This window comes from Synergistaceae bacterium (assembly GCA_017450125.1).
Classification (GTDB): Bacteria; Synergistota; Synergistia; order Synergistales; family Aminobacteriaceae; genus JAFUXM01.
Genome location: JAFSWZ010000029.1, coordinates 1 through 57,671, shown reverse-complemented (window position 1 = coordinate 57,671; position 57,671 = coordinate 1). Strand labels below are relative to the sequence as shown.

Below are 57,671 nucleotides of genomic sequence, written 5' to 3'. Positions count from 1 at the left end.
GAACGGTGAAGGAGCTTCCGGCGGCGGCGGAGGCGGCGGGTGCAACGCAGGCTTCTGCGTTCTTCTGCTCGCAGCTCTTGCAGTCCTCAAGCGTTCACAGTAACCGCGCAGACAATAATCCCCCCGCTCATCAAGGGCAGGGGGATTTCTTCTCTCTTCACTCTTTACGCACAGCACTTCTTGATGACTTCCGCCGCTCTCTTCAACAGCTCATCAGGAATGTTCAGCGCAGGAAGCAGCCTCACCCTGTCCTTCGCAGTCAGGCACAACACACCCTCAGCGATACACGCATTCACGACATCCTTCGCGGGCTTCGTGGTCTTCAGCCCCATCATCAGCCCCATTCCCGTAACAGCCTCAATGCCCGGTGCTCCAGTGAACGTGCTGAACAGGTACGCGCTCTTCTCCCGCACTCCCGCAAGCAGTGCGTCATCAATACGCCCGAGAATGCTCACTCCTCCGGCACACGCAACAGGATTCCCGCCGAACGTCGAGCCGTGATCTCCGGGCTTCAGCGTGTCCTTGACCTTCTCGCTCAAGAGTGTAGCTCCCAGAGGAAGGCCGCCCGCGAGTCCTTTCGCCGTCGAGACTATGTCGGGAGTTATCCCGTAGTTCATGTAGCTGTATAGCTGTCCGCTTCTGCCGTTGCCCGTCTGAACTTCGTCGACGATTAACACGATGTCGTTCTCGCGCGCGAACTCCGCAACCTTCTTCACGTAGTCTTGGCTCAGCGCGACGACTCCGCCTTCCCCCTGAACGCACTCGATCATTATCGCCGCAGTCTTGTGCGCATCAGCAAGAACCCTCAAGTACTCGAAGTTGTCAGCCTCTGCGTGAACGAAGCCCGGCGTGAGCGGCCGGAACAGTTCATGATAATGGTCTTGGCCGGTCGCTGAAAGCATCGTGATTGTGCGTCCGTGAAAACTGTTCTTCAGGGTTATCACGGTGTAGTAGTCTGCACCCTTAGTGTCGGCGGCATACTTCCTCGCAACCTTGACCGCGCATTCATTGGCCTCTGCCCCGCTGTTCGAGAAAAAGACTTTCTTCATGCCCGTACGTTCGCAGAGCATGTGTGCCAGTTTCGCGCAGGGTTCTGTGTAGAACAGGTTGGACATGTGCTGAATCTTGGCCGCCTGTTCACAGATTGCCTTGTACCAGACATCATCACATGCACCAAAGGAATTTACCGCTATTCCCGATGTCATGTCTATGTAGTCTTTCCCGTCAATGTCCGTAACTACTGAGCCTTTGCCCCCTACAATCGTTACAGGGAAACGCGCGTACGTTCCTGCTACGTATTCTCTGTCAAGCTCCTGAATGTTCATGCTAACTCTCTCTCCTTTACGCAAGAAACATCGTGCCAGCTCCCTCGTCCGTCAGCAACTCTATCAGGATCGAGTGAGGAACTCTGCCGTCCATAATTATAACTTTGTTCACGCCCTCAGTGATTGCCTTGATGCAGCATTCGGCCTTAGGAATCATTCCGCCGGAGATTACGCCGTCTTCACGGAGCTTCTTTGCCTCTGCGACCGTGATTTCAGGGATGAGTGTCGCGAGGTCGCTAGGGTCTCTGAGAATCCCTGCAATGTCGGTCATCATTATCAGGCGTTCGGCTCTGAGTGCTCCCGCAATGTACGCCGCTGCAGTGTCGCCGTTGATGTTGAAGATTTCGCCGTTCTCCCCGCAGGCTATGGTGGAGATGACAGGAATGTAGTTTTTCGCGAGGAGGTCATAGACGCACTCGGGGTTGACCTTCGTTATCTCGCCAACGAAGCCGAGCCGCGAATCCTTGAACTTTGCCTCAATGAGTTTGTCATCAATTCCCGAGAGGCCGACAGCGCGCCCGCCTTTGGTCTCGAGGAGGCTCACCAGCGATTTGTTGACCTTCCCCGCTAGAACCATCTGCACGATGTCTACGGTTTCTTTGTCCGTAACTCTGAGGCCGTCGACGAACTCAGGGACTTTCCCGAGCCTCTTCATGAGGTCGTTGATTTCCGGGCCGCCGCCGTGAACGAGGACGACATTAACACCTACCAGCCTTAACAGCACGATGTCTTCCATGACCTGCTGCTTGAGGGTTTCTGAGGTCATAGCGTTTCCGCCGTACTTGATGACTACGATTTTGCCTGTGTACTTCCTGATATATGGCAGTGCCTGTACAAGAATCTCCGCTCTCTCTGTTGCCTTCATAAACTTTCCTCCTTACACGTTCAGCCCGGCCGTCTCGTCAATGCCGAGCAGAATGTTCATGTTCTGTATCGCCGCTCCTGATGCTCCTTTGCCGAGATTGTCGAAACGCGAAACCAGAAGCGCGCGCTCGTCGTTGCCCTGCACCGTAATCTCGAGATCATCGCGCCCGGCAAAAGCCCCCGCCGACATGAACCCTCCTTCGCTGAACGCATCCTCTTCCGTGAAACGCACAACCCCTGCGCCGTAATATTCCCTGTAGCAGTCCTTAAGGCTCTTGAGGCTCACATTGTGCAGAGGCACGGTAACTTCCATTCCCGCAAAGTAATCCGCAACTATCGGGCAGAACACCGGCGCGTTCTTCAGTCCGCAGACTCCCGCCATCTCGGGAAGGTGCTTGTGCTTCTGCGTAATGCCGTACTGTCTCGGCGCGTCAAGCAGCGCGTCTCTGCCTTCGCCCTCGTACTGCGCAATCATCTTCTTGCCGCCGCCGCTGTAACCCGTCAATGAGAAGCACGACAGCAGAGCATCTTCACCGATTATCCCCGCCTGAACCAGAGGAGCGACGAGCACGATGAACCCCGTAGCATGACAGCCCGGATTCGCGATTCTCTTCGAGGCCGCAATCTTCTCACGCTGTCCCTTGAGCTCAGGGAGGCCGTACACCCACGAAGGATTCACCCTGTGAGCCGTCGATGTGTCGATGATGGCAGTGCTGGGGTTCTCGACGAGGGACACCGACTCTTTCGCGGCATCGTCCGGCAGGCACAAGAACGCTATGTCCGCAGTGTTCAGTGCATCGCGGCGCGCGCTGATGTCCTTGCGCGTCTCCTCAGTGAGCGTGAGAAGCTGGATGTCCCTGCGAGAAGATAACCTCTCATAGATCTTGAGGCCTGTAGTTCCCGCGTAACCGTCAATAAATACTTTCTTCATGATTAGCTTTCTCCGTAAATTGTTGAAATGTTGCGTATTATACAACAGCAAAAAAATTCCCCCTCACCCAAAGGCAAGGGGGCTCGTAAAGTTCTACTTTATTACCGTCATTCTGCCCTGTCCCTCAGCATATCTCTCCGGGATTCTCTCGAAGCTCTTGATGTACCGCGCGAAGACATCGCTGGCTGTTGCGTAGTCCGGCTCAACCAGACGCGCTCCCTTGAAGACGTGCCCGTCTCCCAAAGCCGTAAGCACGTAGCTTATCGATACAACCTTATACAGCTTCTCCGGGTCAACAGGTTCGCCGTTAATCTTCGCGTCCTTCACCCTGCGTTCTCCCTCAATGCCGATGAGTATATTTCTGTCGTCAACCTTCACGGGAGACGGAATGCTCGTGTCAACCTTGTAGGTCATTCCCGCAACGTGAAGGAATCCGCCGTTCCTGTTGGGCATGAGGCGCACGCCGTGTTCAAGCTCGTCAAGAAGGGTCTGTCCGCTGACCTCGACGATGCACACCGTGTTGTTGAAGGGCATTACCGACAGAGCGTCGCTGAAGGTGATTTCTCCGGCCTTGATGTTTGCACGGAGGCCGCCGCCGTTGAAGAGTGCTACATCAGCGCGTCCTGTCTCTGTTTCGCGGGCAGAATACAGCATCGCATCAGTCGCGAGGTCGCACAGTCCGTTCTCCGCGTTCCTGATTACCCATTCTCCCGCGTCGTCCATTGCGCGGAGGTCAAAGCTCGTGAAGCTCAGGTGCTGGCGCAGCGTGTCCTCAAAACGTGCCTTGATGTCCGCGATTAACGCCGTAATCTTCTCGTCCCTGCCTTCGACTTCAGAGACAAGCTCGGTCTTCACAGCTCCGTCCGTCGTGATGGTTACCTTGCCGATGTTGTGGAGCTTCGTGCCCGTCTGCGTAACTACAACATCTTTGCCGTCAGCGTTCTTGAAGACCAGCGCGGGCGTAACTTCGTGCGAATGTCCGTCGATGAACACATCAATTCCGCGCGTTCTGGGAGCAATATAGGGAACTGCCCAGACTTCCGTAACGTCCTCGTACTCTCCGAGATGACCGACAACGATAACGTAATCCGCGCCATCAGCCCTTGCGTCGTCAACTGCCTTCTGAATCGAGGCAATGAGCTTCTCGCCGGTAGCTTCGCCGTCAAAGTCGTAGATGTATTTCCCTGAATCATCCATAAAGTATGACGGTGTTGATTTCGTGATGCTCTCGGGTGTGCTCGCTCCGACAAACGCAACCTTCACATCTCCGTACGTGAACATCTTGTAGGGCTTGAAGACGAGCTCGCCGGTGCGGAGGTCTCTGAGGTTCGCTGAGATGAAGCCGCACTTCAGGTTCTTGGCGAAATTCTCGAACTGGCTCCAGCCGTAATCGAACTCGTGATTTCCGGGAACAGCAACTTCATAGTTCATCGCGTTCATTATCTCGAAGATGTACCTTCCCTGCGAAATCATGCCCATTGTCGCGCCCTGCGCCCAGTCTCCAGCATCTACAAGCGTAACGTACGGAGTGAGCTTCTCCATCTCGTGCTTGTAGTACTCGAGCCCAGCATAGCCGATCGCGTCATCAACCCCGCAATGTACATCGTTGGTGTAGAGAATAACGATGTTCTTGTCCGGGACTGCTCCGAACGCCGGAGCACACACAGCTGCCAGAAGCAGCACTAACGCTAAAAGTTTCTTCATGACAATTCCTCCTTGTCTATCTTATGCCTGTACTGCCAAAGCCGCCAGTTCCCCTCTTCGAAGGGCTGAGTTCCTTGACCGGCTCGAACTTCGCGCGAGCCACAGGCACAAACACTAACTGCGCGATCCTGTCTCCGAACGACAAGCTGAAGGGTTCTGTGCCCATGTTCAGGAGCATGATCATGATTTCGCCCCGATAGTCCGAGTCAATCGTGCCCGGAGCGTTTGGGATGATGATTCTGCTGTTGAGGGCAAGTCCGCTTCTCGGCCGAATCTGCCCCTCGTAGCCTTCGGGAATCTCGAGGCGTATTCCCGTCGGAATCATCGCGAGTTCGCCGGGCTTGATTATGCAGTACTTCATTGAGCACAGGTCTACCCCTGCGCTTCCCGGCGTTGCGTACTTGGGAATCTCTATCGTGTTCGCCTCACGCTGAATCTTTACGGTGATTTCTTCCTGAGGCATCGTTAATAGTCCCTCCTGCGGTCATTGCGCCGTCCGCTCCTGTCGTAGGTTTCGCGCCCAAAGCCGAAGTCGCTTCCTCTTCCGCCGCGTCCTGAGGAGTAGCCGCCCCTTCCGCTGAAGCTGTCTACCCTGTCGCGCATCGAGAAGGTGCCGTAGCCGCGTTCACGTGAAGCCAGCGTCGCAATGAGGTTGTCGCGTTCGCGTTCGTCAGGAAGAGCGTAGGCCAAGCCAGCCGCGCGGACTTTCTCCTCGTTGGCGAGAACTCTTCTGCGCGTGAGGTTTACACGTCCCTGATCGTCAATCTCCTTCACCATCACTAACACTTTGTCGCCGGGCTTGAAGGCATCCTCAATGTGCGGCAGCCTGTGCGTCGAAACTTCGCTGATGTGCAACAGGCCTTCCTTGCCGGGCAGACACTCAACGAACGCGCCGAAGTTAATCATCCGCGTTACTGTCCCTAAGTACACTTCACCCGCCGCAAGCTCGTGCGTCAAGGACATTACGATTGCGCGAGCGTCCTCAACCTGAGCCATCGTAGGCCCGGAGATCGAGATCAGGCCGTTGTCCTCAATGTTCATCTTCACGCCGGTGCGCTGGGTTATGCTGCGGACAACCTTTCCGCCGCTCCCTATGACTTCGCGTATCTTGTCGGGGTCAATCTCGAACGAGATTATTCGCGGTGCGTTCGGCGAGACGGGGTTAGGTACTGGGATTGCGGCCTCCATCTTCTCCAGAATCTGGAAGCGCGCCTTCTTGGCCTGAGCCAGTGCCTGTTCCAGAATTTCGCGCGTGATTCCTCCGGCCTTGTTGTCCATCTGCAGTGCCGTAACTCCCGCACGCGTCCCTGCTACCTTGAAGTCCATATCGCCATAATGGTCTTCGAGCCCCTGAATGTCCGTCAGAATCTGTACCTTGTCGCCTTCCTTAATGAGACCCATCGCTATTCCCGCAACGTGGCATCTTATGGGCACGCCGGCATTCATCATCGAGAGCGAACCTCCGCAGATTGAGGCCTGAGAGCTTGAGCCGTTCGACTCCAGAATGTCAGACACAACCCTTATCACGTATGGGAACTCCTCTTCACTGGGAATGACCGGCAATAATGCTCTCTCTGCTAATGCTCCGTGCCCGATTTCGCGCCTTCCTGGTCCGCGCATAGGCCTGACTTCACCGACTGAGTAAGGGGGAAAATTGTAGTGCAGGAGGAAACGTTTTGCGGGTTCGTTGAGCTTTATGCCGTCAAGTATCTGATCGTCCTCGCCTATCATTCCGAGCGTCGTAACCGCTAATGACTGAGTCTCGCCCCTCGTGAACAGTGCTGACCCGTGAACTCTCGGGAGTATGTCTGTCTCGCAACTTATCGGGCGTATCTGATCCATCTTGCGGCCGTCAACGCGTATGTGTTCGTTGATGATTATTCCGCGCATTATGTCTTTCACACGGCTGTCTATGTAGGCGTTGATGTACTCTGCCTTTTCCGGCTCGTCCCTAAGAAGCTCCGCGAAATGTTCCGCCGCATCTGCCTTGACCTCGTTAATCTTCTTCTCGCGCGGCTTCTTCTCGTGAATGCGTACTGCCTCGTCTACTTTGCCGTCAAGGTTTCCGCGTATCCAGTCCTCAATCTCAGGGATTCTCTCCGGCATAGGGACAGCTATCTCCGGCTTGCCGACTTCCTCCTTCATCCTCTTCAGGACAGCGATAATCTTCCGTATCTCCGAGTGCGCAAGTTCGAGAGCGTCAACGAGCAGTTCTTCAGAGACTTCGTACGAGCCGGACTCTACCATCGTTATGCCGTCCTCATGACCAGCAACAACAAGATTAAGCATTGAGCTGAGTATCTGCTTCTCTGTGGGGTTGACGACAAGGTTGCCGCCGATGAGCCCTATCCTCACTGCACCGACCGGCCCGCCCCAAGGGATGCCGGAGATTGCGAGTGCGGCACTTGCTCCGTTGATGCCGAGAATGTTGGGCGGGTATATCTGGTCTACCGCAAGAACTGTGTTGACGACGTGGACATCATTGCGCATGTCGTCAGCAAACAGCGAACGTATTGCCCTGTCCGTAACGCGCGAGCCTAAGATTGCTGATTCTGCGGGCTTGCCTTCCCTCTTGATGAACCCTCCCGGAATTTTCCCTGCCGAATAATATTTCTCCTCATAATCCACAACCAGCGGAAAGAAATCTATTCCCGTCCTGACCTCATCCGTCATACACGCCGTACTTAACATCACTGTAGAGCCGTGCGATGCAAGAACTGCACCGTTTGCCTGCTTGGCGAGCTTCCCTGTCCTGAAGACGAGCTGTGAGTCGCCCACGTCGACAGAGTAAATCTTCTCTTGTTCCAAAATCTGATTATCCTCCTCAATTATGAATGTGGTATATTTTACACTCTCAGAGACTAAGTAAGTATCTCTTGACCTCATTTTTGGGCACGCCTGCAAGCGCAGTAACTATATCCTTCACGCTCATTCCCTCACGGGACATTCTCTCTGCCTCCGCCTTCCACGCGTCGCCGTCCTCCTCCGTCATTCCCTTAACCACAAGCACAAGCTCGCCCTTCACGCCATTCATGACCTTTTCCATCAACCCAGCTAAATCCGAACGTATGACCTCCTGAAACACTTTGCTGACCTCGCGGACAAGTGCTGCCTTCCTGTTCCCGAAAACCTCAAGCATCGAGGAGATGTGCCTCTCTGCCTTGTGCGGCGAAAGGTAGAAACACAGCGTGCACTTTGCCTCTCTGATGCCGGAGAAGAACCTCTCGCGTTCTCCCTGTTTCTCGGGCGGGAAGCCGACGAACATGAACGGCTGAGGGCTGAGCCCCGACATTATTACTGCTGGGACAAGTGCGGTCGGGCCGGGCAGAACGTCAACATCAAGTCCCTCGTCCTGAGCAAGTTTCAGGAGTATCCAGCCCGGGTCAGAGATGCCCGGTGTTCCTGCGTCGGAGATTACCGCGATGTTCTCGCCCGCTCGCAAGCGTTCTAGGAGCTGGGGGGCTTTGTCGTTCTCGTTGTGTAGGTGGAAGGAGGTCAGGGGCTTGCTGATGCCGTAATGTTTCAGGAGTACGCTTGAAGTCCGTGTGTCCTCGCAGGCAATGATGTCGGCCTCGCGAAGAACTCTCAATGCACGAATCGTAATGTCCTCGAGGTTGCCGATGGGTGTTGGTACGAGGGTGAGCATTATTCCTTCACGAGGTCTATCACTGTGATTTCGGGGGGAGTGAACAGCCTCATCATCGCGCCGTTGAAGCCCGCTCCGTTGCTGACGTAGACATAACCTCCGGCCTTCTGCGAGAGACCTTGCGTGCTGTCCTGTGCCATGCTCTTGAAGTACCCCAGAGGCCAGAACTGCCCGCCGTGAGTGTGCCCGGAAATCTGCAGGTCAAACCTTCCTTCTGCGTCGAACGGCAAGCCAGGCCTGTGCTTCATGACCAGCACGAAACGTTCACTGTCTTCCGGCAAGAGGTAGGGCTTCAGCCAGCCGTTTTTGTCGTCGTCGAGGCTTATGATTGTGATGCCCTGACACTCTGCGCGTTCGTTGATGAGGAGAGTATATCCGCAGTCTCTGATTATCTGCTCGCAGTCCTCGTCTAACAGCCAGTAGTATTCGTGGTTACCGTTGACCGCAAAAGCTCCGTAACGTGCAGTCTTGGCCGCGTGTGAGAGCATCTCCAGCTCGCGCTCTCGGTACGTCATAACTCCGTCGATGATGTCGCCGGTCAGTGCAAGGATGTCAGGCTTGGCCTCCTCGACGAGACGCATTACCCGCGCAAAGTGCCAGTGTGTGGACAAGCCGCCTATGTGAGCATCAGACACGTACACCAGACGCAGACGCTCAACCGGGAGCTTCGGCGAGCGTACCTCGACATATCGCGGGGTAACGTAATACGCCTCGAACATGCAGTACAGCGTCAGCAACACAGACAGCACAGACGCGACGAGCACCTTCCTGCGCGTGAAGGGCTTGAAGCGCGATAGCACGTACACCAGCATGAACGAACCGAACGCAAGCACGGTTATGATTGTCCACGTGAGGGACAGTGCACGGAGAATCTCGGTGAGCCTTCCGGGCAGAATGTCATACTCCGCATAACCGTAATCAAAGCCCGCGACGATTCCGGCCAAGATCCAGAACGTCCCCCACGCAACGAAGAGCCGTTTTGCGGTTTTGCTGATGCCTGCTTCAGTGAGTTTCTTCCAGATGAAGTATTGTGTTCCGAACGCTAAAATCTCGTACATTGTTCCTCCTTAATCGTACGCCCTGAGAACTTCCGGCGTGTATTCTCCGTCAATGCCCCTGACGTACAGCGGAGGCAGAACGGACAGCCCCTCTCCTCCGTCCTTCACGCTCTCGAGCAGAAAAACTCCCGCGTCGCTTCCGGCCTTAGGGTGAACGAACCGTATCCGCTTGGGAGTAATTCTGCGCGCAGTCAGGGCATTAACGAACACAGCCAGCCGTGCGCACGTGAAAATGCTGAATACTCTTCCCCTGCTCCTGAGAAGACGCGAAGCCGCCTCCGAAACATCCTCAGGCGTGCAGGTCAGCTCATGACGCGCCGCTGAACGTGAAGGCTCAGGGCTCGTTCGTCCTCTGCTCTGCGATTCGTAGGGGGGATTGATGACCATAACGTCAAAGTGTTCGCGCGGCAACAGCTCTTTGTCCCGAATGTCTCCGGCAATGAAGTTCACCCTGTCGGCGAGGCCGTTATTCTCCGCGTTGGTCTTGGCCAGCTCCGCAAGCTCTCCCTGAATCTCCACGCCTACAACGCTGATGTTCCGAAACTTTTCCGCGAGAAGAAGCGAGATTGCTCCCGTCGCACATCCCGCCTCGAGATAACGGAAGCGTCCTGACCTGAATTTTACCCACGAATACAGCAGAATAGTGTCTAGGCTGACTCTCGGCCCGGCCTGCGGCTGAAGAATCCTGAGCCTGCCGAAGAGGACATCATCACATGAAGTGAGCATATATCTTCCTGAAAGCGTTTGTGCGGTGAGAGATTGTGTTCTTTGTGCGTGCATCGAGCTCCGCAAAGGTGAGAGCGTAACCGTCAGGGACAAACACAGGGTCATACCCGAAACCGTTAGAGCCGCGCGGAAAGTCTGCTATTGTCCCGTAACAGTATCCCTCTGTGATCAGCGTGTACTTGTTCGGAACGCAGAGCGCGAGGGAAGCCGCGAACCTTGCCCGCCGGTTGTCTTTGTCCGCGAGCTGTGAGAGAAGCCACGAGACTTTGTCGGTGTCAGAGCCGTGAATTATCCGCGCAGAGAACAGCCCGGGTGCACCGTCGAGAGCTTCAACCTCGAGCCCGCTGTCGTCCGCAAGGCACGCTACCCCTGATTTCTCCGCCCAAGCACAGGCCTTCAGCATCGCGTTTTCCCTGTAGGTCTTGCCGGTCTCCTCAACAACCAGCTTCCCGACTTCCGGCGCAAACACAACCTCGCGCGCGAAATCCCCCACGATTTCCCGGAACTCCCTGAATTTCCCCTCGTTGCTTGTGGCTATGATTAACTTGTCCAGCGTCATGACTTCTTCGGCATCTTCCACGGGGCGGCCAAGTTGACTTCTCCGCCGGACTTCGGAGCTTTGGAGTCTATCAGGAAACGTATCTGCGAAAGGGGCGAGAAGTTCTCCTGCAGCGTCCTAACAAGGCCGGTGAGCAGAAGAAGGCTCTTGCGCTTGCCCATTTTGTCGATAGCTGAGGCAAACTGCCCCGGCATGTCCAGAAATGCGGTCTCTCCGTTCCTGAACACGTGGAGCAGCTTGATTTTTCCCGGAACTTCGCTGAGAGACAGAATCTCCTCGACTGCATCGCGGATGTTGTCCTCTCTTGTGCGCGAAACGAAATTCCTGCGTGTCTCGGCTATCGTGTCGTTGCGGACGTGGTAGAGGTTCAGGGAAATCTGCTGTACATTCCCGGAATCTTTCGCACGCTCGGCTTCTTGTCGGCTCTCGGACTCCTGAAACTCCGTCAGATCCTCCTGCGTCTCGATTCTGTTCTCTGGCTTCAGGAGAAGTTTCCGGCTCATGAAGTCCATGAACCACGACGTACCCAGATACCCTATCACGAAGCACAGCAGGATTATTCCCAGCCACGACAACAGCTTCAGTAAGAGCGGCGCGGACTCCCTCTCCTGCGGAACTTCACGCGTCCTTGCTCTCGGTGCTGGTCTCTTGGCCTGCCTGGCCTGTGCTGCCTGCTGAGCCTGCGCGGCCTGCCTGCGTCTCGGTGCGGGCGGACGAACCGGCTCTTTGTCCTCTGATGATGTTGTTGTTGTGCTGCGAACTCTGCGAACTGGCGGCAATTCTCTTCTTCCTCCTCACTTCAGGTAGTTCACTATTCCTGCGGCCATAGCTTCGGCTATCTTCTGCTGGTATGCAGGTGTCGTCAGAAGCTGGGACTCCGTCTGGTTGGTAACAAACCCTATCTCCAGCAGAACGGCCGGCATCCCCGCTCCCCTCAGCACGAAGAACGGTGCCTGCGCTATCCTCCGCATCGGAAGTCCGCCGAGTACCCCCGCGTTGTAGAGTGCGGCGGCAAAGTCCGTGCTCTCGCTTATCTTGTTGTTCTGCTGCATGTCCCCGAGAATCTTCAGGAGCATTTCCGTCCGGCGGTCAACGTTTGCTGTGTCCATGCCCTTGCCCTCGATGTATTCTCTGTTCTCGATCTTGGCCAAGTTCATAGCGTCCTTGTCCGTCGGAAGTGCCATGATGTATATCTCGAAGCCGGTCATTGACTTCTTGTTGGGCAGTGCGTTGACGTGAACGCTCACGAACAGGTCTGCATTCACGCGGTTGGCTATGTCGGTGCGTTCCTGAAGCGTCAGGTATACGTCGGTGTTGCGCGTCATCACAACGTTATAGCCTCTCGCACCGAGCACCCTGTTTAACTCAAGGCCGACAGCAAGATTTACGTTCTTCTCCATAACGCCGTTAGCTGAAGCTCCCGGGTCTTTTCCGCCGTGTCCCGGATCGATAACTACGGTTTTACGTCCTGCACGGAGTCTCGCGGCACCTGCAGCACTCGTCGGGATAGTGATTGTGCTTGGCGGCGTAGTTACTGCAGGAGAACGCGGCGTTGTCGGCAGAGGCTGGGGGACTATTTCTGGAATCTGCACTCTGGTTTGTGTCGGCGTACGGACGGCGGGAGTCTGCTGTGCTGAGGCCGGAGATACTATCACGCTCTCCGGGTAGAAGAAGTCGAACGCTATGCGTCTGGGGTTGCTGAGCACTAACTTTTCCGCCTTAGTGATTCCCGTCGGAGAGAAGATGAGCTCCACTCCGCTGTCATTGCGGTTGAGGGTTACGGTCATGTTCGTGTAGGGAGACGTTAGGCCTTCCACGCTGTCAGCCGCTCCCTCGAAGAGTGCGTGAACGTTCCCGCCGACCATGAAGACCTGAGGGTCTGCCCCCTCGTTCGCCTCGATGACGGCTTTAACCTTCTTGGTGCTGTTGCCTTCCGAGTACGTCCAGCGTATGCGCTGAATCGTTCCGCTGTAAGTCTCGCGCTTCTCTGCCTTAGCGTCGCCGGGCTTGAAGGTCTCGAGCTTCGGCTGTGCTTTGCCCGAAGGCTTGCTGGCTGTCGCTGAAGGCTTGGTTGTCTGCGGTTGTGCGGGGGCTTTCGGCCGTACGTCGATAACCGGCGCGTCGTTCTTTGGCGCGTTGTCCAGACGTAATGCTTCGTCGAGCTCCTTGAGCCTGAGGTCAATGTCCTCCATCGTCGCCGTCTCTGCAGGTTTAGCCGGAGCTTGCGATGCCGCCACTGTCTGTGCTGGTTTTGCGGTAGTCTGCGCGACTGTCGCTGTTTTCGCTGGTTTTGCGGGAGCTTGAGCGACTGTTGCTGTTGCCGCTGGCTTTGGAGGTTCAGGAGCTTCTGCCGCCACAATTGCGGGTGCGGGCTGTGCTGCTCCCTTCACGAAACGAAGCCTGCTGTTCTGTCCTCTGCCAGCGAAAGCCTGAAAGAGTGAGACGGCGCTCTGCGAGTCCAGCCACACTTTCCCGCCCTGCTCAAAGGGAGCGGAGTACAGCGGGACAATCGCCAATCCGCGCCAGGCAGCAGCAGACTTCAGTATCAGCTTCAGCTGTGATGAACCTCTCAGCATGAACACTTCCTCACCCGACCGCCGGACCGAGAAACCCATAATGCGCGCAACATCCTCAACCGGCACGCACAGCCCCGAAGCGTTCTCGAGCGACGGCACAGAGCCTATGCTCCCTGCTCCCCTGTAGACCTGAACATCTGCACACGCAGAAAAGGCACATGCCAAGACTGCCAGCAGTGCCAGAAAAATTATCCTGCGCATAAACTTATTCGTTGTCTTCCTGCAGTATCTGGTCGAGCTCGAAGAGTCTGGGAATGTCCAGAAGCAGTATCAGCCTCTCGTCCGCAGGTTTCGCCACCCACAGAACATATCTCCTGTCCACAGCAGAAGACAGCTTCGTCGCGGGCTCAAGCTGCGTGTCATAGATTGTCTTGACCTCGCGCACAGAGTTCACAATCATTCCGAAGATTACGTCGCTGATTGTGATTACGACTATGCGGGCTTCGTCGGTTAGAGGAGTTGCAGGCATCCCGGTTTTCATGTGCATGTCGAACACAGGCACGATTGTTCCCCTGAGGTTAATCACTCCACGAATGTACATCGGAGCGTTCGGGACACGCGTGATGAATGACGGAACACGTACGATTTCGTTCACTATATTCACGTCAACGCCGAAGTTCTCACGGCCGAGCGTGAAGACAAGGTTGATGTGTTCCTCGCCCAATGACTCAACGTCGATGTCCTTGAAGTCGTTGTTCGGCACGGGCTTGGAAGGGTCTAATTTCTGTACTTCAGCCAAAATGTTCTACCTCGTTTGTCATGGAATTATGAGTAAATAATATCCCCCCTGCTGAAAAAATCAACAGGGAGGCATGAAAACTTGCTGTACAGTCTTACTCTTCCTCTGCAGCCATTTCGGCAAGTTTCAGAGCACCCATGATGCCCTGATTCCCGTTCAGTGCTGCCGGAGTGATGTAAGCGTTGATGTTGCGGAGTTCCTTCGTGTCGATGTAGCCGTTGACGTTCTCGAGCACGTACTTGCGGATGAGCGGGAAAAGCTGAGACTGTCCCATAACTCCGCCGCCGAGAATTATCTTCTGCGGGCTCAGCGTGAAAATGACGGACGTTAAGGCCTGAGCGATGTACTTTGCCTCGAGATCCCACACGTCGGGGTTCTCGCGCAGTTCTTTGCCGGGCTTGCCCCACCTGTCCTCGATTGCCGGACCGCAGGCCATTCCCTCAAAGCAAGTGCCGTGATTCGGGCAGTGTCCCTTGTACTCGTCGCCGGGTACAGGTGCCATCATGATGTGTCCTGCTTCGGGGTGAAGCATTCCGTGAATGAGGTTTCCGCCTGCCATTGCGCCCATGCCGATGCCCGTGCCGATGGTGAAATACACTGCATCAGTGAGCCCCTTCGCAGTTCCCCACGTGGCTTCTCCGAGAAGAGAACCGTTCACGTCGGTGTCGAAACCTACGGGAATGTTGTCGAGTGCTTCGCGCAGAGTCTTGACCATCGGGAAATTGCGCCAAGGGATTTTGGGCGTGTAGAGGATGTTCCCGTAAGTCTTGGAGTTCGGGCGGACATCTACAGGGCCGAAACACGCAACGCCGATAGCCTTGAGTTTGTCGTCGGGGTTCTCAGCGTCGAGCTTTGCCCTGAAGTACTCGATAATCTTCGGCATGGTCTCATCAGGGGTAGTTGTGGGGATGGAGACCTGATCGAGTATCTGGCCTTCTTCGTTGCCGGTTGCGCAGATCATCTTTGTGCCGCCGGCTTCTAATGCTCCGTATATCATGTTATCCGAATAACCTCCCAAAAAATCCCTTCGGCTTCGGTGCTTCTGCCTTAGCTTCCGGCTTTGGTGCTGCCGGTTCAGGCTTGGCTTCCGATGCGGGGGATTCAGTCTTGAATTGCGACAGATCCATGTTCCTGACTCTTTCGCGCAGAGGAAGAATGCTCTTCGGGTTCACGGAGAGTTCATCGACTCCCCACTTCAGGAACTCTTCCGAGAGTTCGGGGTCAGCTCCGAGTTCGCCGCAGATTCCTACCCATGTTCCGTGCCTGTGCCCGGCCTCGATGGTCTCGCGAATGAGCCTCAGCAGTGCGGGGTGATGGGTGTTGGCGAAACGTTCGAGGTTCGCGCTCTGGCGGTCGATTGCGCAGGTGTACTGGGTGAGGTCGTTTGTGCCCAGCGAGAAGAAGTCTACCTCTTCGGCGAGCTCGTCAGCGCACAGTGCGGCGGCGGGTGTCTCAATCATGATGCCGATCTCGTACTTGCCGACTTTCTGTCCCTCTGCTTCGAGCTCCTTCCTGCACTCTTCAAGAATCTTCTTGCACTCTACGACTTCCCACTTGCTGATAATCATCGGGAACATGATTCCGAGATTGCCGAAAGCTGAAGCCCTGAGCAGTGCCCTGAGCTGCCTCTTGAAGAAGTCGGGGCGCGACAAGCAGATACGTACTGCCCTGAAGCCTAACGCGGGGTTGTCTTCCTTGTCGAGGTGCATATAGTCGATGGTCTTGTCTGCACCGATGTCGCAGGTCCTGATGATTACGAGGCGCGGAGAAAGTCCCTCGAGCACCTGCTTGTACGCGGCGAACTGTGCATCCTCGCTGGGGTCTTCCTTGCTGTTGAGGTACACGAACTCTGACCTGAACAGTCCGACACCCTCAGCGTCGTTCTCGAGGACTGCCTTAATGTCTTTCGGGCCTCCGATGTTCGCATAAAGCCTGACTTTGCGGCCGTCCTTCGTCTGGCTGGGCTTGCCCTTGAGCTCCTGAAGGCGGGCTTCCTTCTCGCGGTCTTCCTTCTGCTTTGCGCTGAGCCTGTCGATTGTCTCCTGGTCGGGCTCAATGTAGATGCAGGAGTTGTAGCCGTCGAGAATGGCGAACTTCCCGTCCCAGTCGTCGGCGATGTCGTGGCACTGGATGAGCGTCGGCCAGTTCATGGAGCGGGCGAGAATTGCGGTGTGGCTGTTGGAGCTTCCCAGACGGGTAACGAGGCCGAGCAGAAGGGATTTGTCGAGCTTGACGGTCTCTGAGGGTGCGAGGTCTTCTGCGACGAGGATTGCGGGTTCAGTGCCCTGAAGGCTGGAGGTGTCTGCCCCGAAGAGGACATCAAGCATCGAGCTCTTGAGGTCAATAACGTCCGCGCTTCTTGCCCTGAAGTACTCGTCCTCCATCTCGCTGAAGGCCTTTGCTACTTCATCGAACACCTGACGCACAGCAAATTCTGCCGTGTGGCCTTCCGCCATGACTTCCTTGCAGGGCTCAATGATAGTGTCCTCGTCGTCGAGCATCAGCGCGTGCGCCTCAAAGATTCCGGCGGTCTCCTTGTGCCCTTCCTTCATCTCTTTCTCGCAGAGGGCGTTCTGGTCTTCCTGAACCTTCAGGCGTGCGGCCTCGAATCGTTCAAGCTCAGCAGCGATGTCGCTCACAAGGTCTTCGCTGATCTCGTAGACGGCGGGCTTGTAGAGCTTTATCTTCCCTATCGCGATGCCGTTTACGATCTTGATACCCTTGAAGGTCTGCATACTAGAATTTCTCCTTGAAGAACTTCTCCATTGCGGCGGCGCAGGCTTCCTCGTCCTCTCCCTCAACGCGGATCGTTACTTCATCGCCCTGCTTGATGCCCATTCCCATCAGCTTCATGAGGGCGGTCGCTTTGGATTCCTTGTCGCCCTTGACGACAAAAACGGTGCTCTTGAACGTCTTGGCTTCCTTTGCGAGTTCTCCTGCGGGACGTGCGTGGATGCCTACGGGGTCGGTGATGACATACTTGAATTCCTTCATAGTGCCAGCTTCCTTTCGTGAAGATAGAGTGTGTGTAAATATAGCTTGGAGTTACTCAGATTATAATACATAATTACGATTCGCGGGGGGCAAAAAATTTTCGGCTTGACGCAAAATCAGCAGTCGTGTAAAATTCTTCAAGTTTTCAGCCGGGCCCATAGCTCAAGTGGTCAGAGCCACCGGCTCATAACCGGAAGGTTCCTGGTTCGAGTCCAGGTGGGCCCACCAAAGAATGACTAACGAAATTATGAGGTCTCCCAATGATGAAGCGGGAGGCCTTTTAGTTTCTACGTTTCGTTGAGGAAGCCGACTGCAAGAGATGACGCTACCTTGAAGACGTTTTCCCTTATGCTTGGATTCAGTGGTGAGGAGAAGAGGGAGACTACTTCTTTGGGGGCAAGAACTTCGAGCCGTGAGAGTAACTCTGTCTCGTGAGCGTTGAAGCCTCTCGACGCGTAAAACTCCGTGAGTTCCGGCGCAATCCCCCACTCCCTCAGCCACAGCCACACGAACCGCCAGTCCGCCGCTTCCTCAGGAACAGCACTCACCGTCAGCAGCTTCATGCTCCAATAGAGGTTGTTCAGGAGCTCGTCGTCAGGCTGTCCGTGAGGGAGATACCTCAGCAGGTACTTCACCCACCCGAACACCGCAGAGAGTGCCGCCCTGCTCCGCCGGAGGTGAAGCATGTCGTCGCGTATGTCCGCCTCAAAGACGTGGTAGCTCGCGCTTTTCTGTTTCTTCTTCAGCTCGAAGTAACCCCACACGAACGGTTCTGAGTCTCCCATCATGTTCTTTGACGACAAGCTCACGATCCCTTCGCCCTCGAGAAAAAACGTAACCCAAAGATTAGTCTCGCCCGTAGGCGCGCGGTTGAGGATAACGCCTTTTGCGGTCGCGAAAGGTTCGTCGTTGAACATTGTGTTTTACCTTGAGCCGATATGTTTCCTGAAGAACTCCTCTAGCGTTCGGTAGAAGTCAAACCTGTTCTCCTCGTTGTGGAAGCCGTGCCCCTCGTTGTCCTTCACCATGTAGACGACATCCTTGCCGGTCTTGCGCACTGCCTCGACTATCTGGTCGGACTCTGCTTTGTTCACGCGCGGGTCATTTGCTCCCTGCGCAACAAACAGCGGAATACGTATCTTGTCCGCGTGGAACACCGGCGACACTGCCTCTAACAGCTCCTTATCCTTCGACGGGTCTCCTATCTCTTCGTACTCCATGTCGCGGAAAGGCTCCCAGTACGGCGGAATACTCTCGAGCAACGTAAACAGATTCGACGGCCCTACGTAGCTCACTGCGCAGGCGTACAGGTCAGGCGTGAAGGTTGCTCCGGCAAGCGCGGCATATCCCCCGTAGCTCCCGCCGTAGATCGCCAGCCTCGACTTGTCCGCAATTCCCTGCTCAACTGCCCAGAGCACTCCGTCAGTTACGTCGTCCTGCATCTTCCTGCCCCACTGCTTGAAGCCGGCCTGCCAGAAAGTTTTTCCGTAGCCGGTCGAACCGCGATAGTTTACCTGCAAGACAGCAATCCCTCTGTTCGCGAGGAACTGCGCTTCAGAGTCGAAGCCCCACGTGTCGCGTGCACTTGGCCCGCCGTGAGGGATAACCACTAACGGAAGGTTCTCCTGATTCACTCCGACAGGAAGGGTAAGGTAGCCGTGAATCGTCAGTCCGTCGCGTGCCGTGTAGGTTACGGGCTTCATGGATGCCATCTGGTCTTCCTTGAGCCACGAGGACAGCTCCGCCAGCTTCGACATCGAGTTGTCCTTACGGTCGTAGAGGTAGTATGTCCCGCGCGTCCTGTCGCTGTATGTGCGCACGATAACCCTGCGTTCGTCGTCGTCCATGTCCGCGACACTGACTTCGTAGTTCGGGAAGAATGCCTCGAGTGATGACTGGAGCTCCTCGCGGTCTGCGTCGAAGAACTTGTAGTGCCGTTTGTCCGTCAGGTACACAACGCCGGTGATGACCTTTCTCTTCTTTGAATGCAGTAACCCTCCAACGTCAACTTCATCGTGTTCGAACACAAGGTCAAGCGTCTCGTTCTTCTCGGGGTCGAATGTATAGATGGCTGTTTTGTCGCGGCTGAGGTTGCTCTCAACGTACATTAATTTATTGTCGTAAGCGAACATCACAGGCACGAATGTATCACGGAAATCTGTAGTGATTAGTGTCCTGAACTCGTCGGCCTCAGTCGTGCGGTAAAGAAGGCTGGAGTTCACGCCGTCAGTTGCGTACGCGGCGCGGAGCTTGCCGTCATGGTCAGTCATCCAGCCCGTAATGTTGCCGGGGTTCTCGGCCAAGAGCTCGAGCTCTCCCGTGTTGATGTCGCACCTGTACACGTCGAACACTTCGGGATTCCTCTGGTTCATGTCTATAAGCATGTGAACAGGATCATCTTCAAGGTCATCGAGTATCCCTGCCTTCACCTTCTCGAAAGGGGTCAAGTCTCTGGCTTCTCCTCCCTTGATGTCAGTGATGTATACGTGAAAGTTCTCGTCTCCGCCGGAGTCCTGAACGTAAACTATTCTGTCGTTGCCCTTCCAGAAGAAGCCGGCTATGTCGCGTTCGGTTGCTGAGGTTATGCGCTTCTCGATGCCGGTAGCTATCTCGCGTACGTAGACGTTCATTCTGTGTTCCCAGGGGCGCGCAAAGGCGAGACGCGTGCCGTCAGGAGAGATGGAGAAAGCGGCGGTGTCGGGGTTGCGGAAGAAGTCCTCCATAGGCAAGAGCGGAGGCATAGCAGCAACAGCAGAACCTGCGGGCATGACGAGCAGCAGCACCGTGAAAATGAATAATAGTCTCATTGTGGAAAGTCTCCCCTCTGTGAAAAAATATAAATTGATTTTATCATGCTCTGTACTAAAGGAGGAATTATGAATTTATGAACATTTATCCGCTGAATATTTCATCTCAGAGAGACATGAAGGCCGTTTGCGAACAAATAGGCACAGACCAGAGAGCTTTGGCCTATTTGATGCCGAAATCGCGGATGCTTCACGTTTACGCGGATGATGTAGATTTTCGGGCCGCCGGGTTCATCAAACAGGAGATTCTTGCTCGCGGAGGAGATGCGGCGGTAACGAAGCACGTAATCGACGGCAAGGCAGAACGAAGCGACGTGCTCATCATGGCAACGCCCACACAATTACGGAGCCTGCAGGAGAAGCTGAAGGCTATGGACATCTGGGGGATTAAGGAGTTCCGCGAGAAGCTGGCCGACGCTGTGAAGAACCTAAACGTTCACGAGTGGTCGATGAGTTCACCTGCCGGACACACAATCACCCTGAGTCTTCACACGAAGCTGATGGGCATCCTGAACGTTACGCCGGACTCGTTTTTCCCCGAGAGCAGAGTTGACGAGGCGGGGATACTCACGCGGGCTGAGGCGATGCTGGAGGAGGGAGCGTACATTCTCGATGTCGGGGCGGAGTCCACGAGGCCGGGAGCAGAGCCGGTGAGCGCGGACGAGGAGCTTGGCCGACTGCTTCCAGCTTTGAGGGCACTGCGTAAGAACTTTCCTGACGCAATAATCTCTGTCGACACGTACAAGCCTGAAGTTGCGCGGGCAGCAGTGAGTGAGGGAGCGGACATCATCAACGATGTTATGTTCAGCGCGGAGATGGCGGAGGCTGTGAGTGAAGTGAATGTGCCTTATGTGCTGTCGTACTACGGCCGTGATGACGACATGCCCGGCGGAATGGTCAGAGATTTGGGCGGAAAACTTGCTGTGCTTGAAGGCGCAGGGGTTAAACGCGAACAGGTCATAGTAGATCCGGGCTTGGGTTTCGGGAAGAGTGCTACGGATAATTTTGCGGTCTTGAAGGACATCGAGAGCCTGAGAGTGTGGGGCTGTCCCGTGCTGGTCGGGCATTCGCGCAAGAGGTTCACCGGCACTGAGAGGCTGGCGGGAACTCTGGCAGTGTCGGCGTTGATGGCGGGGAGGGTGAGCCTTCTGCGTGTGCATGACGTGAAGGAGAATGCGGCGGCTCTGAGGATTGCTGAGGGTGTCAGTGGCGCGAGAGAGCGTGCTTGAGGCGGTAGTATATGTCCTTAAGGAGGATACGCACTATGACAGCAGGTGTTGTGTTGAACAGCCTTCTTGCGATGCGTTTTATCAGGCAGGGCTTGGGCTGCGGCTGTTTGATGCGGGACGATATTGCTTCAAGCAGTTCTTCGCAGCTGCTGTTTTCTCCCCATGCGCTTCTCAGGTAGTGATGCCAGTATAGTTTATTAACAGGAAATCCTGACATTTCCCACGTCTTCACACCTCCGGCTGTATGTATTATGCAGTCGTCGACGCTTCTTGATGCAGGAGGATTTCTGAGATTCATTCTTTCATCAAGCATAGTTATTGAGTTGCCGAAGTAGACGTAGATGAAGCTCTGGTCTGCACGAGTTGCAAGGTGATACCTGCGAGAAAACCATTTCATGGCATCACGGAACATATCCCCTTTCTTGCGAATCATGGCGAGATTCATGGGCAGGACTCCTGCATTAATCTCGTTTCTGCTGTCCCCGCCGTTGAGCCATCCTATTACGCGGTCTTGCAGGCGTTCGTATAACAGCTTGTCATGATATCCGGCTATGCAATTCTGGCCGATGTCTACATTCCACAGCTCCCTTATGTCCATGTTCACAACAAGGTCTGTATCCAGGTATATGACTTTGTCGAGTTTTATGGTGTGTGGGATAAGAAGCCTGAACAGAGTACCTACTGTGAATTGTTTTGTTGAGCGTTTCACGTCATCAGAAACCTGCGAGAAGTATTCCGTAACGTCGTGAAACTCTAGCCCCTGCGAGTACTTCTCTGCAGTGCGTATGAACTTCTGCCTGTTTTCTTCCGTGAGTGTGTTATCATGAAGAAGGTGAACTGTAACCTTGCTCTGTGTGTTCTCGAAGATGGAGGTCATTACGACTCCGGCGTGCTGTGAGTAAGTTCCCGACGGGTCATACACCGCTAATACTACGTGAATTACCTCGTCCTGATTTTGGGCAGAATCAGGCGTTGGGCGTTGGGCGTTGGGCGTTGGGCGCATTGTACCCAGATTATCCATCACTGTCAACCTCTCCTTGTCTGTAAGAATGCCCCCATTATAGCACGCTCACACCTCACAGCACGTCAGCGTACTCCTCCCTGCCCTCCATCATCTTCTTCGCGTACGAACAGACAGGCACAACCTTCATCTTCCGGGCTCGGGCCTCCTCAATGACTTTCCCGACAAGCTCCCTCGCTATTCCCCGTCCGCCGTACTCGGGCCGCACGCCTGTGTGCGTAATCACCCACTCACCACCCGACAAGCTGAACTCGCACTCTCCTATCTGCCTGTCTCCGTCATATGCCGCACTCCTGTTTCTCTCTTCCTCAAAGACAATCTGCATTGTACATTCCTCCTTGATTGCACTAGTATACCCCATGAACAGGAGATGATTTCATGAATGAGTTATTCCGCGAGGCAGGAAAAAGAATCCTCCGCACAGTCCTCGACTATCGGGACAGGCGCGAACGTTCACGCCAATACGACGGCATTATCAGCATCGACGACGTAATGAGCGGAGAGGTCATCAAGGTAGACAGAGGACTTTACGACCACTACGGAATCTTTGTGCGTACACTTGGCCGCAACGGACACAGCGAGCTTCACGCGATACAGTACACCGGCCGGAATGGGCACAACGACTTCAACGGCATCGTCAAAGAAACGCCGCTTGATGACTTCCTCGACGGAGCAAGTGAGTTCATGGTGTGCAGGTATTCCGGCAGCACGTGCACCGCAAGACTCCTCGTGCCGAACGTATGCAGTTCACGAGACAGCACATCATCCTGCACGCTCACTGGCTACACCGCAGACCCCGAAGGCAGACGCGCCGTCGAACGTGCACGAAGCCGCATCGGTACGGAGGGCTACAGCCTCCCGGTGAACAACTGCGAGCACTTCGCCGTGTGGTGCAGAACCGGCGTGAGCGATTCATCTCAGGTCAGGGATGTACTTCATGCGGTGATTACGCCGGAATAATCAGGAAACATGCTACAATTACCCCGTCCACATTATAATTCAGAGAGGAGACAGCTTTTCATTTATGCCTGACGAAAATATAACCCAGCCTGACAATGATATATTTCCCGACGAGGCGGGGAAGATCATACCTTTGCCGCTTGTCGGAGAGATCAAGAACAGTTACCTGAACTACGCAATGAGCGTCATCGTCGGAAGGGCACTTCCTGATTCGCGCGACGGCCTCAAACCCGTTCAGCGCAGGGTGCTCTACGCGATGTCCGAGCTCGGCCTTAAGCACAACACAGCCTACAAGAAGTCCGCACGTATCGTCGGTGAAACTATGGGTAAGTACCACCCTCACGGAGACTCCGCAATCTATGACACGATGGTTCGTCTCGCGCAGAACTGGAACTTACGCTATGCACTCGTTGACGGTCAGGGCAACTTCGGCTCAATCGACGGAGACAGCCCCGCCGCAATGCGTTACACGGAAGCACGTTTGAGCTGGCTCGGAGAATTGATGCTCTCGAACCTCGACGAGGACACCGTAGACTGGGGGCAGAACTTCGACGAGTCCCTGAAGGAACCTCTGACTCTTCCGTCAGTCCTGCCGAACCTCATCGTGAACGGCTCTACAGGTATTGCCGTCGGAATGGCTACCAACATGCCGCCCCATAACCTTAACGAGGTTGTTGACGTTCTGTGCTGGCTCATAGACTCCAAGACAGAGCCCGAAGACGCTGACCTGCGCGATATTATGCGTTACCTTCCCGGCCCGGACTTCCCGACAGGAGGAGAGATACTCGGACGGAGCGCGATACTCGAGGCCTACACTACGGGGCGCGGGAAAATCACTGTTCGCGGAAAAATGCACGTCGAGGAGAACAGCAGAGGCCGCACGAGAATCGTAATCACCGAGATACCCTACACCGTCAACAAAACCTTGATGCTCGAGAACATGGTTCAGTCGGTGCAGAACAAGGAGATCGAGGGAGTGTCCGAGATGCGCGACGAGTCAGACCGCGACGGCCTGAGAATCGTCATCGAGTGTTCGCGCGACGCAGACGAAAAGCTCGTGATGAGGCAAATCTACCGCCACACACAGCTTCAGACGACGTTCGGCATCATCAACCTTGCGCTCGTCAACAAGAATCCCGAAATCCTCCCCCTGAAGCGGCTTCTCAGCATTTACCTGAACTACAGGCGCGAGGTCGTGAGGAGAAGGACAGAGCACCGGCTCTCGCAGGCACAGGCCAGAGAACACATCATCGAGGGTCTGAAGAAGGCACTGACGCACATTGAGCAGGTCATCAGGACGATTCGCGCGACAAACAACGCCGCAGAAGCCAAAGCCAACCTTCAGAGCGTGCTTGAGTTTTCGGAGGTTCAGGCACAGGCAATCCTTGATATGAGGCTTCAGAGGCTCACCGGCCTTGAACGCTCTAAGCTCGACGAGGAGCAGGCCAAGATTCTCGCTGACATCTCGACGTATCAGGGCATTCTCGGCGACAAGCACACGCTCGACATGGTTATTCGCGACGAACTCAAGGAGTTAGCCGCACGTTTCGGCGACAAGAGGCGCACTGCAATCGTCGACGAGTACCGCGAAACTACAGTTGAAGACCTTATCCCCGAAGAAGACATCGTGATTACGCTCTCGAAGGACGGGCTGATTAAGCGTCAGCCTGTGGACTTCTACAGGGTACAGGCCAGCGGAGGCAAGGGCAGGAGAGGTGCGAGCATTCAGGAGGACGACAGCATTGCAGACCTGTGCGTAACCAACACACATAGGGATTTGTACTTCTTCACGAACTTCGGCCGGATAATGTCGCTGAAGGGACACGAGATTCCAGAAGCGAAACTGGGGAAGGGCAAGCCTGTATCACGTTACCTGCCTCTGAACACGGAAGACGGCGAACGCATCGTGAACATTGCCGGAGACAGGGCAAACGACTGGAAGTATGCCTTCTTCGTTACGAGAATGGGCATCGCAAAGCGCGTGGCTTTCGAGGATCTCAAGTACACCAACCGCGCAAAGAGAATAATCAGCCTCGACGAAGGCGACGAGATTGCGCAGGTCAGGCTGACACGGGGCAATGATGATCTGATTCTGGTTACGAGGCACGCACAGGCACTCCGCGTCAACGAAAACGAGTTCCGCTCAATGGGACGCGCCGCGAGGGGAGTAATCGCGATTATCCTTAAGGATGACGACAAAGTCCTGAGCTGTGATGTGGTTGACGATACACACAAGATGCTCGTCGTGAGCAAGTTCGGGATAGGCAAGCGCGTGCCGTTCAGCGAGTTCATGCCTCACCACAGGGCTACCGGCGGCATAAGGATAATGGATCTCACCGAGAGGACAGGAAGGCTCTCCGCGTCAATCGCTGTGAGGGATGATGATGAAATTCTCGTGATCTCGTCGAAGGGCAGGATAATACGTATGCCCGTGAGCGACACAGCGGTGATGAAGCGTCATTCTGTCGGGAACATTATCGTACGTCTCGACGAAGGCGACTCTGTGGCGGACTGCAGCCTCAACAGGACAGGAGAAGAAGACAGCAGCGAGTTGTCCTTTGCGTCCGCGCTGGAGGCTGAGCGATGAGGTTCGCCAAAGACGGCCTGCAGACGATAGCCTTTCTGGTCTTGTGCACGCTGGCATTCGCGGTGATTTCGTGGATTCCGGCGGCGGTAATGGGTGCTCTCGCGTGTCTAGTTATCTGGTTCTACCGCGACCCGGAACGTTCAGCACCCTACAGGGACGGAGAGTTCTACTCGCCTGCTGACGGAAAGATAGTAGAGATTGCGGAGGCTAACCATCCGTTCACCGGCCAAGCCCTGAAGGTAGGAATCTTCATGAACGTCTTCAGCGTACACGTGAACAGAGCCCCCTGCACCGGCAAGATTGATTTCATGGAGTACGTTCCGGGCAAGAAGATAGCCGCCTTTGCGCCGAAAGCCAGTGAGATCAACGAGCGCAACTACGTGGGGCTGTCGACGCAGTGGGGACGGGTGATGATGGTGCAGATTGCAGGGCTTCTTGCAAGGCGCATCGTGTGCAGGGTAAATCGCGGCGATGTGCTGGAGGCCGGACAGCGTTACGGAATGATAAAGCTGGGCTCGCGTGTTGACCTTTATCTTCCCAAAGATACAGCAATAAGCGTGAAATTGGGGGATAATGTAAGGGCAGGAGAGTCATTGATAGGAGTGATGAGGGATTGAGGTTCTTTCTCAGGAGAAGAAGAAGTGTCGGCAGGAAGCCGCTAGAGTTCAAGTACATAGCTCCCAACATGGTAACGAGCGGAAACCTTCTGTGCGGAGTGTTCTCGTTAATGATGGTTCTTCACGGAAGGTATGTACCTGCGGCGTGGCTTGTGTTCTTCGCGGTGATCTTCGACGGTTTTGACGGCAAAGTAGCACGTATGCTCGGAGGAGGCTCACAGTTCGGGCTTGAGTTCGACAGCTTGGCGGACTTGGTTAGCTTCGGTGTTGCGCCGTCTATCCTGATGTATCAGGTGAGCGTAAGAGGACTGTATATCTTCGGGGCGGTCGCGGCGTGTTTCTTTGCGCTGTGCGTTGCGCTGAGGCTTGCGCGGTTCAACATCGTGCACGTTCCCGGACCGTTTCAGGGTCTGCCGTGCCCGGCGGGAGGGCTGTTCGTGTCGTCGTTTGTACTTGCTCGGCTGAGGCTGCCTGCGTGGTTCATGGCGGGAGTTCTCGTCGGAGTGGGACTGCTGATGATTTCGAGCATACCTTACGCGAACATGAAGAAGCTCACGAAGAAGACTGCTGACCCCGTAAAGTTTTTTGCGCTGCTGACGATGCTCGTTGTGTCGTTCGTGGTACTCAGGGGGAGTGCTCCGCTGTTCCTGTTTGCGCTGTACATCGTGAGCGGGCTGATACGGTTCGACTGGGGGATGTGGCTTCTGAAGCCCGAAGCCAGAGAAGAACATTGACATAAAGAGAGCCGGGCAGTGTTCACCGGCTCTTTTCTTTTCCGCTAAAGTTTGCGCTTAATCATCAGCAAGAGCAGCAGTCCCGCCGCGCCAAAGCCTGCATCACAGCCGCCGCCTGATGACTGAACGCTTCCCGTACTTTCCTCGTTGCCCGCGCTCGCCGCAACCTCGAACACCAGAACTGCTTCGTCCTCCCAGACCTCGTCAGCGTTGTTCTCGTCGTCAGAGGCGACATCACCGCTTACCACTTTGCCCGCCGATGTCTGGACGTGAAGCTCGTACACGCCCTTCTTCGTAACGTACGGAACTGTTCTCACAGATACGACAACTTCATTATCAGGCATAACTTCCGGCGTGAGCATCAGCAGAATGTCCGCAGAGTTCGCGTTCTCGTCGAAGGATACGTCCATTCCGGCCAAGTCCACCGAACTAGTCCTGAGAATGCTCGTCTCGAGCACAACGTCCGTGCTGTCAGAGCCGCGTAGTTTCACTTCCTTAATCTTCCAGTACACCGCAGAAGATTTCGTGAGCGTGTAGTCCTTGCTCAGCATGACGGTAACCACATCGTCGCTCACAAACGGAGCATCCGCACTGATTTCTGCCGCAACATCCGCAAGGTACGCATACACGTCCTCGACCGAATCATCACCGAGCAGAATATCCACAGCACCTTCACTCGCCCAGTTGAAGTTCACGTCGAAGCCGGGAATGGCTATCTCGAAGTACGTCATCGTGTCGCTTGCGTCGTCGGCGGGATGTTTCATGTCGTCAGCGCAGAGCATCAGCGTGCATCTGCTGGTCTGTCCGGGAACCATCGCGAACGTAGTGTACGCAAACTCCTCCTTCTCGCTCTTCGGGATGTCCTCAAGAGCGTAGGCATACTCCGCCAGCTTCTCGGTCGCGTTGCTGACGTGGTAGCCCGCTATCGACGCGTAAGGTATGACGTATTCTCCGTTGTAGGTTATCTCACACAGCACAGGAACGCGCGCCGAATGATCCTCCTGAGAGTTCAGGAACGTATCAAGGTCAGCCATGTTGTGCATTCCGTTCATCGTGAGGCTCGTGGTGATTGTGGTCTTGTTCCCGCTGACATTACCCTCAGCAGAAGCCCTGAAGCCCGCTGAACTGAAGCTAGCTTTCACGCTGTTGTTTTTCTTCGTCAGGAGATTGCTGCTGTTCATGTTCACGAACACAACCGATGAATACCCCGTGTTGTTCCCGCCGTAATCGCTAACTGTCTTGTTGTCGGAGGCCATGCGTGCCTCGTGAACTTCATCGACCGCGCTCGTCGTGTCAAGCTCAACCCACAGGTAATAATTCCCGCTCGCAATGCTCCGTGTCGCCGAGCCGGGCATGTTGAACACAAGCCAGCCCTTGTTGTCGTTGCGGTCATTGTTCCAGCCGTTGAGGGATATTGTCGTTGTGGCCAGCGCAGTCTTGGCCGAAGCAGGGTCGTTGCCCGTCGAGTAGGACAGACGCGCCGTGAAGTTCCCCGTTGCCTTGAAGCTCGCGTTGTACACAGGAACATGAATCTTGTAGTCCAGCCCGCAAATGAGTCTGTTGTCCGTGAAGCTCAACAGTTCAGGCAGGTAGTACCTCATTCCGCGCAGCTGCATGGCCGCTTTGTTGTCTGTGTTGGCGACAAAATCATTGCCCTGCTCGATGAACTTGAACGGAAGCAATAACGCCGGGTCTGCCTTGCTCGTGTAGAGGCTGTCCCTCCACAGGAAGTTCTGCGGAGCTGTTGCCGCAAGCGTTACCGCCGTAGCAAGGGTCATCGCTCCTTCCTTGCCGGTGTACGCCTGGAACGCTAACTCATTGCCCGCGCCCCTGTTCACGAGGTCGTTCCTGCCCTTGAGCGCAAAGCCTATCTTCTCCTCCTTGCTGTACGACTTCGAGAACTTCTGCGGGTTGTCCGTCTCGGGAGTGTATGCCGCCGCGTTATCTCCAGTCATGAACTTGTTGACACCCTCCACAATCTGGGTAACCGCACTGCGCTCGACCTTCTGGTCAGTCTGGCGTTCGTCCGCTGATACGTCCTTAAATTCCGCTGAACTGGTGAAGGCCGATGTTCCGAATGACCACCTCGTGGGAGTCGTCAGCGTCGCTCCGGCAATATAGCCCTCGTTTGCGGCGAGTGCAGGCGGGTACGAGAACAAGTTACCTTCCTCGTGAATAGGCTGGTATTCCGTGTCAGTCAGCGAGTCCCTCACGTACTTTGTGCCGTCGTCGTACATCGCGAACGTAACGAAATGGTACGGGTTGCCCGTGAAGTCCGTGATGTCGCCGGAAGTCGAGTCGATTCTTTTTCCGCTCACTAACCATTCGGGCACGGGCTCAGTCAGCACAGGGTAACGCCAGATGTGCCGGTCTGCGTTGTAGAAGATTATGCTGTCTCTGGTGCTGGCCTGAAGGTCATCGTTGAGGGTGATGGTCTTCGACGTGGTCTTCACCGTCTCATCGGTGGTGTCTACCTTGTCGGTGATTGCCCCGAGCGCGGCATCAACCCACGTTGTGCCGTCCCATGCATGACGCTCAAAGATGAAGCTCGACACAAAGCTGATGCCCTTCTTGGCCGGGCCGAAGATTGAGCGGGTCGTCTCGCTGTCAACCATGAGAATTGTCTCTACCGAGTTGCTCATGTCGAACGTTACTGCTTTGGTGGTATTGTCAGCAGTAGTGTTGTCGTAGAAGACTCTCATCTGCCCGTCTCCGCCTCCGCTGTAAGTGAAGTTGTGCGGGGCTGTAACGATGGAATTTCCGTCCGCGCTGACCGTGTCCACGTGATAGGGAGGAGCATTCAGGATAGCGATGTAGCTTCTGTCGCCCTCGTCCTTGACGTGAACAGGGGCATCAAGCTCCACGCCCTCGCCCGCGAAGTCCGCCGCTAGCATTCCCGTCCATACCTTGCCGGTTGATGAGGCACTTACTCCCTGAGGAACTGACTGCGGAAGCTCCGCAACTTTCTTGCAGTCCGCAAAGCCGGAGAACGAGCCGCCGCTTACGTTGGTCTTGAAGAGGTAGACATTGGTTGTGCCGTCCTGCTCCCAGCCTTTGTTCCACGCGACGACGACATCATCAACAGTCTTACCTACTCCCAGCGTGCCGGTGAACGGGCCAGCGGACATCGAGAAGTAATTTGCTGTGTAGCCTCCGTACACATAAGGCTCGCTTCTGCCGCTAGAGCTTGAGCCGTTGCCTGAGATAGCATTCTTCATATACTTGTACGTGTAGTACCACAGGGATTCGCCGAACAATTTGCTCTGGTTTCTGCCGTAAATTTCCAGCGGCCCTTCTCCGATGCCATTCCCCTTTACGTGGTTTTCGTCGTGCTGGGGAGTAATCAATCCGCGCGGGCATGACCACACAGCAAGATACGGGTACATCTCAAATTCTTCCCGAGTGCCGGTCCACACTTTCCAGCTCGGATCCCATCCTGACATGCGGTAACTGCCGATAAGCAGAGTAACAATCTCGTCCTTGCCGTCTCCGTCGAGGTCAGCCGCCGCTGCCTTCAGTCCTGCAACGCCGCTCCAGTACTCTTTATGCCAGCTGGTGCTGCCAGTGAGATCGCTGCCGAATCCAATTAGTGCTATTCTGTGGTGGCCGTACGCCTTAGTGCTGCTCTGAGACTCAAACGTTCCCCTGTTGAAGTCCCACTTGAAGACGTGAATGCCTACATCGCCCACAACCCTGCCGCTGGAATTTCGTCCGCTGTCGCTGCTCTTTTCGCGTCTGATCCTCTTGTAGACCGCCGCAACCTCAAATTTCCCGTCTCCGTCAAAGTCCCCCGCCACAACCTGCGATGAAGCTTCGCTCGATGGATTGAACCTGTACGCCTCAGGTGCGGTGTAGAGCTTGTACTCGTTATTGCCGTGCCTCTTGAGGGTGAACTTGCTGCCGTCGTACACGAGCTTGTAGAAGTACAGCCTCACATCTATATCTGTGTTGACCAGCACCGCGAAATCATCAGTGTAGCCGTCGTCGTCAATGTCAACTGCGACCATCGAGACGAGCTGTACGGCATTCGAGGAAAAGTTCATGTCGAGCTTCAGGTCAAGTTTCGAGAATGCAGGGTTGCCGGAGCTGTCAGCATGGACGCTGAAGAAGTTCATCTTTGTTCTGGAACTGAGGCCGTAATAATGATACTCAGGGGGAGTCGAGATGCCTAGTAGAGACGCGCTGTGTCCCCATATCGAGTTTGCATTCGTGTCCTCAACCTTGTATTCTCCTTCGCCGTAGGAGTTGACGAACACTTCGCCGTCATAGCCTTTGACGTTGAGCACTATGCTTCCGTAAGTGCTGACGTAGGGATATTTTCCGTTTGCTGGTGTGATCTTGGTGAACTGGGTCTCGTAGGGATTGCCGATTAGTGATGTGGAGAGTGCATTAGCTAGCTGTGAAGGATTGTCGTAGTTAGTGCCCCCCCCCCCCCCGCTGTTCTGCAGAGACGCGAAGTAGGCCTTGAAGCTGTTCTCGTTGGTGGTGTTCCACATGACAACCTTCTTGCCGTTGTAGATCTTGCGTGAGATGATCGGAGTCAGATTCATTACGGGTACGGTCTGGATGCCGCCCTCGTACTTGGTCTTAGGATGAAGAATACCAAAAGCGTTCTGCTCCATTACTGTAGTCTCCTTCAGCGGGTCAACAATCTTACCCTGACTGCCGAGAACCTGAAGCGTCTTCATGCCGAGAGCGGACTCGTGGTTGAGGGTCATGATGCTGGTCTGAAGGTAGGAGTTGTTCCCGTTGACCTCTCCGGCCTTGAGGAACATGATCGAGTGCTTGGGAATCTCGAGTGAGCCGTGAGTGGCTTCCTTGACGACATCGTCGACATCGCCGAGAGCCTTTCCGCCGATTTGTGCGCCGTGTGCAGGGAGTACTACGATGATTCCCAGACACAGCAGCAAGAGTGATAGTTTCAGCTTGTGCATAGATATTGCCTCCTAGTGGTGCTAGCTGACTGCACCGAGTGAATTTGCGGTGAATTGTAGCACAAATTAGCGGCAAAAAAATATCCCCCTCGCTGATGAAGGGGGAGCAGGAAATCACATCCCGAAGATGTCTGAGTGAGTACCTGTACGGTTCAGAAGAAGTATCAGCTTATCCTTGTACTTCTTGTACACCAGCAGCCAGTCGGGGTCGATATGACATTCACGCATACCTTCCCACTTGCCGTGAAGCTGATGGTCTCTGTGGCGCGGTGCTAACGGAATATCAGCGGCAAGAGTGTTGATTACTTCCTCAATGTCTGCCTCACTTTTGCCCCGTTTGATTGCCTTTCGGAGCTCTTTCCTGTAACGAGGAGCCATCTCGATAGTGTACTTGCGCCTAGTCGTCATCGTCGTCGTCATCGCCAGCCATGACAGCCTGCATCATCTCTTCAGCCGAATAAAACGGGCCGATGAGATTCTCTTCTCTCATGGCTTCCTCGAGTGCCTCTTCCGTCTCCTTGTTGAACTCCAGCATGTCCTCAAGCATGATAAGAGCATCACCGAGCTTGCGTTCTGGTATGTAGTCGACAACTAACTTAATCTCGTTGCGCAATTCTTCGGGTGTTCCAAGTCCGCCTTCTTCATACTCTGCTGCTTCTGCCATAATGATTGCCTCCTCAAAAATTGTTCTTTCCTATGTGTGCCTCACGGCCGGTATATCTGCTTCGAACGGTTCGCCTTCTTCTGTTCCGCCTGCTGCCTGTACGCCCCCTCGAGTGCCTTCACGACATCCTTCCAGCGGAAATTCCACGCATTCTCTGCCTTGCAGGGCTTCCCGTAGTCCGGGCTGTCCACAGAGTCAATGTTCTTCGGCTTCCTGTGAACCGTGAACGTCTCCCCGTCGAACGATATGCTTGACCCGTCATCGAACGGAATATATACCCTCATTGCTTCAGCCTCAGAGGCAGGCGCGCAATCATCACTATTGCGTCCTCACCGTTCGAGTAATACCCCTGCCGGACTCTCTCCTGCATAAACGACATTCCAGAGTACAGCGCGATAGCTCCCGTGTTCGACTTCCTGACACGCAGACGCAGAATCCGAAAGTTCATGTACTGCGCACAGTCGCCCACTGCCAGCAGAAGCTGTGTCCCTATGCCCTGCCTCTGATAATGCGCGTCAACGTACAGCCACATCAGCACTCCGGCTCTCTTCTCGCGGCCAAGTACAGCGTAACCCAGAAGGGGAGCTTCCGCAGTTGTCGCGAAAGCCCCGATGTATGTTGCTTCGTTGCGCGAGTCCTCCCGCAGATCCGAACGTATAACCTCTTCCGGCCATGAGTACGATGCTCCGGCGTTGAGGCGCAGGATTGCGGGCAGGTCGTTATAGTCGAGAAAGTCTATCTCCGGCAGGTACAAGCCGCTACATTCCTCTGTTGATGGTCTGGTTTCTGTCTGCTCCCACGCCGATTAACCCTACAGGCACTCCCAGCGTGTCCTCGATGTATTTCACGTAGGCCTGTGCGTTCGCAGGAAGTTCCTCGAACGTCTTGCAGTGCGTGATGTCATCGTCCCAGCCCGGAAGCGTCTCGTACACCGGCTGAATCTCCGCGAGCGTCCGCGTGTCGTTCGGCCAGGTCGTGATGCGCTGTCCGTTGAGCTCGTAGGCTGTGCAGACCTTTATGCCGCCCATTCCCGTAAGAACATCCAGCTTCGTCAACGCGATGACGTTCGCACCGTTAATCTCCATCGAGTACTTCAGACCCGGAATGTCCAGCCACCCGCAGCGTCTCGGACGGCCTGTCGTTGCGCCGAACTCTCCGCCGTTCGCACGGAGCTTTTCGCCCATCTCCGTAAAATCTTCCGTCGGGAACGGGCCTTCTCCGACTCGCGTCGTGTATGCCTTCACGACAGCAATAACCCTCGTCAGGTCGTTGGGGGCAAGTCCTGTGCCGCTGAATGCTCCTGAAGCTGACGTTGAAGAGCTGGTTACGTAGGGATACGTCCCGTGATCTATGTCGAGCAGTGCCGCCTGTGCTCCCTCGAGCAGAATGTGTCTTCCCTCAACAACTGCCTTGTGAAGCAGCGCGCGCGTGTCGTCAACGTACGGTGCTAATGCTTCCCCCCACTTCCTCGCAGGCTCGTAGACTTCGTCGAACGGAAGAGGCTTCTGACCGTAGAGCTTCGTGAATATCTGGTTCTTCTCCTCGAGAATGTAGGTCAGTCTCTCGCGCAGTACATCGGGATTAATGAGATCCTCGACCCTCAACCCTGAACGTGAATACTTGTCCACGTAGCACGGGCCGATTCCGCGCCCCGTCGTGCCGATTTTGCGCCCCTTTCCGCGCGCTTCTTCCTGAAGTTTGTCCAGCATCCTGTGGTACGGCATAACTACGTGCGCGTGAGGACTCACCGCAAGGCGTGCCCTGTCCTGTCCGTGCTCAAGCAGTCCGTTAATCTCAATGAGGAACTGCTCCGGGTCAATCACAAGCCCGTTTCCGAGAACGCACAGCTTGCCCGTGTAGAGCATTCCTGACGGCAGAAGGTGGAACACTATTTTTTTCCCGTCAACTATTACCGTGTGGCCGGCGTTTGCTCCGCCCTGAAACCTCACAAACACATCGACATCTGCACCGAGCATGTCGACAACTTTGCCCTTGCCCTCGTCGCCCCACTGTGCGCCGACAAGCAGATCAACATTCTTCACTGTCTGCATCTCCTATCTTCTGCCCGCTGATAACCGCATCGATTTCTTGACCTCAGTTATCGCGCGCTGTAACTGCTCATCCTTCGACATATCACGATCCGGCTCGCCCTTTACCTCGATGTCCGGCGAAAGTCCTACGTGGTCTATTACTTTGCCCGAAGGAGTGTAGTATCTTGCTATTGTAACGTATACTCCGCTCCCGTCAGTCAGAGGGAACAAAGTCTGAACGCTTCCTTTGCCGAAACTCTTCTCGCCGATGAGCTTGGCCCGGCCTCTGTCGTTGAGTGCACCCGCAACAATCTCGCTCGCGCTGGCACTTCCGCCGTTGATGAGCACTACCATCGGGGCATTCGTGAGGTACTGGGACTTGTCGACGTTGTACCTCTCGTTTGCGCGCTCAGAACGTCCCTTCGTCTCGACAACCATACCGCTGCGCACGAACATGCTGACGACCTTTACGCTCGCATCAAGCAGCCCGCCTCCGTTGTTGCGCAGGTCAAGGACGAGTGCCTTCATCCCCTGCTTTATCATGTCGCGCAATGCACTTCTGGTCTCTTCGCCGGTCGTGTGCTTGAACTGCGTCAGCTTCAGGTAGCCGATGTCGTCCGAAAGCATCTCGTAGCGTACGCTCTTCAGCTGTATTATCTCGCGCGTGATCTCGAAGCTGAGAAGCTCCTCTTCGCCTTCTCTGCGCACCCACACCGTAACCTTCGTGTTGGGTTCTCCCCTGAGCTTCTGCACGACTCTGTCCGATGTCCACCCGATAACAACTTCATCATCAACCTTGACGATGTGGTCTTTGGGCTTGAGGCCTGCGCGTTCTGCCGGTGAGTCCTCCATCGGGCTTATCACGAGAATCTGTCCGTCCCTGTCGCCTACGTACATTCCGAGCCCGCCGTACTTGCCCTCGAGCTCTATCTCTTCGTCCTTCAGCTGTTTCGGGGCAACAAAACGCGTGTAGGGGTCTTTCCACGCCTCTACCATGCCTTTTGCCGCACCGTGAAGCAGGTCATCTTCAGCGACGGGCTTTGTCTCCGCGTCAACCTGGTAGCTCTCTATGATGTAGCGTATCTGCCTCAGAAGCCACAATGACCGTACGTTGAAGGGAGAAATTCTGTTGATGTCTGATTCAGAAAAGTCTGCCGCCGGAGCACTTATCCCCCGCAAGCCGTAAACGAAGCCCAGCGCAGAAAGTATTATTATTGTGAGAACATAAAGCCTGTTCCTGTTCAATGAGTTATGCACCTGCCTTGTGAGAATAGCGAAAATTATACAGCGTAATCAACGCAAATAGTTCATGGGATTCACCGCCGAGCCGTTCTTCCTGACCTCAAAGTGAAGCCCGTACTCTGAATCCGTCCCCGAGTTGCCGACCCGTCCTATCACCGTTCCTGTCTTGACGCTCGCACCTTCACGGACTGACGCGCCGCTCAAATGTGCGTAGACCGTCGAGATGTTCCCGCCGTGATCTATTATGACAACTTGGCCGAAACCCCGAAGCCATCCCTGATACAGCACTTCGCCGGGCCCTGCCGCCTTGACGGGTGCACCGGAAGGAGCTTTGATGTCTATGCCCGAGTTGAAGATTTTTGTCTTGAACGTCGGGTGAACACGCGAGCCGTACTGCATCACGACCTGACCGCTCACAGGCCACGCGAGGGACTTCACGCCTCCCGCAGGAACTGTCGCAGTCGTCTTGACGGGTACTGTCGCCTTCGTGCCCTGCACTGTCGTAACCTTAGCTGTGGTTGTGCGGGTAACGGTCGTGGTCTTCTTCTGCTTCTGCTTCATCAGAGAATTAATCTTGTTGCCGACCGCACGCTGTGCCGCCTGTAACTCTTTCGCCGCAGCCTCTGCCTTCTTCTGCTCGCTCTGTACGTTCTTCAGGAGCTTGTCCGTGCGCTGTATTGTGCTGTCGAACTCCGCACGCTTCTTCTTGAGCTCGTCGGTCTGCCGGGCTATCTGCGACTTGTCCTTCTCGAGCTGGGCACGTGCCTCGATGAGTTCGTGTTCCTTGCGGTTGAGCTCCTCGAACATCGCCGCGTCCTGACGTGCAAACCTGTGCAGAATGTACGCCGTGTTCACCGCCTCATGAGGACTCTGCTCGCTGAGGATGATGCTCAGGCTGTTTTCGTCGGGCGTGAACTTGTACATGTCGACGAGACGATTCCGCAGGGTGCTGAGGATTATCGACATCGAGGCGTTGACCCTGTCGATGCTTCGGTTGAGTTCGCTTACTGATGTTGCGAGGCGGTTATTCTCCTTCTCGAGGTCAGTGATCTGTGCCTGCGAACTGCTAGCGTTCTGCCTCAATCGCGACAACTGGCTGAGCAAAGTCTTAGACTGCTTGGACTTCTCGCGGGCTATAGCGTTGTACTGCTGAATCTTCTTGCCCATGTCCGCCTGGCTCTTCTTCTGCGTCTGTATCTGCCTGTCTATGTTCGCTCCGAATGCCGCGCCTGCAGTCATAAGCAACAGCACCAGAACTGTTATCCTTCGCATTTATGTTCCTCCTTGCTACTTCTTCAGGTACTTTATCGGGTTGGCGGGAGTCCCGTACACTCTCACCTCGAAATGAAGGTGAGGCCCGGTTACGTTGCCGGTCTTTCCCACTCGGGCTATCACTGCTCCGGCCTTGACTTCCTGCCCTTCCTTCACGAGGCTCGCCGAAAGATGCGCGTATAGCGTCGAGTAACCTCGTCCGTGATCCAGCACAACAACTCTCCCGTAACCGCGAAGCCACCCGTCATAGATTACTTCTCCTCCTGCGGGAGCTTTCACGGGAGTCCCGATTGGTGCGGCAATGTCTATCCCGGCGTGAAGAATCTTCCTCTTGAGAATGGGATGTATTCTGTTGCCGAAGGAGCTCGCCATTGTTCCGCGAACCGGCCAGTCGAACATTGAGCCCTTGCCCGCCGGAAGATAATTCTTGCTGGCTCGTTTCTTCCGCTGAAGCTCAGCTATCATTGCACCGGCTTGCTTCTGTGCTTGTTCTGCCTCGATGGCTGCCTTCTCCGCCAATTCCTTCTGTCTCTGCAGGGACTTGATGAACGAGTTGGTCTCCTTGATGTTGCGGTTGTACTTGTCCCGCTGGTCCTGTACTGCCTGTGTCTTCTCGCGCAGACGCGTCTGCTGGTCGTCCATCGTACGGCGCGACATGTCCAGATTCTGCACGCGTGCCTGAAGCTGTGAGAGTATGTCCTCGTCGCGCTGGTTCACTATCTTCAGGAGGTACGCCGTCTCCACTGCCTCGAACACGCTACGCGACGCAAAAAGCGTCCTCATCTGCCCGGACTGCCCGTACTTGTAGATGTCGAGAAGCCTGTCCTCCATCTGCCGCGAGAGTTCGTCTATCTTCACCTGCTCGTCCTTCATGCTCGCGTCAAGAAGGTCGATGTTCTCCTGAATCTTCTGGTTCTGCAGTTCAAGCACCGTAAGTTCCTGACGCGTGAGGCTCTCGTCCTGCTGGAGGGTGTTGACTCGGGTCAGCAGGCTCTCTACCTTCGCGCCCATCTGCTTGACCTGCTCGCGGTAAGTCTTCGCCTGCTTGGCCAAGTCAGCGCGCTTCTTCTCCTCTGCGGCAATCTGCGCATCAATGCTCGGCTTGGACGCTGACTTCTTCGCGGCGGCACTAACCAGGCCGGGCAGAAGCATTATCACCAGCACTGACAGCGCAAAAATCTTCCTGCTCATTCCGGCCTCGTGATTTCGTTGATGAACCGCGCAACAACAAGGTAACTGCACACCCAGCCCAGCGTCGCACCGAACCCCGCAAGCAGTGCACAGAATCTCCAGATTGTCGGATGGTCGGTAATCAGAATGTTTGTGAGCAGAGGAAGATTCTCGCGGATGAGCTCAATGCCCGGGAAGTACGCGCCGACGATTCCTGCTCCGGCGATTATTGCCCCGAACAGCGCAAGAAGCGTACCCTCGAACACGAACGGTGCCGCAATGTATGCCCGAGTTGCTCCGACGAGGTACATTATGCCGATCTCCTCACGCCGCGAATACAGCGAGATGTGTATAGTGTTGTACACCACGAGAGCGGTGATTACCACTGCAAGCACGAACATTATCAGCGCAACCCTCGAGGAAATTCGCGACAACGCAGAGATCCTCCGCACAACAAGCCCCGCATACACAACATCCTCAACTTCCGGCATGGCCTTCAGCGCACCTACCAGAGGTTCAACGTCTCCGGCACTGTTGACGTGAATCTCGAAGTTCCACGGGATGGGGTTATCGCCGAGCATCTCGAGAGCACGGGACTGCGAACCCATCTTCTCCTGCAGCTTGGCCAGTGAGTCGGACGGGGAATACGCCTTCATCGCCGCAACGTATTCTAGATTCTGAATCCTGTTCGCCACCGCCTCAACGTCCAGCGTGTTGTCCTTCACAAGATATGCCTGAACAACTAATTCGCTCTCGAGGCGTGATAGCAGGTTCTCGAGGTTCAGGGAAAACAGCGTAGTTACTCCGAGAATCCAGAGCATCACTCCTGCAGTTATCAGCGTCAGGAGGCCAAGTACCCAGTGGTGAACTATCAGCCTCCACGTGTCGCGCAAAACGTAACGTAATGTTGTCATTGGGCTGTGTATGTCCCTCCTTTCTCGTCGCGTACAAGCCTGCCGTTCTCGAGCTCTATAACTCTCTGGCGCGATGAGTTCACGATTGCCTGATTGTGCGTCGACATCACGACGGTTACTCCGGCGGCGTTTATCGCAAAAAGTATCTTCATGACCTCAGTAGCTGTGTGGAAGTCGAGGTTTCCCGTAGGTTCGTCGGCAATGAACAGCGACGGTGAATTTGCCAGAGCACGCGCGATCGCAACTCTCTGCTGTTCTCCGCCGGAAAGCTGGGCAGGGCGCATCCCCCTGCGTCTCCACAAGCCTACCTGGTTAATCACGTCCTTCGTTCGTTCGGCAACGATTCTCTTCGGGACGGACATTGCTTCCATCACAAAAGCTATGTTCTCGTAGACCGTCAGCGTCGGAATCAGCCTGAAGTCCTGAGCCACAAGCCCGACATCACGGCGGTAATACGGCACGTCAGCTTTGCGCATTCTGCGGAGGTCGAAATCACCCACCGCAACAGTCCCGCGCGAAGGCAGAAGCTCACGCGTTATCAGACGCAAAAGCGTGGACTTCCCGCTCCCTGTCTGCCCGATGATGTAGACAAACTCACCCTGCTCGATGTTCAGGCTCACGTCCACTAAGGCAGCTATGTCGGGTTCAAATATCTTGCTCACTCCTGAAAATTTTATGTTCATCTGTATTTTGCCCTCTCGTCAAGTGCCTGAATGGTCTCAAGCTCGCCCCACACGGCGTTGATAATATCCTGCACTGTCATTTTCCTGACCTCGCGCATCTCGTGCCATATCTCGTGGTTCGCGTAGATCCAGCAGGAGAACATTATGTCCCGTCCCCTGCCGAAACGTCCCAGCACAAGCCAGCCCGACAACGGATTGTACAGCACCAGCGGCGAAATCATCTGCGCGGACATCCTCTGAAGTTCAGGGACAGCAAACGACAGCTCCTCGAGCTCCTTCACCGCGTCAGGGTCAGGGAGATTCTGTATCGAGAACCACATCTTCACTGTGTGCGAAGGTTGGGCGAAGACATCAGGGCCGACTTTCAGCCACGCCTTGAGCCTCCTGACTGTCTCCATCTCTCCGCGCGCAAGGGCAAACCTCAGCGTCCAGTACGTCCGTCTGAGAACTTCATCTTCCTCCATGTAACCGGCAAAAATCTTCTCGTCCAGAAATTCCGCGCTCGCCATGCTGAAGACGGGATTGTCGCGCATTATAGTCCTCAACATCAGGATTGCGGCGGAATGACGGCCGGGAGGGTCTGTGTTCATGGATAACTTTCTGCGCAAAGCGTTCACTGTTCGCGGAGGAAGAACTGTCGGGCGGTCTCCGTCATTGAGCAGGGAGATGCTTTCGTTGTCGTAGAGGTACACGCTCTGCGGAGCCGTACCGGGCTGGCCGTATAACCAATTATCGCTGCCTGTCCCCAGAAGGTACTTGTTGTGAGGAAGCAGCAGCATCACTGAGGTTTCGTCGGGTAGGGCCGGTAATATGTTGTCGGGGATGCTGCCGGGCGGAAGTTCAGCGAGTGAACCATTAGACATTAACTCAAGCAGCAACTTTTCTCTCACCTCTTTGATTGTATGGGATTCAACTGCACATTATACTATCATGAATTAACAGCCCATGACGCAAACCGTTTATGCTTATCACGCACGAATCTGCCTTGAGAAACCGCAATGCCGTGAGGATTATGCACGCACTACCAAGAATCACATCAGCCCTCGAAGCCGGAAGTCCGATAACGTTTTCGCGTTCGGCAAGCGTGAGCGAGGCATACATCTTTATCTGCCGCACTGCGTCCTTCTGCGTGAGGATGCTTCCGTGAAGCCGCGACGGGTTGAAGCTCTCGCAGGCATTCTTTACGCTAGCCATCGTTACGGCTCCTCCGCCCACACCGATAACTGACGGCGCACAGAACTCCTCGATTCCGTTATCCGCGAACATCTCTCTGACACAGGCTATTGCTTCATCACAGGCTGACTTCTTGATGGGATTTAGCTTGTCCGTGAAGAAACGCTCCGAGAGGTTCACCGCACCTATGGGGACGCTTGCTGCTTTCTTGAGCTCGCTGCCTGAGCCCAGAACGAACTCCGTGCTTCCCCCGCCGGAGTCGAACATCACTGCCTCGCCCTCAACGTTCAGGCCGTCCGCCGCCCCAAGCCAAGAATACCTTGCCTCGTCGAGGCCGGAGAACACGTGAACTTCCTGCCCGGTCTCTTCCCTGACCATGCGCACAAAATCTCCGGCGTTAGCGGCTGTCCTCAGTGCCATAGTTCCGGCGACGAAGATATTTGCTCCCATTGCTGATGCCCTGCGAACCATCCGCGAGACAGCATCGCACGACACCTTCATGTTCTCTGGAGAGAGCAGGCCGGTCGAGGACATGCCGCGCCCGAGCCTGACCACTTCCGTTTCATCGCGGAGCACACGGACAACCCCGCCGTTGACATTGGCAATGCGCATCTTGATGGAGTTGCTGCCGATGTCTATCACTGCCTTAATCATTGCGCCTCCTCAGCGATTCTTCCACCACGAAGCTGAACGCCGTCGCAGGTATCGTGAACAGCAGGCCAAGTGTGCCCGCGAGACTCTGGACGATCTCCTGTGCAATGTACGGGTCATTGAGCAGGCCGGAGAGCTCTATTCCCGCACTGCTTATCAGGACTGCCATAGGAAGCGCGCTCCCCATGTAGGCGAGAATAAGAGTGTTAATCATGCTGCCGAGCACTTCTCCTCCGACGTTGAGGCCGGCAAGAAGAAGGCGGTCAAGGTGAATGTTCTCGTCGTAATCCACGAACTCAGACATTGACGCGGTTATCGAGACTGCAACGTCAAGCACCGCACCGATTGAGCCGATGAGCACCGACGACAGCAGAAGCCCTCGCATGTTCAGTCCCGGCAGCGTCGACGCGAGAAGTGCCGCACCTTCGCCCGCAAGACCGTTCAAGCTCCACATGTAGACCATTGCCGCACCGCAGATAAAGCCGCACAGCACGCCTCCGAGACTTCCCATAAGGGCAACGAGCCTGTAACGGGCATGGCGCACGACACACAGGACTGTTACTGTCGAGATGATGAACACGCTCGCGATCGCCAGCCAGACGCAGTCCCAGCCCTTTATGGTCAGCGGAATCATCGTGAACACAAGAACGCCGATTGACGCTGCAAGCCCAAGAAGCGCGAGAAACCCCCTGACTCCCGTCAAGCTGATTAGAATTGTGCAGACGAGCATTATCACACCAGCAACTCCCGGCGCGCGGAAAGCATCAGCAAGCGAGTACTGAACCCGTCCGTCGCTGAACATGTCCCACACAAGCAGATACCTTCTGCCGTTCTTGACCTCGAGGCCGCTCCCTGAGAGACGGACTGTCTTTACGGTCATGACCTCGTCAGTCTTTGCGCCGGAGAGAACCTGAATAGTCGTGTTGCGTTCAAGCATCTCGTACGACTCTTCTTCCTCGCTCTCGGGCGGAATTATGCTCTCGGGCCCGGCATCTATCACCTTTACGATTAACGAATCTGAATCGCCCCAATTGTGCACAGCAAAATAATCTACAGCACTATAGAACGTCCACGCGATTATTGATGCTACAACCAAACGTACCACGAAACCCTTAGTCCTCATCGTCGAGCCTCCTTGCCTCAATGAATGCCCTCATGTCTGCGGGAATCTCTGCCCTGAACGTCCTGCCCTCAACCTCAGCAAGCGAGCTGTGAAGCCCGTCGGGGAACATCAGCTCGTATGCGTGAAGGAACGGGCGGGTAACGTTCTTGTTTTCCCTGTTGATGCGGAAGTCGCCGTATTTGCGGTCTCCCAAGATAGGGTGCTTTATGTGCGCCATGTGAACCCGTGCCTGATGTGTCCTTCCCGTGAGGAGCTCAAGCCTGACGAGCGAGAATTTGCCGTCCGAAGCCAGCCGCGTGCAGATTGTTTTTGCGGACTGTCCGTCGTCAGAGACAGACACCTTGTTGTTCTCTGCGTCTTTGAGGAGCGGGGCATCGATTGTGATTTCTGGGGGAACTGTCCCGCAGACTATCGCAGTGTAGAACTTGCGGACTTTCCGTGCCTTGAAGAGTTCCTCGAGCGCGCGCAGAGCATCTCCGTGAAGAGCGACGGCCAAGACTCCCGTCGTGTTGCGGTCGAGCCGGTGAACTGCCGCCGCAGTCTTTGTGCCCAGAACTCCCCAGACGCGCGAAATCACGCTGTCGCCTCCACTCTCGTCGGGCTGAACTAGGAGGTTAGCAGGCTTGTTGAGGATAAGAACGTTATGTCCCTGATGAATGACCGTGATTTTTCCCCACGAAGTGTGAGGTACGCGGTGTCCGTCATCATTCAGAGGCCAGGGCACGCAGAGTTCGTCGCCGGTGTGTACGTGCTCTCCGCCCTCGCGGACTCTCGTGCCGTTCACGCGGACTTCTCCCTTGCGTATGGCCTTCATGATTTCGCCGAGAGTTACGCGCTTCCAGAGGCTTCGTATCGTCCTGTCGAGGCGGCGGCCGTCGTGATCCTGCGTGAGCTTTAGTGTCCAGCTCATGACTGCCCGATTCCTCTCCACAGCCTGCGGTCAATCAGCGCGAGGTAGTCCGTTACGTCGCTCTGAGGGTTGAGCGCGTCAATCTGGAACTTCCAGTAGCTCAGCTTGAAGTCGAGGTCATCGGCGGCATTGACGATCATTGCTTCCGGTGTCTCGGGCAGGACAGGCGACCCGAACTCACGCCGTCCGTGATGGCTCGCGAGAATGTGGCCAAGTGCAAGCGTCAGCTCCTCGCTAAGTCCGTCCTCCTCCGCGAACTTCATGAACATGCTAACTCCTAGCGTGATGTGTTCGATGACGTTGCCCTTGAGGGTCATTGACGGGACGGGAGCTATCGTGTAGGCTTCCAGCTTGCCGAGATCGTGGAGCAGTGCTCCGGCAATCACCAAGTCCATGTCAACAGGAATCGTGAAGTCAGCGTAATGCTTCGCGATGTCCCTTGCTCCCAGCGCGACGGAGACCGAGTGCTCTATCAGTCCTCCGGCGTAAGCGTGGTGAAGCGATACAGCCGCAGGCCACACCTTGAACTTCTCCCAGAGATTGCGGGCAAAGAACACGTCCTCAAGGAACAGCCTAAGGTCTTCGCGCTTGATTTCTGCGATGAGGCTCCTGAAGGTCTCCTCGAGGAAGTCAGACTTCACAGGTGAAGACTTGCTGAACATGTGCGGAGGATAATCCGACTGGTCAAGGTACGACACGGCGTTAAAGTTGTACTGCAGCTGCTCTCTGTACTCCGCTATCCTGCCCTCGAGTTCGACGGACGCACCCTCAAAGCGCAGCCCGCAATTGTCCGGGTCAACGGGAAATTTGTCGCCGCCCTGAGTGTTCCACCAGATCGACGCTGCCCAGACTTTGCCGTCAAGGTCTCCTGATGAATCGCTGACCGTCATCTCCCAGAAGGGATTGTCGTTGCGGTCTTTGCGCCTCGTGAGCTTCGTGATTATTCCGCGTGTAACAAAATCTGAGTTCTTATTGAGGTGCTTGACCTCTTTGATGCTGAGAATATTTTTCATGACGGGAAAATTTAGCCTTTCATGGATGAAAATTTTGTATATTATATCAGCGCAAGAATCAGCATTAAGGAGCGAACACACAGATGATACTTTCAGGGCTGGAGATAAAGAATCACATAGGCCGTGAAATCATAATAGAGCCTTTCGACGAGGCACGCCTCAACCCCAACAGCTACAATCTCTCCCTTCACGATGAACTGCTGATATACACTCACAGCACGTTGGACATGAGGCACGACAACCCCACGCAGAAGCTCACGATACCTCCAGAAGGCTTCACCCTCGAGCCCGGAAAGCTCTATCTTGGCCGGACTGCAGAATACACGCGAACGGAAGGCTTCATTCCGATGCTCGAAGGCAGGTCGTCAATCGGCAGGCTGGGGATATGCATTCACGTAACGGCGGGCTTCGGTGATGTGGGTTTTGCGGGCTACTGGACGCTCGAGCTGTTCTGTGTTCAGCCGGTGAGGATATACGCGGGAGTTCAGATAGCGCAGATATACTATCACACAATCTCCGAGCCTTACGAACGCTACGAGCGCGGCAAGTACCAGAACAACGAGGGGATACAGGCGAGCAAATTATATGAAGAGTTCTTGATATAATAGCCTTTCACACAACAAGGCAGGGACAAACTCAGACATGAATGAACTCGGAATGATAGTGAACCTCCGCAAGCCTGAAGCTGTCAGTATGGCGCGCCGTCTCTTGCAGTGGGGACAGGAGAACGGCTGCACGTTCCTTTTGCCACATCAGGAAGCCAGCGCACTAACGACGACCGGCCTCGACGACGAGCAGTGGCTCAGGACGGTGAAGCTGGCTCTGGTTATCGGCGGGGACGGGACGTTTCTGCGTGCGGCACGGTACATCATGGGCACGGACATAATCCTTCACGGCGTGAATCTCGGGCACTTGGGCTTTCTGGCATCGAGCAGGCCTGAGGAGGCAGAGCAGGACATCATGAACATTCTGCGGGACAATTTCACGGTGCTGGAGCGGAGGGTTCTGCGGTGCGTTCTGTATCACGATGACTCGCCTCTCCACAGGATATATGCCCTCAATGACTTGGTGCTCACGACCAACGCAATAGCCCGCCTTCTGCAGATAGAGATACGCTTCAACGACGAGTTCTTCTGCGTACTTCCTGCCGACGGAGTTATCGTGTCAACGCCGACGGGTTCGACAGCCTACGCGCTCTCTGCCGGAGGCCCGATAATCCCTCCTCACATGGACGCGATGCTTCTTGCCCCGCTGTGCGCACACACGCTGTATTCACGGCCGTTAATGGCGAGCGAGCACGACTGCATAACGCTGATTCCGCGCGGAGTATCACGGGACTTGATGCTGACGCAGGACGGACAGCTGGCATACGAAGTTTTCCCTCACGACAGAATAGACATCAACCTTGCCGCAGACAAGAAGATTCGGACGGTGAACCTTACGGGTCGCAACTTCCTTGATATTGTGAGGGATAAGCTGGGCTGGGGATCGTCAAGGGGAGTTCATGAGTGATTGAGACCTTGAGCATCACCAACATCGGCGGCATCCGCGAGGCTTCATTGTCCTTCGCGCGCGGTCTGAACGTAATCACCGGCGAGAGCGGAGCGGGAAAGAGCAGCGTTGTGCGTGCGCTGGAGCTTCTGACGGGCGGTCGCGGGGGCGTGAAGTTCATTCGTGCGGGTACGGAACGCGGGAGTGTCTCGGCCAAGTTCACGGAGGCGGCAATAACGCGCGAGGTGCTGAGTACGGGGCGTTCGCGTGCAAAGATTGACGGCGAGAGTGTCGGGCTGAACGACTGCGCAAAGACGGTGAACGGACTTCTGAGGATTCAGAGCCAGTTCGCGCAGATGGAGCTGCTTGAGCCGGAGAGACAGCTTGCGATGCTTGACGCGTGCCTTCCTGCGGCTGTGAGGACGGAGACGTTCCCGAAGTTCCGTGAGGTGTTCGACCAGGCAAGGAAGAGTGCGGGAGACCTTCGGGCACTGAAGAAACGCCGTGCTGAGACAGAGCGGAAATACTCTGCGGCGAAGGAGATATTCTCTCTGGTGAAGACAGCCCAGCCTGAAGCAGGTTTGGAGCTCCGCCTCGAGAACAGGCTTGCAGACCTCACGCACAAAGCAGCCTCACGTGAGCACGCAGAAGGGAGCCTCGATGCACTCACCGGCGGAATGTCGGAGAAGGGTTTTCTGGGTGAGGCAGCGTCATGCTTCGAGAACCTGTACAGCTTCATGGACGACGATACTGCGGACAACGTTAGGACAGCACTTGAAGCTCTGCGCGAGGCGGTGAAGTCAGTAACGCTTTCGGACGGCGAGGATCTCAACGCTCAGCTTGAGGAGACGGCGGACAGATTAGGGGCACTGCGTAGGCTGAAGAGGCTGTGCGGAATTTCTGACGAGACGGAGCTTCTGGACTTCTGCGGGGAAATCTGCGCGCATCTCGAGTGGCTGGAGAGTAGCTACACTGAGCTTGAGGAACTTTCGGCGCGGTCTCTCGAGGAACGCCGGGAAGCCAACGCTCTGGCGATGGAGCTTCGCCGTGCGAGGCAGGAAGTTGCGTTGACGCTGACGAAGCGGGTGAATGCTGTACTTGGCGAGCTGGCGATGGAGGGAATAACCTTCGGGATAACGCTCGAGGGACTGCAGAAGTTGCGGCGGGACGGGGCGGACGGAGCAGAATTTACGCTGAGCGACGGGACGCGTTCCGGGCGTGTCGAGAAGATTGCGTCGGGCGGGGAACTGAGCAGGCTGCTGCTGGCACTCCAGCTGTCCCTTCCTGATGAGTGGCTACCTCCTGCGATTGTGTTCGACGAGGTTGAGGCGGGGCTTGGAGGACGTGCGGCGGTGCTGTCGGGGCTGCAGCTGAAGAAGTTGTCGCGTAAGTGCCAGGTGATTCTGGTTACGCACGAGGCGAGCATTGCGGCACTTGGTGATGAACACATATTGATTCAGCGTACGGACGGGGAAACGTCTATGAGGAGCATTGACGGCGAAGAGAGGGTGAGGGAGATAGCGCGGATGCTGTCTGGTTCGCCGGACATGACGGAGGCGCAGGAGCACGCACGGATTCTGCTGAAGGATACCGCATAAAATTTACCCCCGAAGCCCTAGAGCCTCGAGGGGTTAATCATTCTCTCCTAGAAGTACAGCACGTGCTTCACGTACTCCGGCCAAGTAAACACTGTCGGTTTGTTGAGCACCGCAAAAGCCGCACTCCCTGAGCCCGACACCCCCCACGCAACAGCACCGGCCTTGTCGAACATCTTGAACAGTTCGTTATACTTGGGGTGCTTCTTCAGCAGAACCTTCAGGAAGTCGTTAGGCAGAAGCCCGACCTTCCGTCCCGCGTTGGCGTGGTAAATGTCCCTCTGTTCCGTGCGTGCAAGCATCGTGTCAACTTCGTAACCCATCGTGTCAAGCTCAGCGTATGCTTCCTTCGTGCTGGTCTCCCAGTCAGGAACAGCAATTACTCCGTGAGGTTCTGGGGTCTTGACCTTCTCGATGTGGTCGCCGATGCCGGACACAAGCGCGATGTTCAGGAACGAGCACAGAAACGGCACATCAGCTCCTACACGCGCAGCAATCTTCTCAGCTCCGAGCCACTTAAGGATGACCGCAGCATCTCCGCTCCCTGCCCCGAGCCCTGAGCCCGGCGGAATGCTCTTGTGAATCTTCACGTTCAGCGGCGGAATCCTGAAGCCTTCCTCGCGCGCAATCCTCAGTGCCTTAGCCACTATGTTTTCGCCCGGCAGGTACATATCCGCCGTAACTATGTCCGTCCCCGAAGTTGACTCGGAAATGTACAGAACGTCCCCCGACGAAATACGCAGGAACGTAGACACAAGATTATGATACCCGTCCGGCCTCTTGTTGATGACGCGGAGGGTAAGATTAAGTTTTGCGAACGAAGGCAGGATTACACGCATTCGGTCCATCCGAACGGGTCAGGCCTCTTGCCCCACTGAATGCCTGTAAGTTCGTCGTACAGCCTCTGTGCTACCGGCCCTATCTTGAAGCCGTTGACGGTGTAAGCCTTGCCGTTGTAGAACAGTTCGCCGATGGGTGAGATTACCGCCGCCGTGCCCGTCCCGAAGGCTTCCTCGAGTTCTCCGTTCTCTGCCGCACCCATGAGCTCGTCAACGCTGAGCAGTCTCTCTTCTGCAGGAATGCCCCAGTGCCTCAGAACCTCAAGGCAGGACTTGCGCGTGATGCCTCCGAGAATTGAGCCGTTCTCGAGGGAAGGAGTTACTACAGTACCCTTAATCTTGAACATTACGTTCATTGCGCCGACTTCCTCGATGTACTTCCTGTGAACTCCGTCAAGCCACAGAACCTGCGAGTAACCTTTTGCGAGTGCACGGTCTCCTGCCCTGTTGCTGGCTGCGTAGTTGCCTCCGCACTTCGTGTAGCCTGTTCCTCCGCGTACTGCCCTAACGTCCTCCGTCTCGAGCATAATCTTCACGGGCTTGATGCCTTCCGCGAAGTAGCTCGCGCTCGGGGAAGTGATGATCACGAAGATAGCCTTGTGGATGCCGTGAAGGGCAAGCTCCTCGTCCGTCGCGAAGATGAACGGCCTGATGTACAGCGACGTGCCCTCGCTGGAAGGAACCCACGACGAATCCAGCTTCACGAGCTCGCGCACAGCCTGAAGGAACATGTCTTCAGGAACGAGCGGGAGACCGATTCTCTCGGCGGAAACGTTGATGCGCTTCGCGTTCTCGATCGGCCGGAAGAGATGGACGCTCCCGTCTGCCCAGCGGTAGGCCTTCATGCCCTCAAAAACTGTGTTGGCGTACTGTATTCCGTCGCCGGAAGGCATAAGGGACAGCGGGCCGTAAGGTACTATGCGGGGATTGTGCCATTTGTCCGCGTCGGTGTAGTCCATGATGAACATGTGGTCTGCAAAAACAGAGCCGAAGCCTAATTTATCCTCTGGGGGCATAGTGCCGGGATGGGTTGTCTTGGTGATGCTTATCTGCATGAATAAATCTCCTTTGTTTGTTGTGGATAGTAGTATTCTAACTCATTTCCTCAATATGGTGAATATAATCCAGAGACCTTAACGCCTCGATGATGTCCCTGTGTTTCTTGTACTTCTCGAAGTCCCGCTCGCGTATGGTTATCGACACAGAATACACGCTCAGCCCCGAGTTCGAGTAGGCGGGGTTGGACTCTATGTCATCAATCTTCAGGCCAAGTTTGCGGATGGTTGTGATGAAGTCCTGAAGGTTGTAGCTGTTCTTGAGCTCAAGGTGAACCTCGAAGTGGTTGGACCTGTCCTTGAGGATGCGCTCGATTCGCGGGAGCTGTGATATGCACACCAGCAGAGCAAAGAACGACACGAACGTTATCGTGTAGAGCCCTGCACCTGTCGCGAGGCCGATGATTCCGCTCGCCCACAAGCCTGCGGAGGTCGTGAGCCCCTTGATCTGGCTGCGGGAGCTGAACAGTATAGAGTTGCCGCTAATCATTGCGACGGACACTACGGAAGCCGCAGAGATAGCCGCGAAGTTCTCCTTGTTGTAGTTCATGATGGAGAGGTCGACCATTGCGGCGACAGCAGAAGCCATCGAGATGAGGATAAACGTCCTCAGTCCTGCGGAATGCCTCTTGCTTGAACGTTCACAGCCTATGAGTGCGGCAAGAGTTACGGCGAGGAAGATGCGGAAGAGGATAGAATAGACATTGATGTCCGAAGTCCAGCTGCCTAAGTAGGGAGCGAGGGGATCGGCGATAAAGGAATTGCCCATAATAACGAATCATCTCCGGGAAAAATATTAAGCAGAGATTATATCAGCCATTCCCCCCTCCTTCACTTAAGCCCGGCCGCCAAAACCTTCAGCTTCTCGCTCACTGCGTCCAAACTGTACGCCAGCCTAAGCACTGTTATCACCAGCGCATCCTCCTGCCTCACGCCCTTGTTCACTTCGCCGTACGCCTCATCAATCAACCCCCTGACACGCGACAGCTCCTCCTCGCTCAATGATGTGTTCACCGAGTAGAGGCCGCCGCCAATGTTCACCGTAACTTCACGCGCTCCCTTCACCGCCATCACCTCACCTTCAGCATCCGAGCCAGCCTATGTTCCGCGTTCACCGCATTTTCGCCGCAAATTATCCCCCTGTGGAACATCTCCACGAAGTTCTTGTCCTGCGACAGCCTACGCTCTGACAGCCTGCGCACTTCATCCCTCAGCTTTCCGCGCTCCTCCATCAGCTGGGCGGTCTTGTGCGCGATAGTCTCAGCAAGGTATTCCGCTTCCTTCAGTCTTGATGCCATAAAAATATCACCCCCCGCAATTGTAGCAGAGAGTGATAATTCTTTAACGGATGACGTAACCTTTTCCGCCGAGCTGTTCCCGGACTTTGCCGTGAACCTCCTCGACTTCCTCCACCGTCAGCGTCCTGTCCGCCGCACGGTACGATAGCGTGTACGCCAGGCTGCGGAAGCCCTCAGGTATCCCCGTTCCAGCGTAAACGTCGAACAACCTCACGCTCTCCAGAAGTTCGCCCGCAACGCTCCGAATGTCCTGCAGGACTTCAGCACTGCTCCTGTCTTCCGAGACCAGCATTGACACATCACGATAACTCGCAGGGAACTGGCTCAGCGGCGCAAAAGCAGGCTTCTTGGTCTTGGCCAGAACCGACGCGTCAAGCTCGAACGCGTACACTCCCTGCACGTCAAGCTCCTGCTCAAGGGCAGGCTTTACCCTTCCGAGCCAGCCGACTTTCTCACCCTCAACCATAATGCACGCCGTCTGTCCCGAGTGCAGGAACGCTTCCTTTCCCGCAACGAATGAAGGTTCATAGCCCCGCGAACGAATCACAGCCTCAACGTCTGCCTTCAGCTCGAAGAAACCTTCTGCACGGTCGGCATTCGCTGAGCGCGTGTCTGTCCCGTTGAAGAGCAGTGCGGCCAAGTGTTCGGGCTCTGTTCCGCCGATGAACACCCTGCCTTGCTCGAACATTCTTGCTGGTTCACGCCACCCTGACGTTATGCTTGCCTTCAAGCCCATCAGTAGTCCGGGAAGAAGCGTCGTCCTCATAGCCATCTGGTCGCGGCTGATAGGGTTAGCTATCGTCAGCGGCTCGGCCTCAATCCTCAGCTTCTGCGGAAAGTCTTCGGGAAGGAAGCTGTACGTTACTACCTCCGTGAAACCGCGCGACATCATTAGCGTTCTGAGGTGAGCGGCAAGGTTCATGTTCTCGCCGATGTCCGCACGTCGCGGCAGTGCTCCGGGCAGTTCGTCGGGAGCGTCGTTGTACCCGCGATAACGCCCTACCTCCTCGATGAGGTCTTCCTCTATCGTGATGTCAGGCCTCCATGACGGCGGCAGAAACTCTCCTTCGCTCACCTGCTTTATCCCGAATCCTTCAAGGATTGATGCTGCTTCCGTCATGTCGTCCCATGAAAGATAAGTGCCCAGCTTCTTGCGGGTAAGGGTTATGGCTGAAGGTGTGTACGTGCCGTTCTCTGCGGAAAGAGGCCGGTAATCCACCTCTGCCCCGCACCACTTGCGCATCAAGGCACACGCCGCTGTAAGAGCCGTCTTGCTGAGCTCGGGGTCAACAGTCCGCGAGAACCTGAACGCCGCCTCAGAGTTTATGCCCAGCCTGCGTGAGGTGTGGCTCACTCTCTGTGCAGAGAAACTTGCACTCTCGATAACGATTGTGCGCGTGTCTGGGTTAATGCCGGTCTGCTCTCCGCCCATTACTCCCGCGAGAGCTATCGCCTCACCGCCCGACGTTATCAGCATGTCGCGCGAAGTAAGCACTCTGTCTTTGCCGTCAAGGGTCAGCATTGTTTCGCCGTCCCTCGCAGAACGCACCGTGATTTCTCTTGCCGGCAAGGTGTTGAGGTCGAAAGCGTGCAGAGGCTGGCCAAGCATCAGCATGACGTAATTCGTAACGTCGACGGCATTAGTGATGGGTCTCATGCCCAAGTGAGCGAGGTCAATTCTTGCGGTGAGCGGTGAAGGTGCAATCGTTGCGCCTGTCGCCAATCCCAGCCTGTAGCACAAACACCCGTCATCAGGCAGTGAAATTTTCCCAAAACTCTCGCTCCACTCCTTGTCCTGCTTAAGCGGTAACATCCATGCCAGCGTTTTCAGGACAGCGTCGTGGAAGAGCCCTGCAATCTCACGAGCCATTCCGAGATGGCTTAGGGTATCGCCTCTGTTGGGGGTGATGGACACGTCAAGGATTACGTCCCCGATGTGGTAGATGGCCGCCGCGTCAGTTCCCGGCGTAACTTCGTCAGGAAGAATGAGCAGTCCTGACGGGTCATCAACATCATGAAGGCCTAACTCTTCCGCACTGAGCATCATGCCGTAGCTCAACACACCCGCGAAGTCTCTCGTCCCCATGACCGTACCGTCAGGCAGAACCGAGCCGTCGCCAGCATAGAGCACGTAGTCTCCCTGCTTCATGTTGTGCGCGCTGGTTACGCAGACCTTCCGCCCCGTGCCGGTGTCCAGCGTCGCGACCGAGTACTTGGCCGAAGCCGGGTGCTGCTCGAGCACGTCAATCCTCGCGGCGACAACTCCCTTCATCTTCCCCGCGCAGTACGTTATGCCCTCAACCTCAGAGCCCGAGAACGTCAGCCTCTCCGCAACTTCATCGACAGTGTGCCTGATATCCACGAAGTCCTTAAGGAGTTCCCACGAAATCAGCAACTTTCAGCACCTCCAAACCCGGACAGGAAGTAGCTAACGTTCCCGTCAAACAGCAGGCGCAGATCCGCAATGCCGTACTTGAGCATAGCCATTCTGTCGAGCCCTATCCCAAACGCAAAGCCGTTGTACTCGTCAGGGTCAATCTTCCCGGCTCTGAGGACGTTAGGGTGAACCATGCCCATGCCCGCGACCTCAAGCCAGCCTGTGCCATGACAGACCCTGCAGTGTTCATCATGCCCCGAGCACTCTACGCACTCAATGTCCAGCTCCATGCTCGGCTCAGTGAACGGGAAGTAGCTTGCCCTGAATCTGGACTTGAGGCTTCTCCCGAAGAAAGCATTAATCATCTCGGTAATCGTGCCCTTAAGAACGGAGAACGACACATTCTTGTCCACCAATAATCCTTCCATCTGGTTGAACATCGGCGAGTGAGTCGTGTCATTGTCCCTGCGGTAGACTTTGCCCGGACAGACGATCCTCAGCGGAGCTCCCCACTTGTGCATTGCGCGTATCTGTACAGGTGAAGTGTGCGTGCGGAGTAATTTTCCGTCGGAGAAGTAGAAGGTGTCCTGCATGTCTCTGGCCGGATGCCACTTCGGGATGTTGAGGCACTCGAAGTTGTAGAAGTCTTCCTCGACCTCAGGCCCTGACGCGACGGAATACCCCAGCCCCTGCATGATGTTCACAATTTCGTGCATGGTCTGCATTACGGGGTGAAAAGCTCCCGCCCTCCTGCCTTTTGCCGGAAGGGTTACGTCAATGCGCTCTGATGCTTCGGTGCGTTCGTTCTCAGCGTCGCGGATCTTCCTGCCTGCTGCCTCAAGCTGAGCCTCGATCTCATCACGCAGAGCATTGACCTCGCGGCCAGCGTCTTTTCTCTGTTCCGGCGGAAGTTTCCCGAGTGAGCGCAGTAACAGCGTAAGTTCTCCCTTTTTGCCGGTGAACCTTACGCGTATATCATCAAGTTCCGATAAAGTTAATGCTGCCCCCAAAGCCTGAGAGAAGGCTTCACGGACAGCACCAACGGATAAATTCTGTTCCGGCATTATTTCCCGGCCTTCACCTTCGCGACGAGTTCGCTGAAAGCTGCTGCGTCGTGTATTGCCATCTCGGAGAGGACTTTGCGGTTGAGGGTTATCCCTGCCTTCTTGAGGCCGTTCATGAACACGCTGTAGCTCATGCCTTCTGCCCTGACTGCAGCACTGATGCGCGTTATCCACAGACGGCGGAAGTCCCTCTTCTTGCGCTTGCGGTCATTGTACGCCCTCGACAGCGCGGCCAAGTATGCCTCGCGTGCCCTGCGGTAAACGTTCTTGCGCTGTCCCCAGTAGCCTTTGGTGATGGCAAATAACTTCTTGCGCTTCCTGTTGCTCTGCGATGCTCCCTTAACTCTCATGAGTGATTATCTCCTTTCTAGGCGTAGGGCAGAAGGTGCTTCATCTGTCCTGCGAGTGCCTCGTCAACGTACCCTGTCTCCTTGAGGCGGCGAATCCTGCTCTGCTTCTTGTGCACCAGAATGTGCGACCGGCTGCACTTCCTGTACGCGAACTTCCCGCCCGCTGTCTTGAAGAATCTCTTCTTCGCTCCCGAGTGCGACTTCAGTTTCTGCTTTGACATGAGAACAATTATTCTCCCTTCGATTGTGTTGATGATGTTGATGATGTTGATGATGCTGCTGGTGCTTTGGGCTTAGCTCCCTGCGCCGAGACCTGCGGGGTGAGCAGAAGCCTCATGTAGCGTCCTTCCATGACAGGGCGGCCTTCTGCCTTGCCGACATCCGCGCACTCTGCGATGACTCGGTTGAGGACTTCTTCGCCCCTCTCAAGGAAAGACATTTCCCTGCCTCTGAAGAATACAGAGACCTTAACCCTGTGTCCCTTCTCAAGGAAAGCTCTGACGGCGCGTGTCTTGAAGTCGAAGTCGTGGTCATCGATCTTCGGCCGCATCTTGATCTCCTTGAGCTCTTGAACCTTCTGCTTCTTGCGGGCATCCTTCTCCTTTTTCTGGAGCTGGTACCTGTATTTGCCGTAGTCCATGATCCTGCAGACTGGCGGAGCAGCGAGCGGTGCAACCTCCACAAGGTCTAAGGACTGTTCATGAGCCATACGTATGGCTTCGCTGGTATTGGTGATGCCTACTTTTACCCCGTTTTCATCGACAAGCAGAACCTGTGATGACGTTATCTCGTGATTAATGCGCGGGGCATTGTCTTCGTTGCCGGGCAATAATTCCTCCTCCTCTCGTAATCTGCCGCAGCGGTGCACACAAAAAATCAGGGAGGCTCTTTGTGCGCAAGCCTTCCCTGACGATTATATGCGTATGAATATCAGAGTGATGGCTTCTTAGTTCCCCGCCAGCACGGAAGCTGGACAGGAGAGCCTGTGAGGAAGAATATATCACACACTCAGCGCAAACGCAAAGAATTCACGCATTCGGGACGAGCGACAAATAGAACGCCTGCAGTTCCTGCGCGACCTTCCTGATGTCGAACCCTGCCTCCGCGACTTTCTGCGGATAACGTTCCCTGCTGTCTCTGACTTTCGCGGCCTCCAGAACCGCATCACTCCATAATTCTACGTACTGGGGGGGGGGCCTAACCTAAGCCGCCTGACTCTGTCGGACACAATCCCTTCATCCTGATTGCCGCTCGACACAACGCACGGTACTCCCGAAGCCTGCGCTTCAAGCAATGCGATACTCAGCCCTTCGTGGAACGACGGGAACACAAACACGTCCATTCCCATGAGGTACTCGCTGACCCTATCAGTGATTCCCACGAAGTCCACCGCGTCCTCCAGCCCCAGCGCGTGAACCTGAGCACGTATCTCGTCCTCTAGCTCTCCGCCGCCCAAGAGCCACAGCTTGGAGTTGGGCACTCGGTTGTGTATTTCCCTGAAGACCTCGACGAGGAACTTGTGGTTCTTGACGGGAGAAAGGCTTCCGACGTGGCCAAGCACAAGCGTGCCTTCTGAGGTTACGCCTCTGCTCTCACGGACTGCCCTGCGAGTTTCAGGATTGAAAGTGTAGCGTCCAGTGTCGATGCCGTTGCGCAGAAATCTCACCTTAGCCTTCCTGCCGAACTTGTCCACTCCTGCCTGAGGCGAGCATGCGAACAAGTAATCTGCCAAGTGCCTTGCAGGGTAGATGAACGGTATCTTCAGAATGGATTTCCTCCAGCTCATGCTGATATCGCTACTGCTGTGGCTGTGGGCTATGCAGATTCTGCCGTTCTTCTTTGCCGCCATCAGCTGAATAGCTGAATACCACACGTGTCCGTGCACTATCCTGTGTTCAGGATGTTCCATAAGAAAATCTCGGAACACCCTGTACGTACCGTAGATACCAAGCTCGCGAGGATGCTTGAAGTGCCATACCTTGCCGCCAAGCTCCCTGACAATATTCTCGTAATACTGATAATATCGCCCTTCCTTATCATAGCAGAAGTAGTCGAACTGCAGCTTGTCCCGGTCAATATTGCGGTGCAAATTCACCAGCAATGTTTCAGCTCCGCCGCATCTCATAGTGCTAACATGCAGAACTCTCAACATAAATGTCTCTCCTTTGCGTAAAATGTGTCGCACAGCAATAATACTACAGGAGCAGCAATTTTTTCGCGCAGTGTTGACACAGAGAAAAAGCGGTGTATAATTTCCCTTGTTGCGCTTGAGAGAGCCAAGAGCTGAGACACAGAGCGAGGCCAAGAAGCAAGACAACAGCGAGAGTTAATCAATTTTCTCGAGTAAATTGACAGAGTAAGAATACAGATGAGATGTAAGTTTTAGTTGAGCGACAGAATAAGCCAGAACGAATCACAACTTTCAACTGAGAGTTTGATCCTGGCTCAGGATAAACGCTGGCGGCGTGCGTAACACATGCAAGTTGTGCGACGGAGTTCTTAACTGGAGACAGGAATGGAATTACGGAGCGGCGGACGGGTGAGTATTATATGAGAAGCTGTCCATCAGCGGGGGACAACGTCTGGAAACGGACGCTAATACCCCATAGGCCTACGGGTTAAAGCAGTAATGCACTGGTGGAGGTGCTCGTATCCTATCAACTAGTTGGCGGTGTAACGGACCACCAAGGTAACGACGGGTAGCCGGCCTGAGAGGGTGTACGGCCACACTGGGACTGAGATACGG

56 protein-coding genes, 1 tRNA gene and 1 rRNA gene (1 of these 58 running past the window's edge) are annotated in these 57,671 nt (G+C 55.3%); 11 read left to right on the top strand and 47 right to left on the bottom strand.

From position 1 onward, the window contains the following. Positions 1–103: the end of a hypothetical protein gene (locus IJT02_06725; protein ID MBQ7544621.1), read on the top strand. 1,028 nt of this gene lie to the left of the window's left edge; only the last 103 of its 1,131 coding nucleotides appear in the window; its start codon lies off the left edge, out of view; the stop codon is at positions 101–103. Between the two features lie 61 nt (positions 104–164). Here the strand turns inward: IJT02_06725 and IJT02_06720 are convergent, their stop codons facing one another. The 16 genes from IJT02_06720 to IJT02_06645 all read right to left on the bottom strand — a co-directional run bounded on the left by IJT02_06720 (position 165) and on the right by IJT02_06645 (position 17,122). Next, complete coding sequence (locus IJT02_06720; GenBank protein ID MBQ7544620.1) at positions 165–1,325, bottom strand: acetylornithine transaminase; 1,161 nt, start codon at positions 1,323–1,325, stop codon at positions 165–167. A gap of 16 nt (positions 1,326–1,341) precedes the next feature. After that, positions 1,342–2,190 carry an acetylglutamate kinase gene (gene argB, locus IJT02_06715; GenBank protein ID MBQ7544619.1) on the bottom strand — a complete coding sequence of 283 codons (849 nt, stop codon included), beginning with the start codon at positions 2,188–2,190 and terminating at the stop codon, positions 1,342–1,344. 12 nt (positions 2,191–2,202) lie between these two features. After that, positions 2,203–3,123 (bottom strand): N-acetyl-gamma-glutamyl-phosphate reductase, encoded by a 921-nt coding sequence (gene argC, locus IJT02_06710; GenBank protein ID MBQ7544618.1) that lies wholly within the window; start codon positions 3,121–3,123, stop codon positions 2,203–2,205. Between the two features lie 90 nt (positions 3,124–3,213). Next, on the bottom strand, positions 3,214–4,824 hold the full coding sequence (locus IJT02_06705; protein MBQ7544617.1) for a bifunctional metallophosphatase/5'-nucleotidase: 1,611 nt from the start codon (positions 4,822–4,824) through the stop codon (positions 3,214–3,216). Positions 4,825–4,840: 16 nt separating this feature from the next. Beyond that, on the bottom strand, positions 4,841–5,287 hold the full coding sequence (dut, locus tag IJT02_06700; protein MBQ7544616.1) for a dUTP diphosphatase: 447 nt from the start codon (positions 5,285–5,287) through the stop codon (positions 4,841–4,843). Positions 5,288–5,289: 2 nt separating this feature from the next. Next, a complete protein-coding gene (locus IJT02_06695) occupies positions 5,290–7,710 on the bottom strand; it encodes a polyribonucleotide nucleotidyltransferase (GenBank protein ID MBQ7544615.1) in 2,421 nt (806 codons plus the stop codon). Then, positions 7,679–8,473, bottom strand: coding sequence for a 16S rRNA (cytidine(1402)-2'-O)-methyltransferase (gene rsmI / locus IJT02_06690; GenBank protein ID MBQ7544614.1), 795 nt, complete (start codon positions 8,471–8,473; stop codon positions 7,679–7,681). Before rsmI ends, IJT02_06695 begins: the two co-directional genes overlap by 32 nt. Then, entirely contained in the window at positions 8,470–9,528 is a 1,059-nt protein-coding gene (locus IJT02_06685; GenBank protein ID MBQ7544613.1) for a metallophosphoesterase, read from the bottom strand. The genes rsmI and IJT02_06685 overlap by 4 nt, the downstream gene beginning before the upstream one ends. Positions 9,529–9,537: 9 nt before the next feature. Next, the gene (locus IJT02_06680; protein MBQ7544612.1) at positions 9,538–10,254 is read right to left on the bottom strand and encodes a methyltransferase domain-containing protein; all 717 of its coding nucleotides are present in this window, start codon (positions 10,252–10,254) and stop codon (positions 9,538–9,540) included. Next, complete coding sequence (gene rdgB, locus IJT02_06675) at positions 10,238–10,813, bottom strand: RdgB/HAM1 family non-canonical purine NTP pyrophosphatase (GenBank protein MBQ7544611.1); 576 nt, start codon at positions 10,811–10,813, stop codon at positions 10,238–10,240. Before rdgB ends, IJT02_06680 begins: the two co-directional genes overlap by 17 nt. Next, complete coding sequence (locus IJT02_06670) at positions 10,810–11,592, bottom strand: GerMN domain-containing protein (protein ID MBQ7544610.1); 783 nt, start codon at positions 11,590–11,592, stop codon at positions 10,810–10,812. The genes rdgB and IJT02_06670 overlap by 4 nt, the downstream gene beginning before the upstream one ends. A gap of 15 nt (positions 11,593–11,607) precedes the next feature. After that, entirely contained in the window at positions 11,608–13,590 is a 1,983-nt protein-coding gene (locus IJT02_06665) for an N-acetylmuramoyl-L-alanine amidase (protein MBQ7544609.1), read from the bottom strand. Positions 13,591–13,594: 4 nt separating this feature from the next. Next, entirely contained in the window at positions 13,595–14,092 is a 498-nt protein-coding gene (locus IJT02_06660; GenBank protein ID MBQ7544608.1) for a purine-binding chemotaxis protein CheW, read from the bottom strand. 130 nt (positions 14,093–14,222) lie between these two features. Continuing rightward, entirely contained in the window at positions 14,223–15,122 is a 900-nt protein-coding gene (locus tag IJT02_06655) for an ROK family protein (GenBank protein ID MBQ7544607.1), read from the bottom strand. Positions 15,123–15,126: 4 nt separating this feature from the next. Then, positions 15,127–16,863 carry a phosphoenolpyruvate--protein phosphotransferase gene (gene ptsP, locus IJT02_06650; GenBank protein ID MBQ7544606.1) on the bottom strand — a complete coding sequence of 579 codons (1,737 nt, stop codon included), beginning with the start codon at positions 16,861–16,863 and terminating at the stop codon, positions 15,127–15,129. A 1-nt stretch (position 16,864) separates the two neighbouring features. Next, complete coding sequence (locus IJT02_06645; GenBank protein ID MBQ7544605.1) at positions 16,865–17,122, bottom strand: HPr family phosphocarrier protein; 258 nt, start codon at positions 17,120–17,122, stop codon at positions 16,865–16,867. Positions 17,123–17,273: 151 nt separating this feature from the next. On the opposite strand from IJT02_06645, the gene IJT02_06640 reads away from it, so the two are divergent. After that, a tRNA-Ile gene (locus IJT02_06640) sits at positions 17,274–17,350 on the top strand. A 59-nt stretch (positions 17,351–17,409) separates the two neighbouring features. Here IJT02_06640 and IJT02_06635 read toward each other — a convergent pair. Both IJT02_06635 and IJT02_06630 read right to left on the bottom strand, forming a co-directional pair. Continuing rightward, the gene (locus IJT02_06635) at positions 17,410–18,039 is read right to left on the bottom strand and encodes a hypothetical protein (GenBank protein ID MBQ7544604.1); all 630 of its coding nucleotides are present in this window, start codon (positions 18,037–18,039) and stop codon (positions 17,410–17,412) included. A gap of 6 nt (positions 18,040–18,045) precedes the next feature. After that, positions 18,046–19,929: a S9 family peptidase gene (locus IJT02_06630; protein ID MBQ7544603.1), complete on the bottom strand. Its 1,884-nt coding sequence runs from the start codon at positions 19,927–19,929 to the stop codon at positions 18,046–18,048. A 449-nt stretch (positions 19,930–20,378) separates the two neighbouring features. On the opposite strand from IJT02_06630, the gene folP reads away from it, so the two are divergent. Beyond that, positions 20,379–21,158: a dihydropteroate synthase gene (folP, locus tag IJT02_06625; GenBank protein MBQ7544602.1), complete on the top strand. Its 780-nt coding sequence runs from the start codon at positions 20,379–20,381 to the stop codon at positions 21,156–21,158. On the opposite strand, the gene IJT02_06620 is transcribed toward folP, so the two are convergent. Next, complete coding sequence (locus IJT02_06620; GenBank protein MBQ7544601.1) at positions 21,133–22,182, bottom strand: hypothetical protein; 1,050 nt, start codon at positions 22,180–22,182, stop codon at positions 21,133–21,135. The two genes, folP and IJT02_06620, sit on opposite strands and share 26 nt — an antisense overlap. Before the next feature lie 52 nt (positions 22,183–22,234). Next, positions 22,235–22,504 (bottom strand): N-acetyltransferase, encoded by a 270-nt coding sequence (locus IJT02_06615; protein ID MBQ7544600.1) that lies wholly within the window; start codon positions 22,502–22,504, stop codon positions 22,235–22,237. 53 nt (positions 22,505–22,557) lie between these two features. Between IJT02_06615 and IJT02_06610 the strand changes: the two genes are divergently transcribed. From IJT02_06610 to pssA, 4 genes are all read left to right on the top strand, one after another. Then, positions 22,558–23,139, top strand: a complete 582-nt coding sequence (locus IJT02_06610; protein ID MBQ7544599.1) for a lecithin retinol acyltransferase family protein — start codon at positions 22,558–22,560, stop codon at positions 23,137–23,139. Between the two features lie 64 nt (positions 23,140–23,203). Then, positions 23,204–25,726, top strand: a complete 2,523-nt coding sequence (gene gyrA, locus IJT02_06605; GenBank protein ID MBQ7544598.1) for a DNA gyrase subunit A — start codon at positions 23,204–23,206, stop codon at positions 25,724–25,726. After that, the gene (locus IJT02_06600; GenBank protein MBQ7544597.1) at positions 25,723–26,343 is read left to right on the top strand and encodes a phosphatidylserine decarboxylase family protein; all 621 of its coding nucleotides are present in this window, start codon (positions 25,723–25,725) and stop codon (positions 26,341–26,343) included. Before gyrA ends, IJT02_06600 begins: the two co-directional genes overlap by 4 nt. Positions 26,344–26,411: 68 nt before the next feature. Further along, positions 26,412–27,077, top strand: coding sequence for a CDP-diacylglycerol--serine O-phosphatidyltransferase (pssA, locus tag IJT02_06595; protein MBQ7544596.1), 666 nt, complete (start codon positions 26,412–26,414; stop codon positions 27,075–27,077). 44 nt (positions 27,078–27,121) lie between these two features. Here pssA and IJT02_06590 read toward each other — a convergent pair whose 3' ends face one another. The 16 genes from IJT02_06590 to IJT02_06515 all read right to left on the bottom strand — a co-directional run bounded on the left by IJT02_06590 (position 27,122) and on the right by IJT02_06515 (position 44,856). Continuing rightward, complete coding sequence (locus IJT02_06590) at positions 27,122–32,011, bottom strand: hypothetical protein (GenBank protein MBQ7544595.1); 4,890 nt, start codon at positions 32,009–32,011, stop codon at positions 27,122–27,124. 114 nt (positions 32,012–32,125) lie between these two features. Then, entirely contained in the window at positions 32,126–32,389 is a 264-nt protein-coding gene (locus IJT02_06585) for a type II toxin-antitoxin system YafQ family toxin (GenBank protein MBQ7544594.1), read from the bottom strand. 19 nt (positions 32,390–32,408) lie between these two features. Beyond that, on the bottom strand, positions 32,409–32,675 hold the full coding sequence (locus IJT02_06580; GenBank protein MBQ7544593.1) for a hypothetical protein: 267 nt from the start codon (positions 32,673–32,675) through the stop codon (positions 32,409–32,411). Positions 32,676–32,716: 41 nt separating this feature from the next. After that, complete coding sequence (locus IJT02_06575) at positions 32,717–32,959, bottom strand: hypothetical protein (protein ID MBQ7544592.1); 243 nt, start codon at positions 32,957–32,959, stop codon at positions 32,717–32,719. Further along, positions 32,956–33,429, bottom strand: a complete 474-nt coding sequence (locus IJT02_06570) for a GNAT family N-acetyltransferase (GenBank protein MBQ7544591.1) — start codon at positions 33,427–33,429, stop codon at positions 32,956–32,958. The genes IJT02_06575 and IJT02_06570 overlap by 4 nt, the downstream gene beginning before the upstream one ends. A 4-nt stretch (positions 33,430–33,433) precedes the next feature. Further along, positions 33,434–34,726: an adenylosuccinate synthase gene (locus tag IJT02_06565; protein ID MBQ7544590.1), complete on the bottom strand. Its 1,293-nt coding sequence runs from the start codon at positions 34,724–34,726 to the stop codon at positions 33,434–33,436. Positions 34,727–34,729: 3 nt separating this feature from the next. Continuing rightward, positions 34,730–35,950, bottom strand: coding sequence for a S41 family peptidase (locus tag IJT02_06560; GenBank protein ID MBQ7544589.1), 1,221 nt, complete (start codon positions 35,948–35,950; stop codon positions 34,730–34,732). 48 nt (positions 35,951–35,998) lie between these two features. Continuing rightward, entirely contained in the window at positions 35,999–37,186 is a 1,188-nt protein-coding gene (locus IJT02_06555) for a peptidoglycan DD-metalloendopeptidase family protein (protein MBQ7544588.1), read from the bottom strand. Between the two features lie 48 nt (positions 37,187–37,234). Next, a complete protein-coding gene (locus tag IJT02_06550) occupies positions 37,235–38,410 on the bottom strand; it encodes a peptidoglycan DD-metalloendopeptidase family protein (protein ID MBQ7544587.1) in 1,176 nt (391 codons plus the stop codon). Beyond that, entirely contained in the window at positions 38,407–39,303 is an 897-nt protein-coding gene (locus tag IJT02_06545) for an ABC transporter permease (protein MBQ7544586.1), read from the bottom strand. Before IJT02_06545 ends, IJT02_06550 begins: the two co-directional genes overlap by 4 nt. After that, positions 39,300–39,941 (bottom strand): ATP-binding cassette domain-containing protein, encoded by a 642-nt coding sequence (locus IJT02_06540; GenBank protein MBQ7544585.1) that lies wholly within the window; start codon positions 39,939–39,941, stop codon positions 39,300–39,302. Before IJT02_06540 ends, IJT02_06545 begins: the two co-directional genes overlap by 4 nt. A 41-nt stretch (positions 39,942–39,982) precedes the next feature. Continuing rightward, a complete protein-coding gene (locus tag IJT02_06535) occupies positions 39,983–40,876 on the bottom strand; it encodes a hypothetical protein (GenBank protein ID MBQ7544584.1) in 894 nt (297 codons plus the stop codon). Positions 40,877–40,895: 19 nt separating this feature from the next. Beyond that, entirely contained in the window at positions 40,896–41,813 is a 918-nt protein-coding gene (locus IJT02_06530) for a hypothetical protein (protein ID MBQ7544583.1), read from the bottom strand. Beyond that, a complete protein-coding gene (locus tag IJT02_06525) occupies positions 41,806–42,933 on the bottom strand; it encodes a YibE/F family protein (protein ID MBQ7544582.1) in 1,128 nt (375 codons plus the stop codon). Before IJT02_06525 ends, IJT02_06530 begins: the two co-directional genes overlap by 8 nt. After that, positions 42,923–43,843 (bottom strand): RluA family pseudouridine synthase, encoded by a 921-nt coding sequence (locus IJT02_06520; GenBank protein MBQ7544581.1) that lies wholly within the window; start codon positions 43,841–43,843, stop codon positions 42,923–42,925. Before IJT02_06520 ends, IJT02_06525 begins: the two co-directional genes overlap by 11 nt. Then, positions 43,840–44,856 carry an HD domain-containing protein gene (locus IJT02_06515; protein MBQ7544580.1) on the bottom strand — a complete coding sequence of 339 codons (1,017 nt, stop codon included), beginning with the start codon at positions 44,854–44,856 and terminating at the stop codon, positions 43,840–43,842. Before IJT02_06515 ends, IJT02_06520 begins: the two co-directional genes overlap by 4 nt. Before the next feature lie 83 nt (positions 44,857–44,939). Between IJT02_06515 and IJT02_06510 the strand changes: the two genes are divergently transcribed. The 3 genes from IJT02_06510 to IJT02_06500 are packed head-to-tail and all read left to right on the top strand — an operon-like array spanning position 44,940 to position 47,945. Next, on the top strand, positions 44,940–45,461 hold the full coding sequence (locus IJT02_06510) for a dCTP deaminase (GenBank protein ID MBQ7544579.1): 522 nt from the start codon (positions 44,940–44,942) through the stop codon (positions 45,459–45,461). Positions 45,462–45,498: 37 nt separating this feature from the next. Next, entirely contained in the window at positions 45,499–46,368 is an 870-nt protein-coding gene (locus IJT02_06505) for an NAD(+)/NADH kinase (protein ID MBQ7544578.1), read from the top strand. Then, entirely contained in the window at positions 46,365–47,945 is a 1,581-nt protein-coding gene (locus tag IJT02_06500) for an AAA family ATPase (GenBank protein ID MBQ7544577.1), read from the top strand. The genes IJT02_06505 and IJT02_06500 overlap by 4 nt, the downstream gene beginning before the upstream one ends. 47 nt (positions 47,946–47,992) lie before the next feature. Here the strand turns inward: IJT02_06500 and IJT02_06495 are convergent, their stop codons facing one another. The 11 genes from IJT02_06495 to IJT02_06445 all read right to left on the bottom strand — a co-directional run bounded on the left by IJT02_06495 (position 47,993) and on the right by IJT02_06445 (position 57,050). Continuing rightward, complete coding sequence (locus IJT02_06495; GenBank protein ID MBQ7544576.1) at positions 47,993–48,781, bottom strand: 4-diphosphocytidyl-2C-methyl-D-erythritol kinase; 789 nt, start codon at positions 48,779–48,781, stop codon at positions 47,993–47,995. After that, positions 48,772–49,836: a branched-chain amino acid aminotransferase gene (locus IJT02_06490; GenBank protein ID MBQ7544575.1), complete on the bottom strand. Its 1,065-nt coding sequence runs from the start codon at positions 49,834–49,836 to the stop codon at positions 48,772–48,774. Before IJT02_06490 ends, IJT02_06495 begins: the two co-directional genes overlap by 10 nt. Before the next feature lie 37 nt (positions 49,837–49,873). Further along, on the bottom strand, positions 49,874–50,605 hold the full coding sequence (locus IJT02_06485) for an MgtC/SapB family protein (protein MBQ7544574.1): 732 nt from the start codon (positions 50,603–50,605) through the stop codon (positions 49,874–49,876). A 62-nt stretch (positions 50,606–50,667) separates the two neighbouring features. After that, positions 50,668–50,910, bottom strand: coding sequence for a cell division protein ZapA (gene zapA, locus IJT02_06480; protein MBQ7544573.1), 243 nt, complete (start codon positions 50,908–50,910; stop codon positions 50,668–50,670). After that, complete coding sequence (locus IJT02_06475) at positions 50,907–51,134, bottom strand: hypothetical protein (protein ID MBQ7544572.1); 228 nt, start codon at positions 51,132–51,134, stop codon at positions 50,907–50,909. Before IJT02_06475 ends, zapA begins: the two co-directional genes overlap by 4 nt. Before the next feature lie 43 nt (positions 51,135–51,177). Beyond that, positions 51,178–53,529, bottom strand: coding sequence for a phenylalanine--tRNA ligase subunit beta (locus IJT02_06470; GenBank protein MBQ7544571.1), 2,352 nt, complete (start codon positions 53,527–53,529; stop codon positions 51,178–51,180). Continuing rightward, on the bottom strand, positions 53,523–54,575 hold the full coding sequence (gene pheS, locus IJT02_06465; GenBank protein MBQ7544570.1) for a phenylalanine--tRNA ligase subunit alpha: 1,053 nt from the start codon (positions 54,573–54,575) through the stop codon (positions 53,523–53,525). Before pheS ends, IJT02_06470 begins: the two co-directional genes overlap by 7 nt. Beyond that, positions 54,575–54,925 (bottom strand): 50S ribosomal protein L20, encoded by a 351-nt coding sequence (rplT, locus tag IJT02_06460; GenBank protein ID MBQ7544569.1) that lies wholly within the window; start codon positions 54,923–54,925, stop codon positions 54,575–54,577. Before rplT ends, pheS begins: the two co-directional genes overlap by 1 nt. Positions 54,926–54,942: 17 nt before the next feature. Next, a complete protein-coding gene (gene rpmI, locus IJT02_06455; protein ID MBQ7544568.1) occupies positions 54,943–55,146 on the bottom strand; it encodes a 50S ribosomal protein L35 in 204 nt (67 codons plus the stop codon). Positions 55,147–55,154: 8 nt separating this feature from the next. After that, positions 55,155–55,754 (bottom strand): translation initiation factor IF-3, encoded by a 600-nt coding sequence (gene infC / locus IJT02_06450; GenBank protein MBQ7544567.1) that lies wholly within the window; start codon positions 55,752–55,754, stop codon positions 55,155–55,157. A gap of 348 nt (positions 55,755–56,102) precedes the next feature. Next, positions 56,103–57,050, bottom strand: coding sequence for a glycosyltransferase (locus IJT02_06445; protein MBQ7544566.1), 948 nt, complete (start codon positions 57,048–57,050; stop codon positions 56,103–56,105). A gap of 297 nt (positions 57,051–57,347) precedes the next feature. Here IJT02_06445 and IJT02_06440 point away from each other — a divergent pair. Then, a 16S ribosomal RNA gene (locus IJT02_06440) occupies positions 57,348–57,671 on the top strand; the annotation flags it as partial.

Excerpts from the sequence above, each read along its gene's own strand:
- IJT02_06720 (MBQ7544620.1), bottom strand. The coding sequence starts at position 1,325 with ATGAACATTCAGGAGCTTGACAGAGAATACGTAGCAGGAACGTACGCG.
- argB (MBQ7544619.1), bottom strand. The coding sequence starts at position 2,190 with ATGAAGGCAACAGAGAGAGCGGAGATTCTTGTACAGGCACTGCCATAT.
- IJT02_06705 (MBQ7544617.1), bottom strand. The coding sequence starts at position 4,824 with ATGAAGAAACTTTTAGCGTTAGTGCTGCTTCTGGCAGCTGTGTGTGCT.
- dut (MBQ7544616.1), bottom strand. The coding sequence starts at position 5,287 with ATGCCTCAGGAAGAAATCACCGTAAAGATTCAGCGTGAGGCGAACACG.
- IJT02_06695 (MBQ7544615.1), bottom strand. The coding sequence starts at position 7,710 with ATGAGGTCAAGAGATACTTACTTAGTCTCTGAGAGTGTAAAATATACC.
- IJT02_06685 (MBQ7544613.1), bottom strand. The coding sequence starts at position 9,528 with ATGTACGAGATTTTAGCGTTCGGAACACAATACTTCATCTGGAAGAAA.
- IJT02_06680 (MBQ7544612.1), bottom strand. The coding sequence starts at position 10,254 with ATGCTCACTTCATGTGATGATGTCCTCTTCGGCAGGCTCAGGATTCTT.
- rdgB (MBQ7544611.1), bottom strand. The coding sequence starts at position 10,813 with ATGACGCTGGACAAGTTAATCATAGCCACAAGCAACGAGGGGAAATTC.
- IJT02_06665 (MBQ7544609.1), bottom strand. The coding sequence starts at position 13,590 with ATGCGCAGGATAATTTTTCTGGCACTGCTGGCAGTCTTGGCATGTGCC.
- ptsP (MBQ7544606.1), bottom strand. The coding sequence starts at position 16,863 with ATGCAGACCTTCAAGGGTATCAAGATCGTAAACGGCATCGCGATAGGG.
- IJT02_06645 (MBQ7544605.1), bottom strand. The coding sequence starts at position 17,122 with ATGAAGGAATTCAAGTATGTCATCACCGACCCCGTAGGCATCCACGCA.
- IJT02_06635 (MBQ7544604.1), bottom strand. The coding sequence starts at position 18,039 with ATGTTCAACGACGAACCTTTCGCGACCGCAAAAGGCGTTATCCTCAAC.
- IJT02_06630 (MBQ7544603.1), bottom strand. The coding sequence starts at position 19,929 with ATGAGACTATTATTCATTTTCACGGTGCTGCTGCTCGTCATGCCCGCA.
- folP (MBQ7544602.1), top strand. The coding sequence starts at position 20,379 with ATGAGTTCACCTGCCGGACACACAATCACCCTGAGTCTTCACACGAAG.
- IJT02_06615 (MBQ7544600.1), bottom strand. The coding sequence starts at position 22,504 with ATGCAGATTGTCTTTGAGGAAGAGAGAAACAGGAGTGCGGCATATGAC.
- IJT02_06610 (MBQ7544599.1), top strand. The coding sequence starts at position 22,558 with ATGAATGAGTTATTCCGCGAGGCAGGAAAAAGAATCCTCCGCACAGTC.
- gyrA (MBQ7544598.1), top strand. The coding sequence starts at position 23,204 with ATGCCTGACGAAAATATAACCCAGCCTGACAATGATATATTTCCCGAC.
- IJT02_06600 (MBQ7544597.1), top strand. The coding sequence starts at position 25,723 with ATGAGGTTCGCCAAAGACGGCCTGCAGACGATAGCCTTTCTGGTCTTG.
- pssA (MBQ7544596.1), top strand. The coding sequence starts at position 26,412 with ATGGTAACGAGCGGAAACCTTCTGTGCGGAGTGTTCTCGTTAATGATG.
- IJT02_06590 (MBQ7544595.1), bottom strand. The coding sequence starts at position 32,011 with ATGCACAAGCTGAAACTATCACTCTTGCTGCTGTGTCTGGGAATCATC.
- IJT02_06585 (MBQ7544594.1), bottom strand. The coding sequence starts at position 32,389 with ATGGCTCCTCGTTACAGGAAAGAGCTCCGAAAGGCAATCAAACGGGGC.
- IJT02_06580 (MBQ7544593.1), bottom strand. The coding sequence starts at position 32,675 with ATGGCAGAAGCAGCAGAGTATGAAGAAGGCGGACTTGGAACACCCGAA.
- IJT02_06575 (MBQ7544592.1), bottom strand. The coding sequence starts at position 32,959 with ATGAGGGTATATATTCCGTTCGATGACGGGTCAAGCATATCGTTCGAC.
- IJT02_06565 (MBQ7544590.1), bottom strand. The coding sequence starts at position 34,726 with ATGCAGACAGTGAAGAATGTTGATCTGCTTGTCGGCGCACAGTGGGGC.
- IJT02_06555 (MBQ7544588.1), bottom strand. The coding sequence starts at position 37,186 with ATGACTGCAGGCGCGGCATTCGGAGCGAACATAGACAGGCAGATACAG.
- IJT02_06550 (MBQ7544587.1), bottom strand. The coding sequence starts at position 38,410 with ATGAGCAGGAAGATTTTTGCGCTGTCAGTGCTGGTGATAATGCTTCTG.
- IJT02_06545 (MBQ7544586.1), bottom strand. The coding sequence starts at position 39,303 with ATGACAACATTACGTTACGTTTTGCGCGACACGTGGAGGCTGATAGTT.
- IJT02_06530 (MBQ7544583.1), bottom strand. The coding sequence starts at position 41,813 with ATGATTAAGGCAGTGATAGACATCGGCAGCAACTCCATCAAGATGCGC.
- IJT02_06525 (MBQ7544582.1), bottom strand. The coding sequence starts at position 42,933 with ATGAGGACTAAGGGTTTCGTGGTACGTTTGGTTGTAGCATCAATAATC.
- IJT02_06520 (MBQ7544581.1), bottom strand. The coding sequence starts at position 43,843 with ATGAGCTGGACACTAAAGCTCACGCAGGATCACGACGGCCGCCGCCTC.
- IJT02_06515 (MBQ7544580.1), bottom strand. The coding sequence starts at position 44,856 with ATGAAAAATATTCTCAGCATCAAAGAGGTCAAGCACCTCAATAAGAAC.
- IJT02_06510 (MBQ7544579.1), top strand. The coding sequence starts at position 44,940 with ATGATACTTTCAGGGCTGGAGATAAAGAATCACATAGGCCGTGAAATC.
- IJT02_06505 (MBQ7544578.1), top strand. The coding sequence starts at position 45,499 with ATGAATGAACTCGGAATGATAGTGAACCTCCGCAAGCCTGAAGCTGTC.
- IJT02_06495 (MBQ7544576.1), bottom strand. The coding sequence starts at position 48,781 with ATGCGTGTAATCCTGCCTTCGTTCGCAAAACTTAATCTTACCCTCCGC.
- IJT02_06490 (MBQ7544575.1), bottom strand. The coding sequence starts at position 49,836 with ATGCAGATAAGCATCACCAAGACAACCCATCCCGGCACTATGCCCCCA.
- IJT02_06485 (MBQ7544574.1), bottom strand. The coding sequence starts at position 50,605 with ATGGGCAATTCCTTTATCGCCGATCCCCTCGCTCCCTACTTAGGCAGC.
- IJT02_06475 (MBQ7544572.1), bottom strand. The coding sequence starts at position 51,134 with ATGGCATCAAGACTGAAGGAAGCGGAATACCTTGCTGAGACTATCGCG.
- pheS (MBQ7544570.1), bottom strand. The coding sequence starts at position 54,575 with ATGCCGGAACAGAATTTATCCGTTGGTGCTGTCCGTGAAGCCTTCTCT.
- rplT (MBQ7544569.1), bottom strand. The coding sequence starts at position 54,925 with ATGAGAGTTAAGGGAGCATCGCAGAGCAACAGGAAGCGCAAGAAGTTA.
- rpmI (MBQ7544568.1), bottom strand. The coding sequence starts at position 55,146 with ATGTCAAAGCAGAAACTGAAGTCGCACTCGGGAGCGAAGAAGAGATTC.
- IJT02_06445 (MBQ7544566.1), bottom strand. The coding sequence starts at position 57,050 with ATGAGATGCGGCGGAGCTGAAACATTGCTGGTGAATTTGCACCGCAAT.